The organism is Caulobacter sp. CCNWLW153, assembly GCF_036889365.1.
In the GTDB taxonomy this organism is placed as follows: domain Bacteria; phylum Pseudomonadota; class Alphaproteobacteria; order Caulobacterales; family Caulobacteraceae; genus Caulobacter; species Caulobacter radicis.
Genome location: NZ_JBAKFV010000001.1, coordinates 734,655 through 790,172, shown reverse-complemented (window position 1 = coordinate 790,172; position 55,518 = coordinate 734,655). Strand labels below are relative to the sequence as shown.

Below are 55,518 nucleotides of genomic sequence, written 5' to 3'. Positions count from 1 at the left end.
GCCAGGGCGAGCAGCCGGGCCAGGCGGTCGACGACGGCTGGCGGCCAGTCGGGCGTGCGCGCCTGCATTGCGGCCGAGACGAACACGCCGCGGGCCGCGCGCCTGGCGACCACGCTCCGGCGCAGGTTCTCCTGGGTGTCGATGACCAGGTCGAAGATCCGGCCGCCGAACGGCTTGACCCAGGGCAGCACGTCCAGCGCGCCGGCGCCCATGACGCCGTCCTTGAGGATTTCGTCTATGTAGCCGGCCACCACCCGCTTCAGCGGGCCGTCATAGACGGTGTCGCCCTTGGCCGCGCACCAGGTGATCCGCGCGTCGGGAAACGCAGCGCGCAGCCCGGCGATGAAGGGCAGCTTGATCAGGCCGTCGCCGATCACCTCGCCCATCGAATAGATCAGAACCGTCTGGACCATGGCCGTGAATGGCTGGCCCCGTCTCTTCCGTCAATTGCCCATCAGTATGTGAGCATTTACTTGCATGCTGTCGTTTTTGCGGTAACGTCAGTTGCATGAGCGCCAAGCCCCGCATCGAACGCGCCGCCCTCGAGGTCTTCGCCGCCCATGGCGTCGACGGCGCCACGACCAAGCTGATCGCCGCCCGCGCCGAGGTCTCGGAGGGTGCGATATACCGTCATTGGAAGAGCAAGGACGAACTGGCCATCGGCCTGTTCATGGCCGCCCACAAGCGCCTTTCCGACCTGATCGAGGCTGAGGCCGGCGCCGTCCATGGCGTGGCCGCGAAGGCCGCAGCCCTGGTCAAGGCCTACTGCACGGCCGCCGACGAGGACTGGACCCTGTTCTCGTTCCACCTGCTGCAACTGCATCACTTCCTGCCCTACTACCAGGACGACGGCCGCGATCCGGTCACCCTGGTCGAGACCATCATCAAGTACGCCATGATGAAGATGGAGCTGCCGCCGGGCGATCCCCGCGTCGTGGCCGCCATGGCCATCGGCGTCATCACCCAGACCGCCCAGAACAAGGCCTATGGCCGCCTGGGCGACGACGCCCTTTCGGCCCATGCTCCGCTGATGACCGCGGCCGTCCTGGCCGTGCTCAAGGCCCGCTGACCCCAACCTGCCCAACAAGCCCCTCAAAGGACCGAACGATGCGCAGCGCGCTGTTCAACGCCTACTACTGGGTTCTGTCGATCTTCTACGGCCTGTCGGCCGCCCTCTCGGCCCTGCTGCCGGGGCGCCGCCCGGTGACCTTCGCCCTGCGGCTCTATTCCAAGCGCATGCTGTGGGCCTTGCGCACCTTCGCGGGCGTCCAGGTCGAGCTGAAGGGCCAGGAAAACCTGCCCAAGGGCGCCTTCATCATCGCCGCCAAGCACCACAGCTGGGGCGACGGCTTCGTGATGTTCGCCAATGTCGACAACCTCTCCTTCGTCACCGGCGACCACCTGGAGAAGTTCCCCCTGCTGGGAAACATCCTCAAGAAGTTCGGCGCCATCGTCGTCGACAGCTGCGGCGGTCCCGAAGCCCGCGCCGCCCTATCGAAAAGCGCCGCCCAGGTCGCCGCCGAAGGCCGCCGCATCCTGATCTATCCGGAAGGCCACCTGGCCGCCCCGGGCGAGCGCTTCCGCTACCGCACCGGCGTCTACCACATGAGCCAGGACTTCGGCCTCCCGGTGGTGCCAGTCGCCACCAACCTCGGCTGCTTCTGGAAGCAGCAGGAGACCAGGAAGACGCCCGGCCGGGCCACCGTCGAGTTCCTGCCCGCCCTGCCCCAGGGGCTGCAGAAGGCCGAGTTCATGAAGCTGCTCGAAAACACAGTCGAGAACCGCACCAACGAGCTGATCGCGGAGGCCACCGGCCAGCCCGTGAGGCCATCGGTGCTGGTCGACCCGCCGAAGAAGAAGCCTTCGACCGAGGCCGAACCCCTGTCGGCCTGACTCCATGCGCTTCGCCGTCCCCATGGTCCTGACCTATGCGACGGCTCTGGCTTCGGCGGCCTTTCATCTGGCCGCCACGCACGGACCATCGCCCCGCGACATCTGGAGCGAAGGCGACCCGCTCCTGCTGGCGCTGTCGCACGCCGCGCGCCTGGCCTGGCTGCTGTCGATGACGGCGACGGCCTTCATGCTGAAGGGACGGGCGCTGTGGGCCGCGCCCAGCGCCCTGCCCGCCCTGCTGCCATGGGCCGGTTTCGCCGCGCTGGTGCTCGCCTGCTCGACAGGGTCCTCAGGCTGCTTCTAGGGAGACGGACGTGCTGCCCAACCTGCTGACCGCGCTCAGGATCCTGATCCTGCCCTTCATGGCCTGGGCCGTGCTGGCCGACGCCGGCTGGACCGCGCTGGCGATGTTCCTCGGCGCGGGGCTGACCGACGTGCTCGACGGCTGGATCGCCCGGCGCTTCGGCCTGACCTCGCCTTTCGGGACGATGTTCGACCTGCTGGCCGACCGCCTGCTGACCCTGGCCAGCCTCGGCGCCCTGATGGCGGCAGGCGCGTTTCCAGGCGTCTGGATCGGTGTACCGCTGGTGCTGATCGCCAGGAACTTCGTCGTCGCCGGATTGCAGCAGGCGCTGCCGAAGCGGGACTTCAACTACCCGCCGATCGAGCACCCGAAGATCTTGCTGAATTTCCTGGGCGTCGGCATGCTGCTGGCGCCGATCGGGGCGGAAACCATCGGACTATGGGCGCTGGCGGCGAGTGCGGCTTTGTCGGTGGCGACCGTCGTGATCTATGCGCGGCGGGCGGCGCCAAGTTTCCCCCTCTCCAAATGGGAGAGGTTTCAAATCAATCGTTCGGCTCGGCGGCCGGCTGGATGGTGACGCTCTCGCCGCAGCCGCAGGCGTCGGTCTCGTTCGGGTTATGGAACACGAACTTCGACGACAGCTTGCTGACCTCGTAGTCGATTTCGGTGCCGATCAGGAACAGCACCGCCTTGGGCTCGATCAGGATAGTGACGCCCTTGTCCTCGACGACCTCGTCGATGGGGCCCTTCTCCTTGGCGTACTCGAAGACGTACTCCTGGCCCGCGCAGCCGCCGTTCTTCACGCCCACGCGCAAGCCCGCATAGGGCTGATCCGCCCTATCCATGATCTCCTTCACACGCGCGGCGGCGGCGTCGGTCAGGGTGACGACCTTGGGACGCGGGCGACGCGGACGGGGGCTGACGGCGGCTTCCATGGCGGGCTCCTGCCTTAGAACATGTTCAGCTGCAGCTTGGCCTCGTCGCTCATGCGCGACGGATCCCACGGCGGATCGAAGGTCAGGTCGACGTTGCACGAGCGGATGCCGTCGATCTCCATGACCGCGTCCTTGACCCAGCCGGGCATGTCGCCGGCCACCGGGCAGCCCGGCGCGGTCAGGGTCATGTCGATGGCCACGTCCTTGTCGTCGCTGACGTCGACCTTGTAGATCAGGCCCAACTCGTAGATGTCGACCGGGATTTCCGGGTCGAACACCGTCTTCAGCTTCTCGATCAGCTGGTCGGTCAGGCGGTTCAGCTCGTCCGAGGACAGGGCCGTCGCGGCGGGGGCTTGGTCGGTCATAGGCTCAACTGAAGAAGCTACGGGCCTTGTCCAGCGCGTCCACGAACGCGTCGGCCTCGGCAGGCGTATTATATAGGGCGAAGGAAGCGCGAGCGCTCGACGTCAGCCCGAACCTTTTCATCAGGGGCTCGGCGCAGTGGGTGCCAGCGCGCACGGCCACGCCGTAGCGGTCCAGCACCTGGGCCACGTCGTGGGCATGGGCGCCCTCGACGACGAAGCTCATCACCGCGCCCTTGCCGGGCGCCGTGCCGAGAATCCGCACGCCGTTGACGCCTTCCAGCCGCTGGGCGACCCGCTCGTACAGCGCGTGCTCGTGGGCCAGGGCCGCATCGCGGTCGATGGTGTTCAGCCACTCGATGGCCGCGCCCAGGCCGACGGCCTCCAGGATCGCCGGCGTCCCGGCCTCGAAGCGGTGCGGCGGGTCGGCGTAGGTGATCTTGTCGAGGCTCACCGAACCGATCATCTCGCCGCCGCCCTGGTAAGGCGGCAGGGCCGCCAGGCGCTCGGCCTTGCCGTACAGCACGCCGATGCCGGTGGGGCCGTAGAGCTTGTGGCCGCTGAAGACGTAGAAATCGACGTCGAGAGCCTTCACGTCGACCTTGGTGTGGACGATGCCCTGGCAGCCGTCGAGCAGCACCGGCGCGCCGGCGGCGTGGGCCAGACGCACGATCTCCGCCACGTCGTTGACCGTGCCCAACACGTTCGACATGTGGGTGACGGCGACCATCTTCGTCTTCTCGGACAGCAGGTCCTGGAAGGCCTCCATGTCGAGCCGGCCGTCGTCGAGCACGGGCGCGAACTTCAGCACGACGCCGTGACGCTCGCGCAGGAAGTGCCAGGGCACGATGTTGGCGTGGTGCTCCATCTCCGAGAGCACGATCTCGTCGCCGGCCTTCAAGGATCGCCCGAAGGTGTCGGCCACCAGGTTCACCGCCTCGGTGGCGCTCTTGGTGTAGACGATTTCGCCCACGTCGGCGTTGATGAAGCGCGCGATGGTTTCCCGCGCCTTTTCATAGAGTTCCGTCGTTTCGTTGGCCAGCGTGTGCAGGCCGCGATGGACGTTGGCGTAGGAGGTGCGGGCCAGGCCCGTCATGGCGTCCAGCACCGCGTCGGGCTTCTGGGCGCTGGCGGCGCTGTCCAGATAGATCAGCGGCTTGCCGTGCACCGTGCGCGACAGGATCGGGAACTGGGCGCGGATCGCCTCGAGGTCGAAGGTCACGCTCATTCGGCCCCACCTTCTTCTGAGCGTCCCAGCTGCTTGGCGACCCAGGCGGCCGCGATCTGGCGGGCGCCGGCGTGCTCGATGCGCTCGACCACCTCGCCGACGAAGGCCTCCGTCAGCATCGCCCGGGCCTCCAGTTCAGGAATGCCGCGCTGGCGGGCGTAGAACACCGCCTCCTCGTCCAGGGCCCCGATCGTGTTGCCGTGGGCGCAGGCAACGTCGTCGGCGAAGATCAGCAGTTCCGGCTTGGCGTCGATCTCGGCCTTGTCCGACAGGATCAGGGCGTGGTGGCCCATGCGCGCATCGGTCTGGTCGGCGCCTGGCTGGACGATGATGCGGCCCTGGAACACGCCGCGCGCCTGGTCGGCGACCATGCCCTTGGTCAGCTGGCTGGTGACGCCGTCGACGCCGCCGTGGGTGACCACGGTGGTCTGGTCGGCGTGGCGCTGGCCGCTGAGCAGATAGATCCCGTCCAGGCGAACCTGGGCGTGGGCGCCGGGATGGGCGACGTGGGTCTCGATCCGCTGGCGACGCGCGCCGCCGGTCAGGACGGTCTGGTTGAAGGTCGCGCCGGCGGCGAGGTCGACACTGGCGGTGACCACGTTGACGGCCTGGGCCTCGTCCTCGACCAGCACGATGCGGGTCAGGCTCGCGCCCTCGCCCACAGCGATGTCCAGCGCAACGTCCGAGATATAACCGGCCGCGCGGCCCTCGTGGCTTTCCAGCAGGGTCAGGCTGGCGCCCGGCTCGACCACCAGGGCGTAGGACGCTGCTTGCGAAGCCCTTTCGGTCGCCGCGACAAAGCGCAGGCCCATGACCTCGCCCTGCCCCCTGGTGGCGACGTGGCGGCCGTTGACGAACAGGATCTCGCCGTCGGTCAGGCCCGCGAACGGACCGGCGGCGACCTCGCCTTCGAACTTCGGCGCGGCTTCCGGCAGCACGCGGATCAGGCCGCGCAGGTCGGTCCAGCGCCAGTCCTCGTCGCGGCGCGACGGCAGGGCCGTGACGTCACCTGTCTTGAGAGCGGTCGAAAGGCTCACGCGGCGGCCCCGACGTACTTGTCGTAGCCCTCGGCTTCCAGCTGCAAGGCCAGCTCCGGACCGCCCGAGGCGACGATGCGGCCGGCGGCCAGTACGTGCACGCGGTCGGGTTTGATGTAGTCGAGCAGGCGCTGGTAGTGGGTGATCACCAGCATGCCCCGTTCGGGCGAACGCAGGGCGTTGACGCCTTCCGAGACGATCTTCAGGGCGTCGATGTCGAGGCCCGAGTCCGTCTCGTCGAGGATCAGGAACTTCGGCGACAGCATCGCCATCTGGAAGATTTCCATCCGCTTCTTCTCGCCGCCCGAGAAGCCGACGTTCAGGCCGCGCTTGAGCATCTCGAAGTCGATCTTCAGCGAGGCGGCCTTTTCCTTGGCCAGCTTCAGAAAGGCCGGGGCGGCGATCTCGTCCTCACCGCGCGCGCGGCGCTGGGCGTTGACGGCGGTGCGGATGAAGGTCAGGGCCGGCACGCCCGGGATCTCCAGCGGATACTGGAACGACAGGAACACGCCCTTGGCAGCCCGCTCGTTGGGCTCCAGGCTCAGCAGATCCTCGCCGTTCAGGCTGGCCGAGCCTTCGGTCACTTCATAGCCGCCGCGACCGCTCAGCACGTACGAAAGCGTCGACTTGCCGGCGCCGTTCGGACCCATGATGGCGTGCACCTCGCCGGCCGGCACCTCGAGCGTGACGCCCTTCAGGATCGGCTTGTCTTCGACGCGGGCGTGGAGGTTGTTGATCGAAAGCATTTAACCGACGGATCCTTCGAGAGAAATCGCCACGAGCTTCTGGGCCTCGACGGCGAACTCCATGGGCAGTTGTTGCAGCACGTCGCGGACGAAGCCGTTGACCAGCAGGGCCACGGCCTCCTCCTGCGAAAGCCCGCGCTGCTGGCAGTAGAACAGCTGGTCGTCCGACAGGCGGGTGGTGGTGGCCTCGTGCTCGAACACCGACTGGCCGTTGCGGGCCTCGATGTAGGGCACGGTGTGGGCCGCGCAGGTCTTGCCGATCAGCAGGCTGTCGCACTGGGTGAAGTTGCGCGCGCCCTTGGCCTTGGGGTGGGCCGAGACCAGGCCGCGATAGGTGCTGGTCGACTTGCCGGCGCTGATGCCCTTGGCGACGATCCGCGACTTGGTGTTGGCGCCCAGGTGGATCATCTTGGTGCCGGTGTCGGCCTGCTGATGACCGTTGGTCACGGCGATCGAGTAGAACTCGCCCGAGCTGCCCTCGCCGCGCAGAACGCAGGACGGATACTTCCAGGTGATGGCCGAGCCGGTCTCGACCTGGGTCCACGACACCTTGGAACGATCCCCGCGGCAGTCGGCGCGCTTGGTGACGAAGTTGTAGATGCCGCCCTTGCCGGTCTCCGGATCGCCCGGATACCAGTTCTGGACGGTCGAATACTTGATCTCGGCGTCGTCCAGCAGGACGAGCTCGACCACGGCCGCGTGCAGCTGGTTCTCGTCGCGCATCGGGGCCGTGCAGCCCTCGAGGTACGAGACGTAGGCGCCCTTGTCGGCGATGATCAGGGTGCGCTCGAACTGGCCGGAATCCTTGGCGTTGATCCGGAAATAGGTCGACAGCTCCATCGGGCAGCGCACGCCTGGCGGCACGTAGACGAACGAGCCGTCGGAGAACACCGCGCTGTTGAGGCAGGCGAAATAGTTGTCCGAGGTCGGCACGACCGAGCCCAGGTACTGCTTGACCAGTTCCGGGTGCTCGCGGATCGCCTCGCTCATCGAGCAGAAGATGACGCCGGCCTGGGCCAGCTCCTTCTTGAAGGTGGTGACGACCGACACGCTGTCGAACACCGCGTCCACGGCGTAGCGCGGCGCGCCTTCGACGCCGGCCAGCACGGCCTGTTCCTTCAGCGGGATGCCCAGCTTCTCGTAGACGGCCAGCAGCTCGGGATCGACCTCGTCCAGGCTCTTGGGCCCTTCCTTGGTCTTCGGCGCGGCGTAGTAGTAGGTGTCCTGGTAGTCGATCTTGGGATAGCTGACCTTGGCCCAGTCAGGCTCCTCAAGCTCGAGCCAGCGGCGGTAAGCCTCCAGACGCCATTCCAGCATCCACTCCGGCTCGTCCTTCTTGGCCGAGATGAAGCGCACGATGTCCTCGGAGAGGCCCTTGGGGGCGAACTCCTGGTCGATATCGGTCGTAAAGCCGTGCTCGTATTTCTCGAGCGCTGCGACGGTGTCGATCGTTTCCTTGACCGCGGCCATCAAGCCACCTCCCGGCGTCGTGCGCCGATACGCTTCCAGGCGGCGAGCCAGGCGTCGCCGCACACAATCCAATCTGCTTCCGTGCTCGCCCACCCCCCGCTGACGCGCAGCGCATAGGGGGCGAGATCGGTACGGCCCATGGCCAGGGCCACGCGACTGGCCTTGACCTTGCCCGACGAGCAGGCGCTGCCGGCGCTGACCATCACCCCGGCGAGATCCAGGTTCATGACCTGGACCTGCGAGGCGAAGCCCTCGGCGGCCAAACAAAGAGTTTGCGGCAGTCTTGCGACGCCCTCCCCGAGCACCACGCCGCCAGCGTCCTTGACCCGCTGGGCCAAGGCGTCGCGCCAAATGCCCTGATCGGCCGCCTTGGGCAAGTCCCGCAGGGCGGCGACAGCGGCCGCACCGAAGCCGGAGATACCGGCGACGTTTTCAGTGCCCGCGCGGCGGCCACGCTCCTGGCCGCCGCCATGCTGGCGACGCACCACATTGGCTCGCGTGCCGGCGACCAGCGCGCCCACGCCCTGCGGACCGCCGATCTTGTGGGCCGACAGCGCCAGGGTATCGGCGCCCAGGGCGGAAAAGTCGATGGCGATCTTGCCGGCCGCCTGCACGGCGTCGACATGCAGCAGCCCGTCGGCGGCGCGCACGATCGCCGAAGCCTGCGCCACCGGCTGGATCACGCCCGTCTCGTTGTTGGCCAGCATGAGGCAGACCAGCGTCCGCACCTCGCCCGCCAGCAGTTCGGTAAGCTTCGAAAGGTCGGCCACGCCGTGCTCGTCGACGGGCAGCACCTCGACCGCGACGCCGCTGGCGGCGGCGGTCTCGACCACGGCGTCGTGTTCGATGGCGCTGACGACGAGACGCTTCACGCCCGAGGCGACGGCGCTGTCGATGGCCAGGACGTTGGCTTCGGTGCCGCCGCTGACGAAGGTGACCGAGCCGCCGACCACGCCGACCAGTTCGCCGACCTGCTTGCGGGCGGTCTCGACCAAGTCGCGGGCGGCGCGGCCAGAGGCGTGCACCGAGCTCGGGTTTCCGGCCAGGTCGAAGGCGCGCAGCACCGACTCACGCGCCTCGGGGCGGATCGGGGCGGTCGCGTTGTAGTCCAGATAGATGGCGGGTTTGCTCGTCACGCCGCGACCTTCGCCTCCGGTCGCAGGCGACCTTCCAGCACGTCGGCGACGGTGACCGAAGCCAGGTAGGAATGGATCTGCCGGCCCATTTCCTCCCAGAGGTCGTGGGTCAGGCACTTGGCGCCGCCGGCCATGCAGCCCTTGTGGCCGCTCTTGCCGACGCCGCAGCGGGTGGCGCGCAGCGGCTCGTCGACAGCCATGACGATGTCGGAGATGCGGGTGGCGCGAGCGTCGGCCGCCAGGCGATAGCCGCCGCCAGGGCCACGGGCGCTGACCACCAGCCCCTTGCGGCGCAGGCGGGCGAAAAGTTGTTCGAGATAGGACAGCGAAATCTGCTGGCGGGCGGCGATTTCGGCCAGCGCCACCGCGCGCCCTTCCGCCTCGTCCTGCTTGCGGGCGAGGTCGGTCATGGCCATCACGGCGTAACGTCCCTTCGTGCTCAGGCGCATCCGCGCTCTCCCTTGCAGATTCCCCGCGCAACCGCATTTGCGTATGCTACAAGCCGCGACTTCGCGCCGCGCCCAGCCGGGTCGTAGCGCGTGATGCGGATTTAGGAAGACCAAGCGCGGCGGTCAAGTATTCCATGCGCCCTTCGCGGCGAATGGTGCGGCCCCCGACGCCCCAACTCGTGACGGGGATCTGAATGCCTGACGTTATTTTGACTGGCGCCGCGGGCCGTATCGAAGGTCGCTATTCGCCGGGCAAGACCGACAACGCGCCCATCGCGCTGATCCTGCACCCGCACCCCAAGGCCGGCGGCCACATGAACCACCCGGTGTCGGTGCAGCTATATCACCTGTTCATGAAGCGCGGTTTCGCGACCCTGCGCTTCAATTTCCGCGGCGTCGGCCGCAGCCAGGGCGAGTTCGACAGCGGCATCGGCGAGCTGGCCGACGCGGCCACGGCCCTGGACTGGCTGCAGGCCAACAACCCCGCCGCCGCCCAGACCTGGGTCGCCGGCTATAGCTTCGGCGCCTACATCGGCATGCAACTCCTGATGCGCCGTCCGGAAACCGACGGCTTCATCTCGGTGTCGCCGCCGACCAACATGTACGACTTCAGCTTCCTGGCCCCCTGCCCGGCCTCGGGCCTGATCCTGACCGGCGGCGCAGACACCGTCGTGCCGCCCGTCGAGGTCGAGCGCGTCGTGTCCAAGCTGCGCACGCAGAAGGGCATCGTCATCGACTACGAAGTCATCGACAAGGCCACCCACTTCTGGGCCGAGCACCTGCCCTTCGTCGAGCAGACCGTGGGCGGCTATATCGACAAGCGCCTGGAGGCCAACCCGATCCCGTAGGGATCGGAGGCTATCGGTCTCAAAGAGCCCGCTCTCGGTGACGAGGGCGGGCTTTTTGTTTTTTGGGCTGGACATCGTCCCTCCGCCAACCAACCCCTTCTGCCTTCCTCGGCATTGCGCCGAGGACCCATCGATCTGAGCGGCCGCCAGCATGGACCCTGGGCACAGGGCCCAGGGAAGCAAGTACGGGGAAGCCGGGAAAATTCCCTCCCGACCCTGACCTTCCTTCGCAACTGCGAGACAGCCTCGCCGCAAAGTTCTAAGACCGCAGGTATCGCTATCAGCGGAGATCACCGGCCATGCACTACGACATCGTGATCGTCGGCGGCGGCGCGGGCGGACTGGAGCTCGCAGCGCAACTGGGCCGCAAGCTGGGCCGTCGCGCCGGCAAGGAGCGGATCCTGCTGATCGACCGCTCAGGCTTCCACATCTGGAAGCCGAGCCTGCACGAGGTCGCCGCCGGCACGCTGGACGTGCACCAGGAGGGGCTCTCCTATCCCATTCTCGGTCGCGCCAACCATTTCAGCTTTCACCTGGGCGAGCTGTCGGCCCTCGATCCGTCCGCCAAGCGCCTGACGTTGAAGGCCATCACCACCAAGGACGGCGCGGTGCTGGTGCCCGAGCGGTCGATCACCTTCACCTGGGGCGTGATCGCCATCGGCAGCGGCTCCAACCTGTTCGGCACGCCGGGCGCCGAGACCGCCCACCTGCTGGAGCGGACCGAGGACGCCGAAGCCTTCCACACCCGCCTGCTGGCCGCCTTCATGAAGGCCTCGTTCGCGCCCGAGCGCACCATGGGCGTGGCCATCGTCGGCGGCGGCGCCACGGGCGTCGAGCTGTCGGCCGAACTGCTGGAGGCCCATCGCGAGCTGCTGGAAAGCCTGGGCGTCGAACAGCGCTTCCGCCTCGACATCACCATCGTCGAAGCCGCCCCGCGCATTCTCGGCGGCCTGCCCGAAAAGACCTCGGCGCAGGCGACGGTGGCGCTGGAGCGCAAGGGCGTGCGCGTACGGACTGGCGCCAAGGTGATCGCCGTGCACCCCGACCGGCTGGAGACCAGCGTCGGGGACGTTCCCGCCGACCTGATCGTCTGGGCCGCGGGCGTGAAGGCCGCCGACAGCAATGTCGAGCTTGGCCTGGAGACCAACCGCCTCAACCAGTTCGTGGTCGACGATCACCTGGAGACCTCCGCGCCGGGAATCTGGGCCCTGGGCGACTGCGCGGCCTGTCCGTGGAAGGACGGCAAGCTCGTGCCCGCCCGCGCTCAGGCCGCCCACCAGCAGGCCAGCTACCTCGCCAAGGTTCTGCTGGCCCGCCTGCGCCAGGCGCGGGTGGAGGAGCCCTATGTCTACAAGGACTTCGGCTCGCTGGTGTCGCTGGGCGAGAACAAGGGGGTCGGCGCGCTGATGGGCGGCCTCGGCGGTCCCAACTTCTTCATCGAAGGCCTGGTGGCCAAGTGGTTCTACGTCTCGCTGCACCTGGCCCACCACAAGGCCATCCTCGGCGTCAGCAAGACCGCCACCCTGGCGCTGGCCCGGCTGCTGCAGCAGCGCGTGGCGGGACGGTTGAAGCTGCACTAGCCCCCTCTCCCCGAAGGGAGAGGGGCTCGGCTCATTCGCCGATCGGCATCACCCAGACAGTGGGAAACTGCCGCTCGAAACGGCCCAGGGCCTGCGGATCCATGCGGGCGACGAGGCGAACCTCGCCGTCTTCCGTGTCCTCGCGTTCGACCACGCGGCCGTTGCGATAGATCCAGGCCAGGGCCTCGCCGTCGGCGGGGCCAAGGCGCAGGGCCATCGGCGGAGTGTCGTCGATCAGGCCGCCGACGCGCTTGAGCAGTTCGGCGCAGCCCTCGCCCGTGACGGCGGAGACCGGCGAGGCGTCGGACCGTTTTGCGCGGCCCTCCAGGATCTCGCGTTCCTCGCCCTCGACCAGGTCGATCTTGTTCCAGACCTCGACGACGGTCTTGCCTTCGTCGGCGGTGACCTTCAGTTCGGATAGCACCGCCTGGACGTCGCGCGCCTGGGCGTCGGTGTCGGGATTGGCCACGTCGCGGACGTGCAGCACCACGTCGGCCTCCTGCACCTCCTCGAGGGTGGCGCGGAAGGCCTCGACCAGCTCGTGCGGCAGGTCGGAGATGAAGCCCACGGTGTCCGACAGGATGGCCGGGCGACCATCGGGCAGCTTCACCGTCCGCAGCGTCGGGTCGAGCGTGGCGAACAGCATGTCCTGGGCCACGACCTCGGCATTGGTCAGGCGGTTGAACAGCGTCGACTTGCCGGCGTTGGTGTAGCCCACCAGCGCCACAGTCGGGTACGGGACCTTCTTGCGGGCGCTGCGGTGCAGGGTGCGGGTGCGCCGCACCTCTTCCAGCTCGCGCTTGAGCTTGCCGATCGTGCCGGCGATCAGGCGCCGATCGAGTTCGATCTGGGTTTCGCCGGGACCGCCGGTCGAGCCGGTGCCGCCCCGCTGGCGTTCCAGGTGGGTCCAGGTGCGCACGAGACGCGAGCGCTCGTAGTCGAGCCTGGCCAACTCGACCTGCAGCTTGCCTTCTCGAGTGCGGGCGCGACGGGCGAAGATCTCGAGGATCAGGCCGGTGCGGTCGACCACCTTGACGCCCAGGCCGCGCTCGAGATTGCGCTGCTGGACGGGGGTGAGCTGGTCGTCGAACACGGCGACGTCGATGTGCTCGACCTCGCAGATAGCCTTGAACTCGGCGATCTTGCCGCTGCCGAACAGGGTGGCGGGCGTGACGGTGCGAAGCGGCGCGATGGCCGTTTCGACGACGTCGAGATCGAGGGCGACGGCGAGGCCGATGGCCTCCTCGAGGCGCGCCTTGGGATCGCGCGCCTCCAGAGCGGCCTGCCCGCGAGCAGGCCGCACCGGATGGATCACGAAGGCCCGAAGGATCGGGTCGGCGTGATCGATAAGTCCATCGGGGGACTTAGAAGTAGATTTTGACAAAAGAGCCTTGGACTTAGTCGTCTTGATCGGCGCTCGGCTCGTACAGCTGAACGGGCTGAGCCGGCATGATCGTCGAGATGGCGTGCTTGTAGACCAGTTGAGACTGGCCGTCGCGGCGCAGCAGGACGCAGAAGTTGTCGAACCAGCTGACCACGCCCTGCAGCTTGACGCCGTTGACCAGGAAGATGGTGAGCGGCGTCTTGGACTTGCGCACGCTGTTCAGGAAGGTGTCCTGAAGATTCTGTTTCTTGTCGGCGGACATTGGGGATTCCCCTCTCGTTGAAATCGGAAGGCAGAACGCCCTCCACACAAACAAGCTCATGCTAGAGCATTTTTCGCCGTTTGATATGACTTTCCGGCGAGAAAATGCACGCAGGGCGGTGAGCGATCCTAGATCGCTCCCGCTTGCGCCCGCTCGATATAGAGAGCCCGCAGGCGGCTCGCCACCGGCCCCACCGTCCCATCGCCGATCTTGACGCCGTCGATGCTGGTTATGGGCGTCACCAGGCTGCCGGCGCCCGTGATGAAGGCTTCCCGGGCGGCCTTGGCCTCCTCGACGGTGAACGGCTGCTCGGCGACCGGCAGGCCGGCCTCTCCGATGACGTCCAACAGCGTCAGGCGCGTGACGCCGCGCAGGATGTTGGCCTGGGTGTCTCGGGTGCGCAGGCGGCCCTCGGCGTCGACGATCCAGGCGTTGGACGAGGCGCCTTCGGTGACCAGGCCCAGGTCGTCGACGAACCAGGCCTCGATCGCGCCGCGCTCGCGGGCGGCCTGCTTGGCCAGCGCATTCGGCAGAAGCCCGATGGTCTTGATGTCGCAGCGGCCCCAGCGGTTCTCCGGCACGGTGATCACGGCCGAGCCCTTGGCGGCCTTGGCCTCGATGGCGGCGCGATCGACCGAGCGGGCGGTGATGACGACCGCCGGCGGCACGGCCGGATTCGGGAACGCGTGGTCTCGCTTGGCGACGCCCCGCGTGACCTGCAGGTAGACGAGGCCTTCCCGTACGTGATTGCGACGGATGGTTTCACGCAGCACGACGGTCAGGGCCGCCTCGCTCATCGGGTGGGCGATGCGCAGTTCGTCGAGGCTACGCCACAGGCGGGCGAAGTGGCCCTCCGCATCGGCCAGCTTGCCGTCGAACACGGCCCAGACCTCGTAGACCCCGTCGGCCAGCTGGTAGCCGCGGTCCTCGATGTGCACGGCGGCCTGGCCATGACGCACGAAACGGCCGTTGACGTAAGCGAAACGCGACATCGGAGTCCTTACTCTTCTTCCTCGCCGCGGCCGCCGGCCACGCCCAGGGACTTCAGCTTGCGGTGCAGGGCCGAACGCTCCATGCCGATGAAGTTGGCCGTGCGCGAGATGTTGCCGCCGAACCGCAGGATCTGGGCGTTGAGGTACTCGCGTTCGAACAGCTCGCGGGCTTCGCGCAGCGGCAGGGCGATGATCCGCTCGGCGCCGATCGCGCCCGAGCCGCCGCTGGCCGGCTGCTCGGAGGCGTTCAGCATCTCGGCGGTGATCAGGTCGCCTGGCTCGCCGGCGGCCAGGATCAGCATCCGCTCGACGTTGTTGCGCAGCTGGCGGACGTTGCCCGGCCAGGCCTGCACTTGCAGGGTCGCCAGGGCGTCCTCGCCCAGGCGGCGGCGCTGCATGCCGGTGGCCTCGCTGATCCGCTCGATGAAGTAGCTGATCAGTTCGGGGATGTCCTCGCGCCGCTCGGCCAGGCCCGGCACGCGCACCGGCACCACGTTCAGGCGGTGGAACAGGTCCTCGCGGAAGCGGCCGGCGGCGATCTCCTCGCGCAGGTCGCGCGAGGTGGACGAGATCACCCGCACGTCCACCTGCACGTCGCTGTCGCCGCCGACACGGCGGAAGCGCTGCTCGACCAGCACCCGCAGGATGCGGCTCTGGGTCTCGCGCGGCATGTCGGCCACTTCGTCGAGATAGAGGGTGCCGCCGTGGGCGCGCTCGAACACGCCGATCTTGCGCGGACGACCGCCCTCGCCTTCCTCGCCGAAGAGTTCGACGTCGAGGCGCTCAGGAGCCATGCCGGCCGAACTGACGGCCACGAACTCGGCCTTGGTGCGGGCGCTGGCGCTGTGGATCAGGCGGGCGACCAGCTCCTTGCCCGAGCCGGGCGGGCCGGCGACCAGCACGCGGCTGTTGGCGGGTGCGACCTTGGCGATCATCTGGCGCAGGGCCTGGGCGGCCTGCGACTTGCCCATCAGGCCGTCGGAGGCGAAGCTCTGGGCCCGCAGGCGCCGGTTCTCGCGCTTGAGGTTGGCCGCCTCCAGGGCGCGCTCGACCACCAGCAGCAGCCGGTCGGACTTGAACGGCTTCTCCAGGAACTCGTAGGCGCCCCGCTTGATGGCGCTGACAGCCGTCTCGATGTTGCCGTGGCCCGAGATCATGATCACCGGCAGGTCGGCGTCGAGCGTCTTGACCATGTCGAGCAGTTCCAGCCCGTCCATGCCGCCGCCCTGCATCCAGATGTCGAGGACCAGCAGGGCGGGCTTGCGGGCGCGCAGGGCGGCCAGAGCCTGGTCGGCGTCGGCTGCCGTGCGCACGGCGTAGCCTTCGTCCTCCAGGATCCCCGCCACCAGATCGCGGATGTCGACCTCGTCGTCGACCACCAGCACGTCGGCGCTCATGTCATCTCCTCTACGCCGTTGGCAGTCGGCGCCGCGGCGAGCCGCGCCGACACCGGGAACTTCAGGACGACGCGCGCGCCGGCATGGCCGTGCGCGTCGGTGAGGACCAGCTCGCCGCCGTGGTCCTCCATGATCCGCTTGACGATGGCCAGGCCCAGGCCCGTGCCCTTCTCGCGGGTGGTCACATAGGGTTCGGCCAGCCGGTCGCGATCCTTCGCGGGCAAGCCGACGCCGTTGTCCTCGACGATGATGCACAGCGCCTCGTCGTCGGAGGCCAGGGTCGCATCGATATGACCGCGCGGCTCGGGCGTCAGGTGGCGCCGCGCTCCGACCGCCTCGCCGGCGTTCTTCAGGATGTTGGTCAGGGCCTGGCCGACCATGCGCGCGTCGCAATTGACCCACACGGCGCCGCCCGGCTCGTCGATGACCACGTCGGTGTCGGCATCGACCACGCGCTGGGCGAAAACGCCGGCGCGCAGCAGCTCGGCCAGGTCCGCTGGAGCGAAGCGAGGCGCGGGCATGCGGGCGAAGGCCGAGAATTCGTCGACCATGCGGCCGATGTCGCCGACCTGGCGAATGATGGTGTCGGTGCAGCGATCGAAGGTCTCGAGATCGCCGGTGATGTCCTTGCGGTACTTGCGGCGGATGCGCTCGGCCGACAGCTGGATCGGCGTCAGCGGGTTCTTGATCTCATGGGCGATACGGCGGGCGACGTCCTTCCAGGCGGCGTTGCGCTGGGCCGCCATCAAGCGGGTGACGTCGTCGAAGGTCAGCACCTGGCCCTCGGCGGCATGGCCGGCGGCGCGGACGCGCAGGCGCAGGGTCTCGCCGCCGCGCACGACGTCGATCTCGACTTCGGCGTTGGGACGTCCCTGGCCGATCTCTTCCAGCACCTGGCCGAATTCCGGCGCGGCTTCGACCAGGTCCTGCCCCTCGGCGCTCTCGTCCAGCGCCAGCAACTCGCCGGCCCGGCGGTTGAGGGCCGAGATCCGCCCTGCGCCGTCGAGGCTGATCACCCCGGCGCTGACGCCCGACAGCACCGTCTCGATGAACTGTCGGCGCGACTCGGCGTCGAGGCTGGCGTCCTTAAGGGCGGCCTGCTGGGTCTGAAGGTCCGCCGTCATCATGTTGAAGGCGTTGGACAAGGCGCGGATTTCCTCTGGGCCGGCCTCGGCGTCGACCCGGGCGTCGAGGTCGCCGGCCGACACGCGGCCCGCGGCCTGGACGAGGCCCGAAACCGGCGCCGCGATCGAGTTGGCCGCGGCGATGCCGACCCAGACGGCCGCGACCAGCACCAGCAGCGCCGTCTCGACGTAGCTGAGACCGAAGATCGCCTGGATGCGGGCCCGGTTCACGGCGGCGTCGCGATAGGAGATCAGCGACTCTTCGGACTCGATCAGGTGGGCCAGGATGCCCTTGTCGATCGGCCGGGCGATGTAGAGGTAGCCGTCGGGAAAGCCCTTCAGCTTGTAGAGCGCCCGGAACAGGTCCTCGGACACGAAGCGCTGCGAGGTGATCTCGCCGGTGTCGGTCCAGCGGAAGCTCGAGGGCGGCGGGGCCAGGAACGGCGGGGCGTCGGCCAGTTCGGCCCGCGCCAGGATCCGACCGTCGCGGTCGAGGATGTAGGCCGACGAGAAGCCGTTGTCCTCGGCCAGGGTGCGCAGGAAATGGCCGAAGGCGACCGGCGATTCGGCCATGGCCGGGGCGGCGCTGTTCAGCGTCGCGGCCATCGGGCCCATGTGCTGGCTGATGTAGCTGGTCTGTTCGGAGACGTAGGAGCGCGCCACGGTGGCCGAGTTCTCGACCACGGTCGTCACGCGCTTGCTGAACCAGCCGTCGACGCCGCGGTTGACCAGCACGCCGAAGAACAGCGCCACGATCACCGCCGGCGCCACGGCCGCGACCGAGAACAGGCCCACGAACCGCAGGTGCAGGCGGGCGCCGGCGTCGCTGGAGCGGGCGTCGATCAGGTCGAGCAGCCGCCAGCCGACGATGGCGGCGACGCAGAGGATCAAAGCGAGGTTGAAGCCGAGAACCACCAGGATGGCGGTGCTGGCCGGGCCGATGGGACCCGTGGTCGGCGGTGAAGAAGCCAGGCCGACGCCGGTGGCCGTCAAAATCGCCGCCAGCACATAGCCGCCGCCCAGGACGTAGCGTGACCTCAAGAGTTCACGCCACCAGGACCGACTGAAACGGCGCGGGCGGTCTTCCGATTCCGAGACTGACGGGACCGAACTCATCGATGCGAGTTTAGGGCGGGGTGTGCCCTAAACTCAACACCGATGTGCTGAAAAAGCGTCAGCAGTGTGATCCGCCAATCGCCTAGCGGCGGCCGCGGCTCATCTCGACGCCCAGGTCCTGGATCTTCTTGCGCAGCGTGTTGCGGTTCAGGCCGAGAATCTCGGCGGCCCGCACCTGGTTGCCACGGGTGGCCGACAGGGTCAGCTGGATCAGCGGACGCTCGACCTCCTGCAGCACGCGGTCATAGAGGCCCGCGGCAGGCACGCCGTCGGGCTGCTCGGCGAAGTGCGAGGCCAAGTGGCGTTCGACCAGGGCCGCCAGGGTGACCGGACCTTCGTCGGCGCGCGGCGCCGGGGCATGGTCCTGCAGCTCGCGATCGACGATGCGGGCGGTGATCAGCTCCTCGGCGTAGAGGGCGCACATCCGCCGGATCAGGTTCTCCAGCTCGCGCACGTTGCCCGGCCAGGAGTGGCTCTTCATACGATCGAGCGCGCTCTGGTCGATGGTCTTGGCAGGAAGGCCCTCGCGGTTGGCGCGCAGCAGGAAGGTCCGGGCCAGGTCCGGAATGTCCTCCGCCCGGTCGCGCAGCGGCGGCAGGCGCACCGGGGCGACGTTGAGGCGGAAGAACAGGTCCTCGCGGAACAGCCCCTGCTGGATCAGGCCGCGCAGGTCGCGATTGGTGGCGGCGATGATCCGCACGTTCGGCCGACGGCCGGTCTTGGGGTTGATGACCGGCTCGGTGCCGTCGATCACGCGCAGCAGGCGGGTCTGGGCGTCGAGCGGCATGTCGCCGATCTCGTCCAGGAACAGGGTGCCGCCGTCGGCCTCGACGAGGCGGCCGTTGTCGCCCTCCCCTCGCCCGAACAGCTCGGCCTCGACCCGCTCGCGCGGCACGGCGGCCAGGTTGATGACCACGAACTTGCCGTCGCGACGGCGTCCCAGGTCGTGCAGGGCGCGGGCGACCAGCTCCTTGCCGGTGCCGCTCTCGCCCAGGATCAGGACGGTGAGGTCGGCGCCGACCAGGCGGGCGATGGTGCGGTAGACCTCCTGCATCGGCGCCGAGCGGCCGATCAGCGGCAGGCGCTCGTCGCGCATGGCGCGAGCCTGGGCCTTGGAGGCCTCGGCGTCGGCGGGGCGAGACAGCGCCCGGCGGGCCGCGGCGGTGACGTCGTCGAGGTCGAAGGGCTTGGAGACGTACTCGAAGGCCCCGGCGTCGGCGGCGTTGACGGCCGTCAGCAGGGTGTTCTGCGCGCTCATCACGATGATCGGCAGCTTGGGGCGCTCCTTGCGGATGCGCGGCAGCACGTCGAACACGTTCTCGTCGGGCATCATCACGTCGGTGACGACCAGGTCGCCCTCGCCGTCGCTGACCCACTTGAGCAGGGTCGTGGCGTTACCCGTGGCCCTGACCTGGTATCCGAGACGGGTGAAGGCCTGGCTGAGCACCAGACGGACTGAAGAGTCGTCGTCGGCGATCAGAATCTTCTTGTTTGCGGCGTTCATGTACTCACGCGTCTCCCAAGGAAGGCTCAGGCGCCACGGGCAGCAACACGCGGAACACGGTGCGGCCGGGCTCGGATTCGAAATCGATCAGGCCCCCATGGGCCGTCACGAGCTTGGTGACCAAGGCGAGGCCAAGGCCGGTGCCATTGGCCTTGGTGGTCACGAAGGGCTGGAACAGGTGCTCGCGCAGGCTCTGCGGAACGCCAGGGCCGTTGTCCTGCACCCGGATCTCGATCGGGGCGCTGGAGGCCGACTTGCCGTCGGCGCCGCGCACCCGGACGCCGGGGCGCCAGGCGGTGTGGATGGTCAGCTCGCCCTGGCCGTCGCCGCGCATGTGGGCGGCCTCCGAAGCGTTCTTCACCAGGTTCAGGAAAATCTGGATCAGCTGGTCCTCGTCGCCCCATACCGGCGGGAGCGAGGGATCGTAGTGGTCGCGCAGGCGCAGGCCGTCGGCGACGCCGTTGGCGACCAGGGCGCGCACGCGGTCGAGCACCTGGTGGATGTTGACCGCCTCGCGTGGAGTCGGCGCCTGGTCGGAGAAGGCCTCCATGCGGTCGACGAGCCGTCGGATCCGGTCGGTCTCGTCGACGATCAACTGGGCCAGCGGCTGGTCGGCCGCGCTGGCGCCGGTCTTCAGCAACTGGGCCGCGCCGCGAATGCCGGCCAGCGGGTTCTTGATCTCGTGGGCCAGCATGCGGCCCAGGCCGACGACCGAACGTAGACCCGCCTGGTCGGCGGCGCGCTCGACACCCAGCGCGCCCTTCACGTGCAGGGTCAGCAGCACCGAGCCGTCGCCCAGCGGCACGGCGGCGCCGTCGGCCTCGAACGGCGGCTGGCCGAACAGGTTGACCTCGACCCCGTGCTCACGGACCAGCGCGCCTTCGAACACGGCGCGATCCATCAGCGAGACGAGCACAGAGCCCGGAGGCAGGGCGGCTCGGAAACGGCCGCGGGCCAACAGCGACAGGCCATGGCCGAACAGGGCCTCGGCCGCCTCGTTGACGGCAACCAGCCCGCCCTCTCGATCGACGACCAGGGCCGGCTCGGGGCTGAGCTCGAAGGCGGCGGCCTTCAGGGCGTCCAGCGCGGGGCCGGACAGGACTCGGGCGCGGTCGGTCATGCGGCGATCCTCCCGCCGGCGAGCCAAAGGTCGGCCAGGGCGATTTCCAGGGCGGCCGGATCCTCGATCCGGCAGAGAGCGCCGCGCGCGGCCCGACGGGCCTCGGCGGTTTCGGGCCACGGCGCGGCCTCGATGTAGGAGGCCAGGTGCTTGCGGAACATCTTCAGGCCCTGAGGCTCGCCGTAGAACGACAGGCTGCGGCGGAGATGGGTGAGCGCGATGGCGAGACGCTCTTCGGCGGCGGGCTCGACGAAATCGCGACCGTCCAGCGCAGCCTCGATGGCCTGGGCGATCCAGGGGCGGCCATAGACGCCGCGACCGATCATGACGCCGTCGGCGCCCGATTGCTCGAGCGCGCGGCGAGCGCTGTCAGCATCGGTGATGTCGCCATTGACCAGCACCGGCACGGAGACAGCCTGCTTGACCGGCGCGACGGCGGCCCAGTCGGCCTCGCCCTTGTAGAACTGGCAGCGGGTGCGGCCGTGCACGGTGATCGCGCGGGCCCCGGCCGCCTCGGCGCGGGCGGCGATCTCGGGGGCGTTGCGGCTGGCGTCGTCCCAGCCCAGGCGCATCTTGACCGTGACCGGCACGTCGACGGCCCGGGCGGCGGCGGCGACCAGGGCCTCGGCCAGGTCAGGCTCGCGCATCAGGGCCGAGCCCGAAGCGGCGCCGGCGGTGACTTCCTTGGCCGGGCAGCCGAAGTTCAGGTCGATGATCTCGGCCCCGGCTTCAGCCGCCAGGCGGGCGCCCTGCGCCATGAACTCCGGATCGCGGCCGACAAGCTGTACGACCATAAGCGGCAGGCCTTCGCCGACGGCCGCGCGGCGGACGACGTCGGGCCGGCCCTTCGCGAATTCCGCGCAGGCGACCATTTCGGTGGCCACGTATGATGCGCCGAGGCGCGTGGCCGTTTCTCTGAACGGGAGGTCGGATACGCCGGTCATAGGCGCAATCCATACCCGCCCGGGCACCGTGACGGCGCCGACTGCGAGCTGCTTGCTCATTTTATGATCATCCCCACCGCTGTGTTTTTAGGCACATTGTGCAGCGCAGTAAAGCCCTCCGTTGGCTGGACATGTCCGACGACAACGTTAGACACGGGCCATGACCTTCTCAGCCGTCATCGTCGCCGCCGGCAGCGGCACCAGGGCCGGACCCGGCCAGGCCAAGCAGTGGCGCGATCTGGCCGGAAAACCCGTGCTGCGCTGGTCGGTCGAGGCCCTGCTGGCCAGCGGCGCAGCTGATCTCGCAATCGTGACCGACCCGAGCATGCAGGACATGCTGGGCGAAACCTTGGCCGGCCTCGAAGGCTGGCGGTTCGCGCCCGGCGGCGCCACCCGCGCCCTGTCGGTGCAGTCGGGCCTGACCGCCCTCGCCCACCGCCCGACCGATGAGCCTGTGCTGGTGCACGACGCCGCCCGCCCCTTCCTGACCAAGGTCGTTGTCGATGGCGTGCTGGCCGCGCTGGACGGCGCCGACGGCGTGGTCCCGGCCCTGCCGGTGACCGACACCCTCAAGCGCGCCGGCGACTCAGGCGCGACCACGACCTCGCGCGACGGCCTCTGGCGGGCCCAGACCCCGCAGGCCTTCCGCCGCGACCGCCTGCTGGCCGCCTACGCCGCCTGGAGCGGACAGAGCGAACCCACCGACGACGCCCAGGTGGTCGAGGCCGACGGCGGCAAGGTCGCCATCGCGGCCGGTGATCCGCTGCTGACCAAACTGACCTATCCAGAGGACTTCGCCATGGCCGAACGGCTGGCGGGCGCGGCCCGCATCACTCGCATCGGCCAGGGTTTCGACGCCCACCGCTGGGGACCGGGTGAGTCGGTCTGGCTATGCGGCGTCGAGATCGCCCACGACGAGACCCTGATCGGCCATTCGGACGCCGACGCCGGCCTGCACGCCCTGACCGACGCCGTGCTCGGCGCCATCGGCGACGGCGACATCGGCGACCACTTCCCGCCGACCGATCCGCAATGGAAGGGCGCGGCCTCGGACAAGTTCCTGATCCACGCCGTCGATCTCGTTCGCCAACGTGGCGGCCGCCTGATCAACGTGGACGTGACGCTGATCTGCGAGCGACCCAAGATCAAGCCGCACCGCGAGGCCATGCGCGCCCGCCTGGCCGAGATCCTCGACCTGCCGCTGGACCGCGTCAGCGTGAAGGCGACGACGACCGAGAAGATGGGCTTCACCGGCCGCGGCGAAGGCCTGGCCGCCCAGGCGGTGGCGACGGTGGAGACGCCGCTCTAGTCTCACGGCAAAGGAGTCGCGGCATGTTTCCCATCGAGATCGAAACCCTCGCCCGGCTGCTGATCGACGAGGCGCGAGAGAAGAAGCTGCGCCTGGCGGCGGTGGAGAGCTGCACCGGCGGGCTGGTGGCCGGGGCCATCTGCGCGATCTCGGGCGCTTCGGACGTCTTCGAGCGCGGCTTCGTCACCTACAGCAATCGGGCCAAGACCGAGCAGGTCGGCGTGCCGGGCGACCTGATCGCCGACCATGGCGCGGTGTCCGAGCCGGTGGCGCGGATGATGGCCGAAGGCGGTCTGGCCAACAGCAACGCCCATGTGGCCGTGGCGATCACCGGCATAGCGGGCCCTGGCGGCGGCACGCCGATGAAGCCCGTCGGCACCGTCCACTTCGCCGTGGCCCGCGCCAATCGCTCGGTCGTGCATCGCCACGAGCATTTCGAAGGCCTGCCGCGCGAGGCCGTGCAACTGGCGGCGCTCCGGACGGCGCTGGAGATGCTGCGGGAGGCGGTGGCCGACTGATGCCCGACAGCGCGCCCTCCGACTGGCGGCGATTCGTCGGCGCCGGGTTCTCGCGCTCGGCCCTAGCCGCGGCGGCGCGGCGGCGCAGCGAGCTGCGGCACGCGGTGCGGGTCTCGGCGGCGGTCGTGGCGGCCTATGCCCTGGCGACGCTGCTGCGGCTGCCGCAGGGCTACTGGGCGGTGTTCACGGCGGTGATCGTCGTGCAGTCGAGCCTGGGCGCGACGATCACCGCCTCGATCGAGCGGTTCATGGGCACGGTGGTCGGCGCCGCCGTCGGGGCAGGCGCGGCCTGGCTGCATACGCGCCATCCCGAGTGGGGCGGCTTGATCCTGGCGGTCTGCGCGGCTTCCCTCGCCTTCCTGGCGGCGGTGCGGCCCGCGTTCAAGGTGGCGCCAGTCACGGCCGTGATCATGTTGATCGGCACCACCACGCACATGGACCCGCTGACGGCGGCCTTCCTGCGGGTCGCTGAGATCACCGTCGGCAGCCTGGTGGGGGTGGCGGCCACCCTGCTGATCTTCCCGGCCCGCGCCCACGAGTCGGTGGTGGAGAGCAGCCAGAAGGCCGCCGGGCTGCTGGCCGACCTTCTTTCGCACTATGCCGCCAAGCTGGAGGCCAAGCCCAGCGAACTGGATCCGCGCGAGCACTACGACGAGACACTGAAGGCCCTGGCCAAGCTGCAGACCGCGATGACAGAGGCCGACCGAGAGACGGCCAGCAAGCTGTCGGACCGCTCAGTGTCCGACGCCCTGCCCCGCACGCTGTGGAGGCTGCGCAACGACTGCGTGATGATCGGCCGGGCGCTGCGCGAACCCTTGCCCGCCCCGGCGCTCGGGCCGCCGACCGCGACGATGCTGGCGGCCTCGTCGGCCTATCTGCGCGCGGTCTCCCAGAGCCTGTCGGGCTCGACCAAGCCCGACCGCCTGTCCTTCGCCGAGGGGCACAAGACCTTCCAGGACGCCATCGAAGGCATGCGCGACGTCGGCGCCACGCGGGAGCTGGCCTTCGACGACGCGGCCCGGACCTTCGGCCTGGTGTTCGCGGTCGAGAACCTGTTCGCCAATCTCGGGGACTTCGCCGACCGCGTCGAGGAAGCCGCCAGCAAGCGCGACTAGACCTTGGCGCCGTAGAGCTGCGCGGCGCGGGCCTCGAAGCAGGCGATCAGCTTGTCGACGGCGCGGTCCATGTTGGCCGCCAGCATGGCGTCGAGCAGCTTGGCCTTGAAGGCGAAGTCGATGACGAAATCGATGCTGGTCCCGTCGGGGTGGGCAGAGAACCGCCACTGGTTCGACAGCCGCTTGAACGGGCCGTAGAGCAGGCTGACGGTCACGCTGAGGTCGGACCGGTCGCGGCGGACGCGGGTGGCGAACTTCTCGCGCAGGAACGAGAAGCCGACCTGGGCCTCGGCGTCCAGGCTGCTGACATCGCCGCTCTCGTGGGCGTTCCAGGTCCGCATGCCCGTGATCCACGGCACGAAGGACGGATAGGCCTCGACGTCGCCGACGAGCGTGAAGAGTTGCTCGGGCGCGTAGGGCAGCACCCGGGTGACGACGTGGCGGTGCAAGGGGTCAGCCGGCTTTGGCGTCGAGCGCTCGGCGAGCCGCCTGCAGCTTGGCGAAGTCCTCGCCGGCGTGGTGCGACGAGCGGGTCAGCGGGCTGGACGAGACCATCAGGAAGCCCTTGGCCCGGGCGATCGCCTCGTAGGCCTTGAACTCTTCCGGGGTCACGAACCGGTCGATGGCCGCGTGCTTGCGGGTCGGCTGCAGGTACTGGCCGATGGTGATGAAGTCGACGCCGGCCGAACGCATGTCGTCCATGACCTGCATGACCTCTTCCTTGGTCTCGCCCAGGCCGACCATCAGGCCGGACTTGGTGAACTGGGAGGGATCGCGTTCCTTCACCCGCTCCAGCAGGCGCAGCGAGTTGTAGTAGCGGGCGCCGGGGCGGATCTTCAGGTAGAGCCGCGGCACGGTCTCGAGATTGTGGTTGAAGACGTCCGGACGGGCGTCGATGACCACGTTCTCGGCCCGATCCTTGCGCAGGAAGTCGGGCGTCAGGATCTCGATGGTGGTCTTGGGGGCCGCCGCGCGGATGGCGGTGACCACCTCGGCGAAGTGGCGGGCGCCGCCGTCGATCAGGTCGTCGCGGTCCACCGAGGTGATGACCACGTGGTTCAGGCCCATCTTGGCGACGGCCTCGGCCACGCGGCGCGGCTCGTCGGGATCAAGCTGAGTCGGCAGGCCGGTGGTGACATTGCAGAAGGCGCAGGCGCGGGTGCAGATCTCGCCCATGATCATCATGGTCGCGTGCTTCTGGCTCCAGCACTCGCCGATGTTCGGGCAGGCCGCCTCTTCGCAGACCGTGGTCAGCTTGTGCTCGCGCACGATGCCCTTGGTCTCGTTGTACTGGCCCGAACCGGGGGCGCGGACGCGCAGCCACTCGGGTTTGCGCAGGACCGGGGTGTCCGGGCGATTCTGCTTTTCGGGGTGGCGAACGGCGCGATCCTCGGGACCGCGGGCCTTCAGCGTGTCGATCAACGTGACCATGTGGGCCTAGATCGGCCTTCTTGGCCTCCGGATCAAGCTCTCGATCTTGCATGCGGCGCAAAGGCGCGAAATGAGTGGCGTATATGCGTCGCTTCGCTCTCGTTCTGCTGCTCGCCCTGCCCCTTTTCGCCTGCGGCGAGCAGGGATCGCGCGCGCCATTCGCCGACAGCCGAACGCCGCCGGGGCTGGAGCGCCGCTTCCTGCCGCCCGCCGGCTGGGCCTGGGGCTATGTGCAGGTCGGCGAGGACGCGGTGCAGCGCTACGGCGTGTCGGCGCCGCACGGCGCGGCGACCAGCCAGGTGCTGATCCTGACCGACTACGGCGAGAGCGCCGAGACCTGGTTCGAGACGGCCCGCGATCTCAACGCCAAGGGCGTGGTCGTCTGGATCCTGGAGCGCCAGGGCCAGGGCGGCTCCGAGCGCCTGGCGGCCAGGCGCGATCGCGGCCATGTCGCCAGTTACGCGCCCGACGTCACCGCGACCAAGGCGATGGTCAAGGTGGTGATCCGCCCCGACGGCCGCCTGCCGCTGACCGTTCTGGGCCAGGGCCAGGGCGGCCTGGTGGCCCTGCGCGCCGCCGAGGAAGGCCTGATGGTCGACGCGCTGGTGCTGTCGGCCCCGGTCTTCGAACTGTCGGCCCTGCCCCGTCCCAAGGGCCAGCTGATCGAGGCGGCGCAATGGGCGCGACGGCTTCGGCTGTCGTCGCAAGCCTGGCCCGGCGCCGCCGACTGGCGGCGCGATGGTCCCGACGATCGCGTCCTGGGTCTTACCAGTGATCCCGTGCGCGGCGCGGTGAACCACGCCTGGCAGACGGCCAATCCCGACCTGCGGATGGGCGCGCCAAGCCTTGGCCAGTATGCGGCCTTCTACGACGTGCTGGATGTGACGGCCCGCGACCTCTCCCGCGTAAGGACGCCGGTCGTCATGCTGGCCGGCGACGCCGACACGGTCACCCCGGCCTTCGCGCAGGACAGCGTCTGCAAGGCGCTGGCCGATTGCCGCCAGGCCCGCCTGCCGGGCGGACGCCACGCACTGCACCTGGAACGGGATTCGATGCGGGCGCCGTGGCTGGAGGCCGTGCTCGCGGTCATCCGGACCGCGGGCCGCCCAACGCCCGCCAAGCCTTGAGCCACAAGGGCCGGCGCACCACCTGGAGAACGCGGTTCGCTCACGAAACGTGACCGATCTTTGCAAACCGCGCCTGGGCCGCTAGGGTCCCGTCTCAATCGAACGAGGGCGGAACCACCGTCTTTGTGGGAGGTTTCGCCGGCATGCCGGTTGTTTACAAAGCGGAAGATGGCCAGAAGGCGCTCTTCGACGCCCTTATCGACGCCAAGGACAAGTTCGGAGCGAAGAAGCCGATCCTGGAGGACCAGGACCGCAACCCGCTCAGCTATACCGACCTGATCCGGGCGAGCTTCGCCCTGGGCCGCAAGGTCGCGGCCATGACCAAGCCCGGCGAGCACGTCGGCGTGCTGCTGCCCTCGGGCGTCGGCGCGGTCGTGGTGTTCTTCGCCCTGCACGCCTTCGGCCGCGTGCCGACCATGCTGAACTTCACGGCGGGTCTGCGGAACATCAAGGCCGCGGTGAAGCTGGCCAACGTCAAGCACGTGCTGACGGCCCACAAGTTCATCGAACTGGGCAAGCTGCACGACGTGGTCGACGCGATCGACGACCTGGCCAAGGTCGTCTACCTGGAGGACGTGCGAAAGACGATCGGCCTGGCCGACAAGCTGTTCGCCGCCGCCGCCGGAGCCTTCCCGCGTCAGTTCCGCGCCCCTGCCAAGCCCTCGGACAAGGGCGTCGTGCTGTTCACCTCGGGCAGCTTCGGCGCGCCGCGCGGCGTGGTGCTGAGCCAGGCCAACCTGGTTTCCAACGCCGCCCAGATCGCCGCGCATATCCCGTTGGATCCCAACTGGGTGATGTTCAACCCACTGCCGGTGTTCCACTGCTTCGGCCTGACCGGCGGGGTCATCCTGCCGCTGCTGCAGGGCATGAAGGCGTTCGAATATCCCTCTCCGCTGCACACCAAGCAGATCCCGCCGCTGATCAAGGACGCCAAGGCCTCGCTGCTCTTGGCCACCGACACCTTCGTCAACCAGTACGCCCGCGCCTCGGAGACCGATGAGCTGGGCGGCCTGCAATTCATCGTCTGCGGCGCCGAGAAGGTGCGCGACGAGACCCACGCCCTGATCAAGGAGCGCTTCGGCGACGTGCCGGTGCTGGAAGGCTACGGCGCCACCGAGGCCTCGCCGGTCATCGCGGTCAACAAGCCGACCGACAACCGTCCAGGCACCGTCGGGGGCCTGCTGCCGGGCATGGAGACCCGTATCGAGCCCGTCGAGGGCATCGCCGAGGGCGGTCGCTTCTTCGTGCGCGGTCCCAACATCATGGCCGGCTACCTGCGCGAGGACGGCGGCGTCGACGCCCCGGAGGACGGCTGGCACGACACCGGCGACGTGGTCACCATGACCGACGACCAGTGGATCACCATCAAGGGCCGGGTGAAGCGCTTCGCCAAGATCGGCGGCGAGATGGTGTCTCTGACCGCCGCCGAGGACCTGGCCGTGGCCGTGTGGCCCAGCGCTCGCCACGCCGTGATCTCGATGCCCGACAAGAAGAAGGGCGAGCGCCTCGTTCTGGTCACCGACTGCCAGACCGCCGACGCCGCGCCGCTGGTGGCGCACGCCCAGGCGATCGGCGCGCCGGAACTGGCCGTGCCGCGCAAGATCCTCAAGGTCACCCAGGTGCCCGTGCTGGGCAGCGGCAAGACCGACTATGTCGCCATCCAGCGCATGGTTGAGGCCGCCGGCTGACGAACTTCCGTCCGGGCGCCGCGTTTCAGTAGAGCTTACGGTCGCCGCCTCACGCGGCGGCCGACAACCAACCTCTGCGAACGGGAGACACGCTTGGAACGACTGGTCGTATGGACGCCGCGGGTGCTGAGCCTGCTGCGGGTGATCGCCGCCCTGCTCTTCATGGAGCACGGGCTGATGAAGCTGTTCCACTTCCCCGCCCCGCAGCCCGGCGCGCCCGATCCGCTGCCGCCCATGCTGCTGGCGGCCGCCTGGCTGGAGGTGATCGGCGGCGGCCTTCTGGTGCTGGGCCTCTTTACCCGGCCCGTGGCCTTCATCCTGTCGGGCCAGATGGCGGTGGCCTACTTCATCGCCCACGCCAGCCAGGGCTTCTGGCCGGCGTTGAACGGCGGCGAGGCCGCGATCCTGTTCTGCTTCGTATTCCTCTACCTGGTGTTCGCCGGACCCGGGGAATGGAGCGTGGATGCGCAGGTACGGAAGAGGCCGTGACATCCAGATCCTCCCCCTGAAGGGGGAGGTGTCGGCGAAGCCGACGGAGGGGGACGTGATTTCGACGTTCTGAGAGGCGCCGGAGGCGGAAGTTACTTCCCCCTCCGGCCCTTCGGGCCACCTCCCCCTTCAGGGGGAGGATCTCGGTTCTAGAAATCCAGTTCCATGCGCGCGCCGGTAACGTGCACGCCATAGTCCCGATCGCCGTCGGCCAGGGGCGTGGCGTCCTGGTACGAGAGGTAGGCGTAGTTGACGTTGAAGCGCAGGTACTCGACCGGCTGCCAGATAAGGGCGGCGATCCAGGCGTCCTGGCGGCCGCCGACGATCGGGCCGTCGTTGAGGTCGAGATAGTCGTAGCGGGCATTGACCTGCACGGCGCCGAGGCCGCCAGCGCCCAGCGGCTTCTTCGGCTTGGCGCGGTCGAAGATGCCGCCCTTGTAGCCGCGGGTGTCGTCGGTCAGGAACCAGCCAAGCTCGGCATAGCCGCCGAAGAATTCCGCGTCCGGCCCGGCGGCGATGTCGCTGCGCAGCCAGTGGGTTTCGGCCGCGCCGTGCAGGCGGCCACGCACGAAGGCGGCTTCCAGGCCGTAGTGGGCCTCGTCCTTGACGTCTAGGGTCGAGGTTCCGATCAGGCGGGTGTTGCTGGTGTGGACGAACGGCCGCTGACGGTAGCGCGTGCCCGCGTCACCGACGCGCTTGAGATCGCGCCAATGGGCCGAGCCGCCGAAGTGCAGCTGGGTGTCGCCAAGCTTGGGCGCATAGACCAACCGGCCGTCGAGGCCGTAGCTGTTGTTCTCGTCGCCGCCGGTCTCGCCGTCGCTGTCGTTGGAGAGCGCGGTGATGTCGTCGGCGAACAGGCCAGCCTGCAGCAGCCAGGCGGCCTTTTCGTACTGCGCGGCGATACCCAGGCGACGCTCGAAGTTGAAGGCGTCGGTGAAGGCCGCGCGCTCCATGACAGAGCCGGACGTGTCGCCGGTCAGCTCGTCCAGCGACTGGAACTGGTTCTGGTTGCCGATCGACAGCAGCAGGCCGCCGTTCTTGTAGGTGACGAAGGTGTCGACCAGGTCGACGCCGTTGTCGGAGAGCTCCAGCTCCAGCTTGTAGCCAATGCCGGCGCCGAGGCCCCCTTCCCCGCCCAGGCGAATACGGCGCATCTCGGCGGCGTAGCCCAGGCCGCGGTCGGTCGAGCCGTCGGGACGGCCGACATAGCCGACGTCGGTCTGGATCCGGCCCTTGGCCTTGAAGCTGCGGCCGCCGCTGGCGGTGAACTGAGGCGAGCCCTTCCAGGCGATCTCGGTCGGCGGCGGGGACTTGGACGGCGCTGGCGAGGCCATCGTCGCGGGCTGGGGCGCAGCCGGCATGGCCGGAGCCGCCGTGCGCTGGGGAGCGCCGGTGGCGGCGTCCAGCTTCTGCTCCATCAGCTGGATCTGGGCCTTCAGGGCCGAGATCTGGGCGCGCATGGCCGCGGCCTCGTCGGCGCTGATGGCGTCCTGGGCGAAGGCGGGCGTGGCGAGGCCGAGAGCGCTGGTGGCCAGCAGGGGCAGGACGGATCGGCGCACGGCGTTGCTCCGGACATGAAAAGGCCCGTCCGGAGGGTGCTCCGAACGGGCCTTCCTAATGCGACAGTTGAACGACAGTTTCGCGACAGTTGTCGCGAAAATCGTTCGACGACGGATTAAATGTGCAGGACGCGGCCGTAGGCGTCGAGCGAGGCTTCGTGCATGGCTTCCGACATGGTCGGGTGAGCGTAGACGATGCCGTGCAGGTCTTCCTCGGTCGCCTCGAGGGTGATCGCGGTGACGAAGCCCTGGATCATCTCGGTCACTTCGTGGCCGATCATGTGGGCGCCGATCAGCGCGCCGGTCTTGCCGTCGAACACCGTCTTGACGAAGCCTTCGGTCTCGCCCGCGGCCACGGCCTTGCCGTTGACCTTGAACGGGAAACGGCCCGCCTTGGCGTCGATGCCGGCCGCCTTGGCGGCGGCTTCGGTATAGCCGACCGAGGCGACCTGCGGGTTGGCGTAGGTGCAGCCCGGGATCGGCGAGTGGACGTTCGGGGTCTTGTAGCCGGCGATGTGCTCGGCCGCATGGATGCCTTCGTGGCTGGCCTTGTGAGCGAGCCAGGGAGCGCCGGCGACGTCGCCGATGGCGTAGAGGCCCGGGACGTTGGTCTCGCCGTGCTTGCCGGTGACCACGTGGCCGCGGTCGAGCGTCAGGCCGACGGCTTCGGTTCCTTCCGTGTTCGGAACGATGCCGATGGCGACGATGCACTTCTCGGCGGTCAGTTGCTCGACCTTGCCGCCGACCTCGACCGAGACCGACACGCCCGAGGCGGTCTTGTCGATCTTGGTGACCTTGGCGCCGACGCGGAACTTGATGCCGCGCTTCTCGAAGGCCTTCTGGGCGGCCTTCGACACTTCGGCGTCCTCGACCGGCATGATGCGGTCGACGGCCTCGACGACGGTCACTTCGGCGCCCAGGGCGCGGTAGAAGCTTGCGAACTCGATGCCGATGGCGCCCGAGCCGATGACGACCAGCGACTTGGGCATGGACTTCGGCGCCAGGGCGTCACGGTAGGTCCAGACCTTGTCGCCGTCCGAGACGGCGCCGATGGCCGGAATGTTGCGGGCGCGGGCGCCGCTGGCCAGGATGACGTTTTTAGCCTGGACCGTGCGGCTGCCGCCGGCCTTCAGCGCGATCACGACCTTCGGAGCGGGCGCGCCCTTCTCGAGCTTGGCCTCGCCCTCGATGACCTCGATCTTGTGCTTCTTCATCAGGAAGGCGATGCCGCCCGACATGGTCTTGGCGACGCCGCGCGAGCGCTCGATGATCTTGGTGAAGTCGAACGACGGCTTCTCGACGGCCAGGCCGTAGCTGTCGAGGTGCGACAGCTGTTCGAAGATCTCGCCGGACTTCAGCAAGGCCTTGGTGGGGATGCAGCCCCAGTTCAGGCAGATGCCGCCCAGGTTCTCACGCTCGACGATCGCCGTCTTCAGGCCCAGCTGGCTGGCGCGGATGGCGGCGACGTAGCCGCCCGGACCGGCGCCGATGACGACGACATCGAATTCCGTGGACATAGTGTCTTACCCTAGCTTGGACGCGCGCCGGGGGAGCGGCTGCGTCGAACGACCGGCGCTGGCCGGCCTGGGAAATTCTATAACAGCGCCTCGACGGCGGCCTGGAGGTCCTCAGGCTTGGTGGTCGGGGCGAAACGCTCGACGACGTTCCCGTCGCGGTCGATCAGGAACTTGGTGAAGTTCCACTTGATCCCCTCGGTGCCCAGCACGCCCTTCTGCTGCTTCTTCAGCCAGGCGTAGAGCGGATGGGCCGAGGGGCCGTTGACGTCGATCTTGGCCATCATCGGGAAGGTCACGTCGTAGGTCAGCGAGCAGAAGCTGCCGATCTCCTCCGCCGTTCCCGGCTCCTGCGCGCCGAACTGGTTGCAGGGAAAGCCCAGGATGGTCAGGCCGCGGTCCTTGTTCGCCTTGTAGAGCGCTTCGAGACCTTCGTACTGCGGGGTCAGGCCGCACTTGCTGGCGGTGTTGACGATCAGCAGCACCTGGCCGCGATAGTCCGCCAGACTGGCGTCCTTGCCTTCGAGCGTCTTGGCCGAGAAATCGTAGACCGACATCGCGTGTTCTCCTCGGGGCCGTCCCCGTCCTGAAAGATCCAGGATGGGGCCTCGCCGAGCCGCTTCCGAAATCCCCGTCCCCGGTTTGGCCGCAGGACGAGGATTCCGGGAGCGCCCTTAGACGATCAGGGTCAGCGGCTCTTCGATCAGCGGCTTGAAGGCCGCCAGGAACTTGGCGCCGACCGCGCCGTCGACCACGCGGTGATCGCAGGTCAGGGTCACGGTCATGACCGTGGCCACGGCCAGCTGGCCGTTCTTGACCACCGGACGCTGCTCGCCGGCCCCGACGCTCATGATCGCGCCTTGCGGCTCGTTGATGATCGACGAGAAAGCCTTGATGCCGAACATGCCGAGGTTGGAGACCGAGAAGGTGCCGCCCTGGAATTCCTCGGGCTTCAGCTTCTTGGCCTTGGCCCGGGCGGCCAGGTCCTTCATCTCGGCCGAGATCTGGGCCAGGCCCTTGGTCTCGGCGGCGCGGATGATCGGGGTGATCAGGCCGCCGTCGATAGCCACGGCCACGGCGATGTCGGCGTGCTTGTGCATGGCGATGCCCTCGGGCGTGTAGGAGGCGTTGGCCTCCGGCACGCGCTTGAGCGCCACGGCGGCGGCCTTGATGACGATGTCGTTGACCGACACCTTCACGCCCTGGCCTTCCAGAAGGCTGTTGATCTTGGCGCGGGCGGCCAGCAGGCCGTCCAGCTCGATGTCGATCGTCAGCGGGAAGTGCGGCACGTCGCGGAAGCTTTCCGTCAGGCGGCGCGCGATGGTCTTGCGCATGCCGTCCAGCGGGACGAGGTCGTAGGAGCCGGCGGGGATGCCCATCTGCTCCAGCGACTGCACCTTGCGCGGCTCGGCGGCCGGGGTCGAAGCAGCGGCGGCGGGCGCCGGCGCGGCCTTGGCGACCGGAGCGCCGCCCGACTTGGCGGCTTCCACGTCCGACTTGACGACGCGGCCGTGCGGACCCGAGCCCTTGATGGACTTCAGGTCGAGATTGGCGGCGGCGGCCAGGCGGCGAGCCAGCGGCGAAGCGAAGACGCGCGAACCATCGGCCGCGACAGGCGCGGCCGGAGCCGGGGCGGCCGGCGCGGGCGCGGCTGCCGGAGCAGCAGCGGCCTTCGGGGCCTCGGCGACAGCGGCGGCGGGCGCGGCGGTCGGAGCCGGCGCGGGGCTCTCGCCCTCGCCCGCCAGCTTGGCGATCAGCGCGTTGACCTTGACGTTCTCGGTCCCGGCCTCGACCAGGATGGCTTCGATCACGCCCTCATCGACGGCTTCGACTTCCATCGTGGCCTTGTCGGTCTCGATCTCGGCGATGACGTCGCCGGCCTTGACGGTGTCGCCGACCTTGACGTGCCACTTGGCGAGGGTGCCCTCTTCCATGGTGGGCGACAGGGCGGGCATCAGGATGTCGATCGACATTTGAGCTTTTTCCTCAATCGTACGGGACGGTGTCGGCCGGGCCGTCGTCCACGATACCCCGCCCTGGGGGCGGGATGAATTCGTTGGCCGAGACGATGCGGCCCCCGCCCATCGGGAGCGGGGGCCGCGCCGGTCTCAGCGGTAGCAGACCGCCTTGGCCGCCTTGACGATCTTGTCGACCGAAGGCAGCGACAGGGCTTCCAGGTTGGCCGCATAGGGCAGCGGCACGTCTTCCTGGTGGACCCGCAGCGGCGGGGCGTCCAGGTAGTCGAAGCCGAACTCCGTGATGCGGGCGACGATCTCGGAGCCGACGCCCATCGGGCCCCAGCCTTCCTCGACCGTGACCAGGCGGTTGGTCTTCTTGACGCTTTCCAGGATCGTCGCGTGGTCCATCGGACGGATGGTCCGCAGGTCGACGACCTCGGCCGAGATGCCCTCGGCGGCCAGCGCTTCAGCGGCCTGCAGGGCGAAGCCCACCATGCGGCTGTAGGCGACCAGGGTCACGTCCGTACCTTGACGACGAACCTTGGCCTTGCCGATCGGCACGACGTAGTCCTCGACGTCCGGGATGTCGAACTCGTGCCCGTACATCATCTCGTGTTCGAGGAAGACGATCGGGTTCGGGTCGCGGATGGCGGCCTTCAGCAGGCCCTTGGCGTCGGCCGCGTCGTACGGCGCGATGACCTTCAGGCCCGGGATGTTGCCGTACCAGGCCGCGTAGTCCTGGCTGTGTTGGGCGCCGACGCGCGAAGCCGCGCCGTTCGGACCGCGGAACACGATCGACGACTTGATCTGGCCACCCGACATGTAGAGCGTCTTGGCGGCCGAGTTGATTATGTGGTCGATCGCCTGCATGGCGAAGTTCCAGGTCATGAACTCGACGATCGGCTTCAGGCCCGCCATCGCCGCACCGACGCCCATGCCGGCGAAGCCGTGCTCGGTGATCGGGGTGTCGATGACGCGCTTGTCGCCGAACTCCTGCAGGAGTTCGCGGCTGACCTTGTAGGCGCCCTGGTACTGGGCGACTTCCTCGCCCATCAGGAACACGCGGTCGTCGCGGCGCATCTCTTCGGCCATGGCGTCGCGCAGGGCGTCGCGCACGGTGATCTTCTTGGTCGGCGTGCCTTCCGGCAGTTCCGGGTCCGCGAAGTTCGAGGCGGCGGCGATCGGGGCCGGAGCCGCGGCGACCGGAGCAGGAGCGGCTTCGGCGACGACCGGGGCGGCGGCCGGAGCAGCCGACGCCGAGACGCCGTCTTCACCCGCCAGCTTGGCGATGATCGTGTTGACCTTGACGTTCTCCGAGCCGGCCGGAACCAGGATGGCCTCGACCACGCCCTCGTCGACGGCTTCGACTTCCATCGTCGCCTTGTCGGTCTCGATTTCGGCGATCACGTCGCCGGCCTTGATGGTGTCGCCTTCCTTGACGAGCCACTTGGCCAGGGTGCCTTCCTCCATGGTCGGAGAAAGGGCGGGCATCAGGATGTCCGTCACTCGGCGGCCTCCAGGTATACGTCGGTGTAGAGTTCGGAGGGATCCGGCTCGGGGCTGGTGCGGGCGAACTCGGCCGCTTCGGCCACGATACGCTTCACTTCGCCGTCGACGACCTTCAGATCGTCCTCGGTGACGCCGGCCGCGGCCAGGCGTTCCTTGATGTGGTCGATCGGATCGCGGGTCGTCTTGACCTCGTCGACCTCTTCCTTGGTGCGGTACTTGGCCGGGTCCGACATCGAGTGGCCGCGATAGCGGTAGGTCTTCATCTCGAGGATGTAGGGACCTTGGCCGCTGCGGGCGTGCTCGCTGGCGCGGGCGCCGGCTTCACGCACGGCCACCACGTCCATGCCGTCGACTTCCTCGCCCGGGATCCGGAACGAGACGCCGCGCTTGTGGAAGGCGGTTTCCGACGCCGAACGCTCGACGCTGGTGCCCATGGCGTACTGGTTGTTCTCGATCACGTACACGACCGGCAGCTTCCACAGCTGGGCCATGTTGAAGCTCTCGTAGACCTGGCCCTGGTTGGCCGCGCCGTCGCCGAAGTAGGCGTACGAGACGTTGCCGTTACCCTGGTAGTGGTTGGCCAGCGCCAGACCGGTGCCGAGCGCCACCTGGGCGCCGACGATGCCGTGGCCGCCGTAGAAGCCGGTGGCGATGTCGAACATGTGCATCGAGCCGCCCTTGCCGCGCGACGAACCGCCAGCGCGACCGGTGAGCTCGGCCATGACTTCCTTCGGATCCATGCCGGCGGCCAGCATGTGGCCGTGGTCACGGTAACCGGTGATGATCTGGTCGCCCTTGTGCGAGATCGACTGCATGCCGACCGCAATGGCTTCCTGACCGATGTAGAGGTGGCAGAACCCGCCGATCAGGCCCATGCCGTAAAGCTGGCCAGCGCGCTCCTCGAAGCGGCGGATCAGCAGCATGTCCTGATAGAATTTGAGAAGCTCTTCCTTGCCGACGAAGGCGTTGACACCGGTGTCGGTAGCCTTCTCCGCCGGGGCTTCACCCTTGCGCGTTCGCGCCATTAAACTCTCCCTGGCCAATCGTCATAACGGCCTTCATCTCAGAGGCTTCCATTGCCCGCCGCGAAGCGGCTTTCGGCGCTGGAGAACGCTCGTGTTGACGCCTAGACCGCCCCTCGAGCTGCAACTCGAAGCGTGGTCTACAAGGCAGCTTAGGACCGGCGGGAGCCGACCCAGCTCAGCGCTTGGTGCGGATCACGTAGTCCTTGGGATCGGCATATCCAAGGAGCGAACGCGCACGTTCCTCCAGAAGATCGGCCGACAAGCTGCCGCTGCGTAATAGACGAGCCCGGGCCTCCAGGTCCATCCTCTCAGCGCGGATCTTCTTAAGTTCCATCGTCTTGGCGGCCAAGTCCGCGTTGCGTTGAGACGAGGAAAGCAGGCCTCTCTCGCCCGTCAGAGCGTGAAAGACGAAGTACGTGATCAGGAGAAGGAGCGCCGCGGTCGGCAGGTAGGGTTGCAGTCGAGCGAACATCGGCGAATCCCGGACAGGGAGCTTCAGGCTGCCAGAACGTGCTTAACACGGTCTAAATCCCCAACGACGCAAAGGGCTTGCAAGTCCTTTGCGGTCGACGCGAAAATACTTTCAAGTGAGACCGTTTCAGGGGCATCGAGATACCGCATCGCGGCATTTCCTTCGCACTCGCGAGAGCATCGGAAACCTCTGTTTTTCAAAGTGCGGCCACGCTTATAGAAAAAATGTGGTCCAACTTTTTTGGTCGAACGCCGGTCAAGCCTGTTTCGAAGGCGCCAGCGCCTCAGAATCGCCGCTGTCGAGGCAGCGAAATCATCCGCAAGGGTTGATCGATCACCCACATGCTCGCCTAGAATGTCGAAAAATCGATGCGCCTCGGGGGAGGAAAGACATGCTTCGACGACAGATCCTGGCCGGATTGGCGGGCGCCGCCATAGCCCTGCCCGCCGCCGCTCGGCAGCGTAGCGAGGACGGGGTCGTCAAAGGCCGCCGCGGCGGCCCGAACATGATCAAGGGCGACCCTCCCCGCCTGGATTTCGGCGGCGGTCTCATCATTCCGATGAACGCCTCGATCTTCCGCACGCTGTGGGAGGGCGAGGATCGCTGGGTCACCTACGGCCGGGCGGTGTCGCGGCTGGAGGTGAAGGCCATGCAGCAGGCCGAGATCGCCGCCACGGGCACGATGAAGCTGATGCTGCTGACCCAGGCCTTCGCGCCCGAGCGCCTGGTGCGTTTCGAGACCTGCGGCTGGCGCAACCGCACCAACGACGCCAACGACCTGGTGCTGGGCGACATCGCCCTGCCCGGCAAACCCGTCATGCCGACAACGGATCGCGTCACGGGCTCGGTCACCGACGGCGACACAGGCGGCGTCGGCGAGGACGGCTGGCACGCCGTGACCGGCTACATGGTCATGAAGAAGGACGTCACCCTGGCCGACATCCGGGCCAGAGCGCAGCTGCTGAAGGGCTGACGTCGGCCGGGGCCAAGACAATGCCGGGCCCAAACAAAAAGCGCGCCGGGCGAACCCGACGCGCTCTTGTTCATCCGAGGATGGATCCGATCAGCGGCCCTTGAGGGCGGCGCGGCCGGCATAGACGCCCTGGTCTTCCAGCTGCTGCTCGATGCGCAGGAGTTGGTTGTACTTGGCCAGCCGGTCCGAACGGGCCAGCGAGCCGGTCTTGATCTGACCGCAGTTCAGGGCCACCGCCAGGTCGGCGATGGTGCTGTCCTCGGTCTCGCCCGAGCGGTGGCTCATGACGCTGGTGTAGCCGTGGCGGTGGGCCAGCTCGACGGCGTCGATGGTTTCCGACAGCGTACCGATCTGGTTGACCTTCACGAGGATCGAGTTGGCCAGGCCCTTGTCGAGGCCGATCTGCAGGCGGGCCGGGTTGGTGACGAACAGGTCGTCGCCGACCAGCTGGACCTTCTTGCCCAGGGTGTCGGTCAGCAGCTTCCAGCCGTCGAAGTCGTCTTCGGCCATGCCGTCCTCGATCGAGGCGATCGGGAACTTGGCGACTAGGTCGGCGAGGTAGTCGACCATCTGGGCCGGGTCGAGCGACTTGCCCTCGCCTTCCAGCTCGTACTTGCCGTTCTTGAAGAACTCGGTCGAGGCGACGTCGAGGCCCAGCAGGAAGTCGTCGCCGGCCTTGTAGCCCGCGGCTTCACCGGCCTTGACGATGAAGTCGAGCGCGGCTTCCGCCGAGGCGAGGTTCGGAGCGAAGCCGCCTTCGTCGCCGACGTTGGTGTTGTGGCCGGCGTCCTTCAGGGCCTTCTTCAGGCCGTGGAAGATCTCGGCGCCCATGCGCAGGGCTTCGGAGAAGCTGGCCGCGCCGGTCGGCAGGATCATGAACTCCTGGATGTCGATCGGGTTGTCGGCGTGGGCGCCGCCGTTGATGATGTTCATCATCGGGGTCGGCAGGACGCGGGCGTTCACGCCGCCAATGTAGCGGTGCAGCGGCAGGCCGGCCGACTCGGCGGCGGCCTTGGCCACGGCGAGAGACACGCCGAGGATGGCGTTGGCGCCAAGGCGCGACTTGTTCGGCGTGCCGTCCAGGCCGATCAGCAGGCTGTCGATGCGGCGCTGGTCTTCGGCGTCGACGCCCGACAGCGCGTCGAAGATCTCGCCGTTGACGGCGTCGACGGCCTGGCGGACACCCTTGCCCAGGTAGCGCGACTTGTCGCCGTCACGCTTTTCGACGGCTTCGTGGGCGCCGGTCGAGGCGCCCGACGGCACCGCGGCGCGACCGAAGGCGCCGTCCTCGAGGACGACGTCGACCTCGACCGTCGGATTGCCGCGGCTGTCGAGGATTTCGCGGGCGATGATGTCGACGATCTCGGTCATGGGAGCTCCCGAAAGAAAAGGCGCTTCCCCTTAGCCGCCGCGCTGCGTCGCCGCAACCAAGACCGGCGTTCGACCAGCGTGAAGTTCCGCCGCGTCAGGCCTGCAGCGTCGGCCGCTCCGCTCCCAGCCGAAACAGCAGCTGCTCGGCGCCGAAGTCCAGCTCCACCCGGGCGAACAGCTTGAGGACGTCTACGCCCAGCAGGATCGCGGGTTTGTCGCTGATCTTCCAGTGATCGAAGATGTGCAGGTCGGCGAAGACCACGGCCAGGTTGGTCATGCGCAGTTCGCCCATGTTCATCGACCTGATGATCCGGTACTCGCCGATGGTCTCGCCGCCGGCCACGCCCTGCAGGCGGACGGCCAGGGCCGGATCGGCGCCCTTGCGCTGCTTGGCCTGGATGGCGCGCGACAGGGCCATGTTGCCGATCGACGTGCCCGCGCCGGAGTCGATGAAGGCCAGGGTGCGGATGTTGTTGATCCGGCAGTTGACGATGGTCAGGCGGCCGAACTTCTGGTCGGCGACGACCTGCACCTCCTGGGCGCGGCGGAAGAAGCGGTACTCGGGCGTGCTGTGACGGACCTCCAGGCGCTTGCGCTTGAAGTCCATGACCACCGAACGGTCCTGCAGGATGTCGATGCCCAGCAGGCCGTCGCCGCCGACCCGCTCGGGCGGCAGGATCGGAAGCTCGACGCCGGCCAGGCGCGCCTCGCCGGAGACCAGCTGGTCGATATGGGCCGTGGGGGTCACGGCCGAGCCGCCGATGCCGTGGACCATGACGTCTCGCCCTCGCGGCAGGGCAAGGCTGGCGGCGAGGGCCTCGGAGACGACCGAGCGGTCCGCGCCCGAATCGACGACGAAGCGATATGGCCCGCGGCCGTTGATCATGGTCTCGACGGTCATCCGCTCGGAATCGTCGATCGCCGCGTCGATGATGTAGAGCGGCACGGGCGAGGCTGGCGGCGGCGCGACGGGCGTGGTCGGAGAAACCTGGCCTGGCGAAAGGGCATGGGCCGAGAACGGTGCGGCGCCCAGGGCCAGGGACGCGCCCAGGCCGGAGGCGAGCGCGCGACGCGTGAACATGGCGAACCTCCCAGTCCGCCGGAGTCTCGATCGCGCCTTGCGGGCGCTGACCGCGCTCCTGGCTTTGTTGGGATCGTCCCTATGGCGATCCGGAGGTCATCGTAGCACCGCTTGGGCCTGGAAACGACGAAAAGCGCCGCCCAGGCGAGCCGGGCGGCGCTTTCGAAGCGTCAGACGCGAAATCCTGGCGCGACGCCCTCGAAGGGGGCCGCGCGAGGAAGGAAGACCTTAGTCTTCCTTCGGGGTCAGGATCTGCTTGCCGTTGTACAGGCCGGTCTTCAGGTCGACGTGGTGCGGACGACGCAGCTCGCCCGAGTCCTTGTCTTCCACGAAGGAGTTAGCGCCCAGGGCGTGGTGCGACCGGCGCATGTTCCGGCGAGAAGGCGAAGTTTTTCTTTTAGGAACGGCCATCGGAGTGACTCTGCTCGCTGAGCGTGAAAATCGAAAGCGGCGACTCGGGTTCGACCCTAGCCGCCGCGTGAGGGCGCGCTTATGCCTGAATCTCTCCAGACATGCAACTCGCCAGTTCAGACCAGTCGCCCGTGCTCCTTGGCCGCCGCGATGAAGCTGGCGAACAGGGGGTGCGGGGCGAACGGACGGCTCTTCAGTTCCGGGTGGAACTGCACGCCGATGAACCACGGATGGTCGTCGCGCTCGACGATCTCGGGCAGCACGCCGTCCGGAGAACGACCGGTCAGCTTGAGACCCGCCTCCTCCATCTTGTGGCTGTAGCCGATGTTGACCTCGTAGCGGTGACGGTGGCGTTCGACGATCTCGGTCCCGCCGTAGATCTCGGCGACCTTAGAGCCCTGCTGCAGCACCGCGTCGTAGGCGCCCAGGCGCATGGTGCCGCCCAGGTCGTCGCCGGCCTTGCGCGAGACCATCTCGTTGCCCTTGATCCACTCGGTCATCAGGCCGACGACCGGACGGTCGGTGGGGCCGAACTCGCTGGAGCTGGCGTCGGTGATTCCCGCGACGTTGCGCAGGGTCTCGATGACGGCCATCTGCATGCCGAAGCAGATGCCGAAGTACGGCACCTTGCGCTCGCGGGCGAACTGGGCCGCCCGGATCTTGCCTTCCGCGCCGCGCTCGCCGAAACCGCCGGGCACCATGATGGCGTGGGCGTTCTCGAGACGGGCCGCGGCCGCGCCCTCGTCGCCCTCGAAGGTCTCGCTCTCGACCCAGTCCAGGTTGACCTTGACCTTGTTGGCCAGGCCGCCGTGGTGCAGGGCCTCGATGAGGGACTTATAGGCGTCCTTCAGCACGGTGTACTTGCCGACGACCGCGATCGTGACCTCGCCGTCCGGATGCTGGACGGTGTTGTCGATGGCTTCCCAGCGCGACAGGTCGGGCTTGGGGGCGTCGCCCATGCCGAAGACGTCGAGCACTTCGGCGTCGAGGCCTTCCTTGTGATAGTCGATCGGCACCGCGTAGATCGAGGAGCTGTCCAGCGCCTGGATCACGGCGCTCGGGCGCACGTTGCAGAACTGGGCGATCTTGCGCTTTTCCTCGACCGGGATCTCCTGCTCGCAACGGCACAGCAGGATGTCCGGCTGGATGCCGATGGAGCGCAGTTCCTTGACCGAGTGCTGGGTCGGCTTGGTCTTCATCTCGCCGGCCGTCTTGATGAACGGCAGCAAGGTGAGGTGCACGTAGCAGCTCTGGCCGCGCGGCAGGTCCTGGCGCAGTTGGCGGATGGCCTCGAAGAACGGCAGGCCCTCGATGTCGCCGACGGTGCCGCCGATCTCGACCAGCACGAAGTCGACCGGCTTCTGGCCCGTCTCGTCCATGGCGGGCGAGAGGACGAAGTCCTTGATCTCGTTGGTCACGTGCGGAATCACCTGGACGGTCGCGCCCAGATAGTCGCCGCGGCGCTCCTTCTCGATGATCGTCTTGTAGATCTGGCCGGTGGTGATGTTGTCGGCCTTCTTGGCCGACACGCCGGTGAAGCGCTCGTAGTGCCCCAGATCAAGGTCGGTCTCGGCCCCGTCGTCGGTGACGAACACCTCGCCGTGCTGATACGGGCTCATGGTGCCCGGATCGACGTTGAGATAGGGGTCGAGCTTACGCAGGCGAACCGTGTAGCCACGAGCCTGCAGGAGAGCGCCCAGCGCTGCGGAGGCGAGGCCTTTTCCAAGGGAGGAAACCACGCCGCCGGTGATGAAGATGTACCGCGTCATGGGCGCTCAGATTACCCGCGATTCGGCGATCGCGGCGAAAAGACCGACGTTCATAAACAAGTTTCGCTCCCCCACCCTTATTGGGCGGGGGTCTGGGCCGGAGCGGCCGGCGCCGGGGCGGCCGGAGCCGGAACGCTGAGTTGCGGAGCCGGCACGGCGCTCGGAGCGGTCGCGCCCGGAGCCGGGACGGCCGAACCCGGAGCCGGGACGCTCGGAGCGGCCGGGGCGTTCAGGGTCTTGGTGTCGAGGCTGTCGATCTTCAGCTTGTCGACCACCGAATCGGCGCCGCCGATGCGGCCCGTCAGGACGGTCAGCACCAGGCTGATGACCAGGAACACCGAGAACAGGATCCAGGTCATGCGGGTCATGAAGTCGCCCGCGCCGCGCGCGGTCATGAAGCTGCCGGCGCCGCCGCCGCCCATGCCGAGGGCCCCGCCCTCCGAACGCTGGAGCAGCACGAAGCCGATCAGCGTGATGCAGACGATGATGTTGATGGCCAGCAGGATGCCGATGAGCATGACGAAACAGTTCTCGATCCGGGCAGCCGGCGAACCGACTGTGAAAAACGAAGCGGCCCCTCTACCACTACCGGCGCGCGCACGCCATAGGTGGGGCGACGGCCGGCCAACTCAAGTTTCCCAATTCAAGTTCCCCAATTTCAAGTTTTAGGGCGCGCATGATTCTCGAGACCGAACGCCTGACGCTGAAGCCGCTGGTCGCCGAAGACGCTCCGCTCATCTATCCGTTCCTCAGCGATCCGGAGCTGATGGCCCATTGGGACCGCGCGCCGCTGGAGGATCCGGACGAGGTGGCGGCCTGCGTCGTCGGCCAGGTCGAGGACATGCAGGCCGGGACGGCCCTCTACTGGACCGTCCGGCTGACCGCGACCGGCGACTTCGTCGGCGCCTGCGAATTCGTCGAGATCGACGAGCGCCGCCACCGGGCCGAACTGCGTTTCATCGTCGCCCGCGAAAGCTGGGGCCGCGGCTACGCCCACGAGGCGGTGACCGCCCTCCTCGCCCACGCCGCCGCCAGTGAGCTCAAGCACATCATCGCCCGCACCCAGGTGGGCGACGCCCGCGCCGAGAAGCTGCTGGAGCGCCTGGGCTTCAAGGGCGCGGCCTACCTGAAGGGCCAGGTCGACCGCGACGGCGAACGCCGGGACGGCAGGTTGTTCGACCTGGAGCTTTGAACCCGGGCTGCTCTCCCTGAAGGGGGAGGCGATCGCGTCAGCGATCGGTGGGGGGAGACTTTCCGGCGCAGCGGAAGCTGAAAACGGCCCCCCTCCGGCCCTTCGGGCCGCCTCCCCCAGAGGGGGAGGATTTTGGGGCGCGGCTTTTCGGCCTCGCGCCTTGGCTGCGAGTTGATCGAAGGGGTGCGGGGCGCCCGGGCGACGCCCGGAAGCTGTTTTGAGCAAGTTACCGTTTCGACGAAGCCGGGCGCTCCGCGCCGCCGTTATGCGTCAGCCTCCGGCCGGCGGCGCTGTTGACGCCTTGCCGGAGCGCGCCCGCCGGTTTCCCGGAAGGCGCGCCGCGGGGCGGGAGGGTCCTGGGTAGGAGCGTCTCTCCCGTCTATCCCCGACGAAGCCGACGGCGGGCGGGCCTGGCCAGCGCCAGGTCCCCGAGCGTCCGGCTTTCCTGGCCGGACTCATTCCCGCTCGACTGCATCCCGCCGCCGCATGGTCGCTGGCCGTGCGCCCCTTCGGTGCGGCGAGACGGGTAGATTGTACGGCGGGTTCGAGCGCGTCTGATCCAGGCGCTTGAGAAAGTTGGAAGCGATTGGATTTGTTCAGGAGTTTTCGGCGAGCGCCGGGGATCGACGCTGCTCTATCCCCGTCAGCCCGCCTTCTCCCTTCCCCTTGATGGGGGAAGGGCTCTGTTCCTCAAGCCGCCGCGATGATGGCCAGGAAGTCCTTGGCCTTCAGCGAGGCGCCGCCGACCAGGGCGCCGCCGACTTCGGGGACCGCCAGGATCTCGGCGGCGTTCTCGGGCTTCACCGAGCCGCCGTAGAGAATCGGGACCGTCGCGCCGTGCTCGCCGAAGCGCTCGACCAGCACGGCGCGGATGGCCGCGTGGATGGCGCCGATGTCGGCGATGGTCGGGGTCAGGCCGGTGCCGATGGCCCAGACGGGCTCGTAGGCGACGGCGAAGGCCTGGCCGGCCAGTTCGTCGGGCAGGGAGTTGCGGGCCTGGCCAGTGACGATCGGTTCGGCCTGTCCGGCCTCGCGCTGGGCCAGGGTCTCGCCCAGGCAGATCACCGGCTCCAGGCCGGCGGCCAGCGCGGCCAGCACCTTGGCCGACACTTCCTCGCAGGTCTCGTCGTAGCTGCCGCGACGCTCGGAGTGACCGAGAATCACCAGCGTCGCGCCGGCGTCGGCGAGCATCGGCGCGGAGATGTCGCCGGTGTAGGCCCCTTGCGGCGCGGCGTGGCAGTCCTGGCCGCCGACGCTCACCGACTCGCCCGAAAGGGCCTCGGACATGCGGTGCAGCAAGGTGGCGGGCGGACAGATGGCGACACGCGCCGCGGGCGGGGTTTGCGCCACCGCGGCGGCCACGGCTCTGGCCTCGTCGAGCGAAGCCTCAAGGCCGAACATCTTCCAGTTCCCGGCGATCAACGGCCGGGGCGTCGTAAGAGAAACGGTCATGAGGTGGCTTTGGGGACGCGCTCCCTTGGTAAGTCAAGTCCGCTTCGGCTTGCTCACGCACCTTGGCCTCTACTATACCCGCTTGCTCGCATCGGATGCGTCGCCCCAGGGCGGTCGCCCATGCGCACGCAATTGGGCGGAATCGAAGAAGGTAGTTTCAAACGTCATGCTCGCCGGCTTTCGCTCTTTCGCCAAATCGCCCTTCGCGATCGTCCTGTTCGCCCTGCTGATCGTCAGCTTCGCGATCTTCGGGATCAGCGACGTCTTCAGCCGCCCCAGCGCCAACAAGGTGATCGTGGTCGGCTCGCGCTCGGTTTCGCCCGAGGACTTCAAGACGCGCTTCGACAACTATCGCAACCAGTTGCAGCAGCAGGGCCAGACCCTGACGCCGGACGAGGCCGTCCAGCGCGGCGTCGACCGCGGCATGCTGCAGGAACTGGCGCTGCAGGAATCGATGGCCGAACTGATCAAGAAGATGGGCGTGCGCCCGTCCGAGGCCTTGGTCGGCGAAACGCTGCACAAGCAGCTGAGCCAGCTGCCGCCCGGCACGCGTCCGTTCGACCCGGTGACCGGCAAGTTCGACAAGCAGATGTACCAGCGCCTGCTGGCCGACAACGGCATGACCCCGGCCGCCTACGAGGCCTCGCTGCGCGACGAGATCGCCCAGTCGCAGTTCTACGCCAGCGTCGCCAACGGCCTGCGCACCCCGCGCATCTACTCGGCCCTGCAGGCCGTCTATGGCCTGGAGAGCCGCGAGCTTTCGGCCTTCGCCATCAATCCGACCAGCGTCGAGCAGCCGGCCGCGCCGACCGACGCCCAACTGCAGGCGTTCATGACCGAGAACGCCGCCCGCCTGACTCTGCCCGAGACCCGCGTCCTGTCGGTCGTGCGCTTCAGCGCCCAGGCCCTGGAGCCGTCGGTGACCGTCGACCCGGCCGAAGTGCAGAAGACCTTCGACTTCCGCAAGGACACCCTGGCCCAGCCGGAAACCCGCTCGCTGGTGCAGATCGTCGCCCCGGACGCCAAGGCCGCCGCCGCCATCGCCGACCGCCTGCGCAAGGGCGAGGCCCCGGCCGACGTGGCCAAGGCCTACGGCAAGCAGCCGGTGACGATCCTCGACAAGCCCAAGACCGCCCTGCCCGACCGCAAGGTGGCCGACGCCGCCTTCACGCTCGGCGAGGGCCAGGTCAGCGCGCCGATCGCCGGCGAACTGGGCCTGTCGGTCATCAAGGTGCTGAAGATCAACGCCGCCAAGGCCGCCTCGCTGGAAGCCGCCCGCCCGCAGATCGAAGCCGACCTGCGCGTCCAGGCCGCCCAGTCCAAGGCCTATGACCAGACCCAGGCCTTCCAGGACGCCCGCGACGGCGGCGCCAACGTCGTCGACGCCGCCGGCAAGGCCGGCGCCCTGGTGGTCACGACCGCCCCGCTCACCGCGCAAGGCACGGACCTCGGCGGCCAGCCGGCCGCGGGCCTGACCCCGGACGTGCTGAAGGCCGCCTTCGCCCTGCCGGCCGGCGGCGAAAGCGACCTGATCGAAGCGGGTAAGGGCGAATACTTCGCCGTCCGCGTCGAGAAGGTGAACAAGGCCGCCCTGCCCCCGCTGGCCGAGGTTCGCCAGCCGCTGGCCCAGCAGTGGATGATCAACGAGCTGGTCAAGCGCCTGAAGGCCAAGGCCGACGAACTGGCCGTCCGCGTCCGCAAGGGCGAATCGATGGAAGCCGTCGCCGCCTCGGCCAACGCCAAGGTCATGAAGGTGGCGGGCCTGTCGCGCGAGAACGCCCAGCAGCACCAGGCCCTGGGCCGCGACCTGCTGATCGCCTCGTTCAACGCCAAGCCCGGCGAGGTCTTCGCCGCCCGCGCCCCGCAGGTCGGCTACGTGGTCGGCCGCATCGACTCCGTCCGCGCCGGCGACAACGCCGAGATCGCCCGCGCCACCGAGACCATGCGCCCGCAGACCAGCATGGCCTACATGCGCGACATCGGTCAGGCCGGCCGCACGGCCGCCCGCGACAAGCTGAAGCCCAAGCTGAACCTGGACCTGGCTCGCCAGGCCATCGGCGTCGACACCGAGGCCCTGGCCAAGGCCGAGAAGGACGGCGCGGCCAAGGGCGGCGCCAAGAAGGCCGCGGCTCAATGAGCCTCGAGCCCGGCTTCGACGCCTTCGCGGCCGGCTACGACGCCGGCCTTCCGCAGCTGGTCTGGACGCGGCTGATCGACGATCTGGAGACTCCGGTCTCGGCCTATCTGAAGATCGGCCACGGCCGCCCCTACGCCTTCCTGTTCGAAAGCGTCGAGGGCGGCGCCTGGCGCGGCCGCTACTCGATCGTGGCGATGAAGCCGGACGTCGTCTGGCGCTGCCGCGGCGACAAGGCCGAGATCGCCCGCGGCGACGACATCGCCGCCGGCAGGTTCGAAGCCCTGGAAGGCGGCGCGCTGGACAGCCTGCGCGACCTGATCGCTCAGTCGAAGATGGACCTGCCGGCCGGGCTGCCGCCGATGGCGGCGGGGATCTTCGGCGCGCTCGGCTACGACACCGTGCGCCTTGTCGAGAAGCTGCCGGACATCAATCCGGACGCGCTGGGCTTGCCCGACGGGATCATGACCCGGCCTTCGATCGTGGCCGTGTTCGACGCCATCGCCCAGGAGATCATCCTGACCACGACGGCGCGCCCGGCGCCCGGCGTGTCGGCCAAGGAAGCCTATGCGGCGGCCCGCCAGCGCATCGAGACGGTGATGGCGGACCTGCGCCGCCCGCTGGCCCACGACGCGCCTCGCGCCCCCCAGGGCCCGATGGAGTTCACCACCCCGGTCAGCCGCGAGGACTATCGCGAGGTCGTCGAGAAGGCCAAGGAGTACATCCGGGCCGGCGACATCTTCCAGGTGGTGCCCAGCCATCGCTTCCGGGCCCCCTTCGGCCTGGACGCCTTCGCCCTCTACCGCTCGCTGCGCCGGACCAACCCGTCGCCGTTCCTGTTCTTCCTGGACCTGGACGGCTTCAACCTGGTGGGCTCCAGCCCCGAGATCCTGGTGCGCCTGCGCGACGGCAAGATCACCATCCGCCCGATCGCCGGCACCCGCCCGCGCGGCGCCACGCCCGAAGAAGACCTGGCGCTGGAAAAGGAACTGCTGGCTGATCCCAAGGAACGGTCCGAGCACCTGATGCTGCTGGACCTGGGCCGCAACGACGTGGGCCGCGTGGCCATGCTGGGCCAATCGGGCTCGAACGAGAAGCCCAAGGCCGGCAAGCACGCCAACGTGCGCGTCACCGACAGCTTCACGATCGAGCGCTACAGCCACGTGATGCACATCGTCTCGAACGTCGAGGGCGACGCGCCCACGAACGTCGATCCGGTGGACGTGCTGATGGCCGCCCTGCCCGCCGGCACGCTGTCGGGCGCGCCGAAGGTTCGGGCGATGGAGATCATCGACGAGCTGGAAGTCGAAAAGCGCGGCATCGGCTATGCCGGCGCGGTGGGCTACATCGGCGCCGACGGCTCGGTGGACACCTGCATCGTGCTGCGCACGGCCCTGGTCAAGGACGGCATGATGTACGTCCAGGCCGGCGGCGGCGTGGTCGCCGACAGCGACCCCGACGCCGAGTACGACGAGACCCTGCACAAGTCCCGCGCCCTCAAGCGCGCCGCCGAGGAAGCCTGGCGCTTCGCCTGATCGGACTTGCAGCGGAAAAGAAGAAGGGGCGGCCGATCGGCCGCCCCTTTGTCGTTTCAGGCCCGGTCAGTGGCCGGTGTGGGGCCGGGCCGCGCCTTCGGGGCCCACGGCGTCGGTCAGGCCGTGACCCAGCGCCATCGGCTTGCCGTCGGGACCGCGGTCGGCGATGCGGACCATCTCCATCATGCCGGCGTCCTCGTGGTTGAGGATGTGGCAGTGCAGGACGAAGTCGCCGATGTAGCGCGCGTAGTGGCTGCGCACGTTCACCTTGACGCCCGGCTCGACGAAGACGGTGTCCTTGAACACGCCCTTCATGCCGAAATACTGCGAGCCTGCCTGCTGGGTCAGGTCGGCGCCGTCCTTGTCGATCACCGATTCGACTTCGAACGGATTGACGTGGATGTGGAACGGGTGGCCGACGTCGTCGGTCTCCAGCGTCCAGCGGTCGGTGTCGCCCAGCACCAGGGTGCGCGAGAAGTCGTCCGGATCGAAACGGCGGATGGTGTCCACCGTGCGGCCCACGCCAGGCCCGGTCTTGCCGCCCGGCTTGGTCGGCTTGCCCTTGCTGAGCGAGAAGATCAGCGGCTGGTCGTGGTCGATCCGGGCCTGCAGCAGGCTGGCGTGCGGCTTGAAGGCGGCCAGCGACAGGTCGCGATCCAGGCCGGCCACGACGCTCTCGGCCAGGGCCGGATCGGTGATCGGCAGGTTGCGGGCGGCCTCGACCAGCAGCGTCTTGACCTGGTCGCGCGGCGTGGCGGCCTTGGGCTGGCCGGCGACGACGTCGACGAGGAACAGAAGCTGGCGACGGTCGGAGCTGCCCTCGATGGCGTCCTTCTTCACGTCGACCTGTTCGTCGATCACGCAGTAGGAGCCGGCCTCGGGGAAGCTGACCAGGATGTCGCTGCGATAGCCCGGCTGAAGGACCGTCGAGGTCCGCTCCAGCACCGCATCGCGGGTCAAGCCGTCGGCGGCGATCTCGAACTGGGCGACGGCCTGGCTGGACGGCGCGCATTCCTTGGCGATCAGGGCGTCCTGCGAGATGGCGCCGGCCTTGGCGATGGCCTCCAGCGACTTCTTGCCGGTGCGCTTGCGGATCGAGACCTTCACGGTGTCGGCCACGCCGCCGTGGACGAAGCGCCAGCGCTCGGGCGCGCCGGCCACGGCCTTCTGCTCGAGCAGCTCCACAGTGGCGCCGTTGACCGTGGTGAAGCGGCCGGATGTCTTCCAGCGCGGACCGCCGAACAGGTCGTAGCCGTCGAGCTTGCCGACCTCGCCCTTGTCGCAACGCCAGGTGCCGTCGCCGTTGGTCTTGGGTTTGCCGTCCGCGCCGCGGCAGGCGTACTGGATCTGCTGCAGCACGAAGACGTGGTCGGGCGCCTTGCGCAGCAGCAGGTCGACGTCGCCCGGGATGACCGCCTTGGTCTCCGCGTCGACGCGCGGCAGGCGGTCGCCCTTGATGACCAGAGCCCCGGCCAGGCCGCTGGCCACCTGGATCGCCGTCGAGCCGTGGACGTGCGGGTGGTACCAGAAGGTGCCGGCCGGATGGTCGCCGGGGATGTTGTACTCGTACTCGTAGGTGAAGTCGGGGTTGGGCGGCAGCTGGCGCAGCACGTTGTCGCTGATGCCGGCCGGGCTGACCCACAGGCCGTGGCTGTGCAGGTTGGTGGTGTTGAAGCAGTGCGGGACGTTGATGTCCTCTGGGTGGCCCGGGCAGTTGGCTTCGGCCGGCAGCAGGTTGCGGATCTTGACCCGCACGGTCTGGCCGGGACGCGAGACCAGGGTCGGGGCGACGTACGGACGGCCGGGCTCGGCCGGATGCAGGGCGTCGCGATAGGCCCGCAGCTCGACCTCGTCGGTCATGCCGCTGTTGGCGTTCCAGATCTTGGACGGCAGCAGCACCACGTCGAGGCGGGCCACGACCTCGTCGCCCGACGGCGGCGGGGCCGGCAGCTCGCCGAAGATCTCGAGGCGCTCCTCGGGCGTGGCCGCGCCGGGCGCCACGGTGGTCAGGACCGGCGGATCCGAGAACGGCGCATCCTGGGCCGCCGCCGCGCCTGCCATGAAGCCCAGGGCGACGGCCGCGCCGCCCAGCAATCCGAGTTTTCGCATGAAGCACCCCCTGCGTCCGAAAATCGCCGGAGGGTGAGAGCACCGCCAGAGTCGTTCAAGTCGAATTCACAACCTTAGGAACTCATTTTGGGCGGGTGCGCGCCGGTCAGTCGCCCAGGCGCTCCTTGGGCAGGTGCTGGGTCGTAAGCGGCGGGGCCAGGACCATCACCGTCGCGAAGCTGACCGCGGCCACGGCGGCGAAGGCGGCGGCCAGCAGCACCGGCAGCATCTTCTGGCGCCGGCGCGGCGTGCGAAGCAGCGCGCGAGCGTAGGCGATGGCGGCGGTGTCGATGGCGGAATCAGCGACGGACATGCGGGAAATTTCGCCTCTTCGCGCCCCGGTGGCAACGGATCGGCGGCGCGGCGCTTCGCCGCTGGGCGCTTTCCCAGAAAAACTCTTTCCGTAAAGGGATGACGCGCCGCCCCCGACCGGACTAGAAGCGACACCTGAAAGGCGGCGTCATGATCCTGGTCATCGATAACTACGACAGCTTCACCTACAACCTCGTCCATTACCTGAACGAGCTGGGGGCCGAGACGGTCGTCCATCGCAACGACGACCTGACGGTGCAGGAGGCCCTGGGCCTGAAGCCGCAGGCGGTGCTGCTGTCGCCCGGCCCCAAGGCCCCCGACCAGGCTGGCATCTGCCTGCCGCTGCTGCGCGGCGCTCCCGACGACCTGGCGATCCTGGGCGTGTGCCTGGGCCACCAGGCCATTGGGCAAGCGTACGGCGGCGAGGTGATCCGGGCCAAGGAGGTCATGCATGGCAAGACCAGCCCGATCCGCCACGCCAATACGGGCATCTTCAAGGACCTGCCGGACCCGTTCACCGCCACGCGCTATCACAGCCTGGCGGTGCGCCGCGAGACCCTGCCCGAGGAACTGGAAGTGACCGCCTGGACCGCCGACGGCGAGATCATGGGCGTGCAGCACAAGACCCGCCCCGTTCACGGCGTGCAGTTCCACCCCGAATCCATCGCCACCGAGGGCGGCCACCAGCTGCTGGCCAACTTCCTCGACCTGGCCGGCGTCAAGCGCGACGCCCAGATCTGGGTCTAGGACGGGGCCAAGACCATGTCCGACGCTTTCAAGCCCTTGCTGGCCAAGCTGGCCGACGGCCAGACCCTTTCGGAAGACGACGCCGAGGTCTTCTTCAGCGCCTGCCTGCGCGGCGAGCCGACGCCGGCCCAGGTGGCCGCGGCGGTGACCGCCATGCGCCTGCGCGGCGAGACCGTGGGCGAGATCGCAGCCTGCGCCCGCGCCATGCGCCGCGCCGCCGTGCACCTGGAGCATCCGTATGACGTGGTCGACGTCTGCGGCACCGGGGGCGATGGCCTGCACACCCTGAACATCTCCACCGCGGTGGGCTTCGTCGCCGCCGGCGGCGGGCTGAAGGTGGCCAAGCACGGCAACCGCGCGGTGACCTCCAAGTCGGGCACCGCCGACGTGCTGGCGGCCCTGGGCGTCAATATCGACGCCTCGCTGGCCCAACAGCGCGCCGCGCTGGACAGCGTCGGCATCTGCTTCCTGTTCGCCCAGTCGCACCACGGGGCGATGAAGCACGTGGCCCCGATCCGCCAGCAGCTGGGCTTCCGCACCATCTTCAACCTGCTGGGTCCGCTGACCAATCCGGCCGGCGCCAAGCGTCAGGTGGTCGGGGTGTCGGCCCCGCGCTTCGTCGAGCCGATCGCCCGCGCGCTGGGCGCTCTGGGCGCCGAGCGCGCCTGGTCGGTGCACGGCGGCGGCATGGACGAGCTGACCATCACCGGCGAGACCGAGGTGGCCGAATGGCGCGAAGGGGCGATCCGCCTCTTCACCATCACGCCCGAGGCCGTGGGCCTGCAGCGCGCCTCGCTGGCCGAGATCACCGGCGGCGATCCCGCCTTCAACGCCGCGGCCCTGACCCGCCTGCTCGACGGCGAGACCGGCGCCTATCGCGACATCGTGCTGCTCAACGCCGCCGCCGCCTTCCTGGTGGCCGACAAGGTCGAGACCCTGCGCGAAGGCGTGGAACTGGCCGGCGCCGTGCTCGACGACGGTCGCGCCAAGGCCGCCCTCGCCGGCCTCGTGTCCGCCACCAACGCTGAAGTCCAGCCCGTATGACCGACATTCTCGCCAAGATCGCCGACTACAAGCGGCAGGACGTCGCCGGTCGGAAGGCCGCCCGCTCGCAGGCCGACGTGGAAGCCGCCGCCAAGGCCGCTTCGGCGCCGCGCGGCTTCAAGGCGGCGCTGGAAGCCAAGCATGCGCCGGGCAAGCTCTCCCTGATCGCCGAGATCAAGAAGGCCTCGCCGTCCAAGGGCCTGATCCGCGCCGATTTCGATCCGCCGGCGCTCGCGAAGGCCTATGAGGCCGGCGGCGCGGCTTGCCTGTCCGTGCTGACCGACGGGCCGAGCTTCCAGGGCGCCGACGAGTATCTCGTGGCCGCGCGGGCGGCGACCGACCTGCCCTGCATCCGCAAGGATTTCCTGGTCGATCCCTGGCAGGTGGCCGAGAGCCGCGCCCTGGGCGCCGACGCCATCCTGGTGATCCTGGCGATGATCGACGACGCCCTGGCCGCCGAGCTGATGGCCGAGGCCGCGCGGCTTGGCATGGACGCCCTGGTCGAGGTGCACGACGAGGCCGAGACCGAGCGCGCCGGCAAGCTGGGCGCCACGCTGTTCGGCGTCAACAACCGCGACCTCAAGAGCTTCGTCGTCGACCTGGCGGTGACCGAGCGGCTGTCGAAGCTGGCGCCGGAAGGCTCGCTGCTGGTCACCGAAAGCGGCCTCTTCACCCATGCCGACGTGGTGCGGATGGAGGCGACGGGCGCCAAGGCTATGCTGGTGGGCGAAAGCCTGATGCGCCAGGCCGACGTGACGGCCGCGACGCGCGAACTGATCGGGTAAGGTCTGGGGACCTCAGAAGAGACTGGAAAAATCCGTCCTTCCCCGCGAAGGCGGGGATGCTCGGAATTGAGAGCGCAGAACCAAGATAATCGCCAGACGCCTCGATAACGCCGGTCGGCCACGTTTCGGCCAAGCTCACGCGGATCATTCAGTCCCGGACACTGATCGAGGGGCTTTTCGCATGACCGCCGGCAAGACTTCCGCCCGCTCGCACCTGCTGGAATGGGCCAGGACGCTGGCGGTGACAGCCGCCATCGTGCTCGTGCCGCGCACGGTGCTGTGCCAGCCCTTCACGATCCCGTCGGCCTCGATGGAGCCGACGCTGCTGATCGGCGACTACATCCTGGTCAACAAGTTCGCCTACGGCTGGAGCCGCCATTCGGCGCCGCTGAGCCCGGCGATCGGGCACGGGCGGCTGATGGGGCGAGAGCCCGCGCGTGGCGACGTGGTGGTTTTCAAGAAGCCGGGCGACGGCCGCACCGACGTCATCAAGCGGCTGGTCGGCCTGCCCGGCGACGAACTTCAGATGGTCGACGGGGTGCTGCGCATCAACGGAACGCCCGTGGCCCAGCAGCCGCTGGGGACCCGGATCGAGGAGACGCCGTTCGGCGTGCTGCCGGCCGAACGCTTCGCCGAGACCCTGCCGGGCGGCAGGACCCACCTGGTCAACAGCTACGGCCCGCGTACGGCGGCAGGCAACACGGCGGCCTATCGCGTGCCCGAGGGCTGCTATTTCGTGATGGGCGACAATCGCGACAACTCGCTCGACAGCCGCTTCGACCCCGGCCCCATACCGGCCGGCGAGGCCCGCTGCGCCTGGAACCCGGCCGTGGACGTGAACCTGCCCGCCCAGACCGGCATGGGCTTCGTGCCGTTCGAGAACCTGGTGGGCCGCGCCGAGGTGTTGCTGTTCTCGTGGGAGGCCGGCGCCGGACCGCGATGGAATCGCTCGTTCCGACGGCTGTGAATCGGTGACCTAGCGGCGGGAATCGGCGTTCCAGCGCGCGGATTTCCACCCAAGCCGGTTCGGGCCTATCCCGCCGTTCACGGAAAATCCG

General features: G+C 68.6%; 54 protein-coding genes (1 of these 54 cut by a window edge). 20 read left to right on the top strand and 34 right to left on the bottom strand.

The window, feature by feature from the left end:
* Positions 1–413, bottom strand: partial view of a glycosyltransferase family 9 protein gene (locus V6S85_RS03570; RefSeq protein ID WP_334348076.1) — the 5' portion only. It extends 562 nt beyond the left edge of the window; only the first 413 of its 975 coding nucleotides appear in the window; it begins with the start codon at positions 411–413; the stop codon falls past the left edge of the window.
* A gap of 95 nt (positions 414–508) precedes the next feature.
* On the opposite strand from V6S85_RS03570, the gene V6S85_RS03565 reads away from it, so the two are divergent.
* The 4 genes from V6S85_RS03565 to V6S85_RS03550 are packed head-to-tail and all read left to right on the top strand — an operon-like array spanning position 509 to position 2,774.
* Complete coding sequence (locus V6S85_RS03565) at positions 509–1,069, top strand: TetR/AcrR family transcriptional regulator (RefSeq protein ID WP_116563617.1); 561 nt, start codon at positions 509–511, stop codon at positions 1,067–1,069.
* A 38-nt stretch (positions 1,070–1,107) separates the two neighbouring features.
* Positions 1,108–1,893 carry a lysophospholipid acyltransferase family protein gene (locus V6S85_RS03560; RefSeq protein ID WP_334348074.1) on the top strand — a complete coding sequence of 262 codons (786 nt, stop codon included), beginning with the start codon at positions 1,108–1,110 and terminating at the stop codon, positions 1,891–1,893.
* 4 nt (positions 1,894–1,897) lie between these two features.
* Positions 1,898–2,197 carry a hypothetical protein gene (locus tag V6S85_RS03555; protein WP_334348072.1) on the top strand — a complete coding sequence of 100 codons (300 nt, stop codon included), beginning with the start codon at positions 1,898–1,900 and terminating at the stop codon, positions 2,195–2,197.
* A 10-nt stretch (positions 2,198–2,207) separates the two neighbouring features.
* Positions 2,208–2,774, top strand: a complete 567-nt coding sequence (locus V6S85_RS03550) for a CDP-alcohol phosphatidyltransferase family protein (protein WP_334348070.1) — start codon at positions 2,208–2,210, stop codon at positions 2,772–2,774.
* Here the strand turns inward: V6S85_RS03550 and V6S85_RS03545 are convergent.
* The 8 genes from V6S85_RS03545 to V6S85_RS03510 are packed head-to-tail and all read right to left on the bottom strand — an operon-like array spanning position 2,740 to position 9,560.
* The gene (locus V6S85_RS03545; protein WP_116563608.1) at positions 2,740–3,132 is read right to left on the bottom strand and encodes a HesB/IscA family protein; all 393 of its coding nucleotides are present in this window, start codon (positions 3,130–3,132) and stop codon (positions 2,740–2,742) included. The two genes, V6S85_RS03550 and V6S85_RS03545, sit on opposite strands and share 35 nt — an antisense overlap.
* A 14-nt stretch (positions 3,133–3,146) precedes the next feature.
* Positions 3,147–3,497, bottom strand: a complete 351-nt coding sequence (locus V6S85_RS03540) for an SUF system Fe-S cluster assembly protein (RefSeq protein WP_116563606.1) — start codon at positions 3,495–3,497, stop codon at positions 3,147–3,149.
* A 4-nt stretch (positions 3,498–3,501) separates the two neighbouring features.
* Positions 3,502–4,722: an aminotransferase class V-fold PLP-dependent enzyme gene (locus tag V6S85_RS03535; RefSeq protein WP_334348066.1), complete on the bottom strand. Its 1,221-nt coding sequence runs from the start codon at positions 4,720–4,722 to the stop codon at positions 3,502–3,504.
* Complete coding sequence (gene sufD / locus V6S85_RS03530) at positions 4,719–5,759, bottom strand: Fe-S cluster assembly protein SufD (protein WP_334348064.1); 1,041 nt, start codon at positions 5,757–5,759, stop codon at positions 4,719–4,721. Before sufD ends, V6S85_RS03535 begins: the two co-directional genes overlap by 4 nt.
* Positions 5,756–6,505 carry a Fe-S cluster assembly ATPase SufC gene (sufC, locus tag V6S85_RS03525; RefSeq protein ID WP_334348063.1) on the bottom strand — a complete coding sequence of 250 codons (750 nt, stop codon included), beginning with the start codon at positions 6,503–6,505 and terminating at the stop codon, positions 5,756–5,758. The genes sufD and sufC overlap by 4 nt, the downstream gene beginning before the upstream one ends.
* Positions 6,506–7,975 (bottom strand): Fe-S cluster assembly protein SufB, encoded by a 1,470-nt coding sequence (sufB, locus tag V6S85_RS03520; RefSeq protein WP_116563600.1) that lies wholly within the window; start codon positions 7,973–7,975, stop codon positions 6,506–6,508.
* Positions 7,975–9,111, bottom strand: a complete 1,137-nt coding sequence (locus tag V6S85_RS03515; RefSeq protein ID WP_334348062.1) for a cysteine desulfurase family protein — start codon at positions 9,109–9,111, stop codon at positions 7,975–7,977. The genes sufB and V6S85_RS03515 overlap by 1 nt, the downstream gene beginning before the upstream one ends.
* Positions 9,108–9,560, bottom strand: a complete 453-nt coding sequence (locus tag V6S85_RS03510; protein ID WP_101711976.1) for an Rrf2 family transcriptional regulator — start codon at positions 9,558–9,560, stop codon at positions 9,108–9,110. Before V6S85_RS03510 ends, V6S85_RS03515 begins: the two co-directional genes overlap by 4 nt.
* Positions 9,561–9,754: 194 nt before the next feature.
* On the opposite strand from V6S85_RS03510, the gene V6S85_RS03505 reads away from it, so the two are divergent.
* Both V6S85_RS03505 and V6S85_RS03500 read left to right on the top strand, forming a co-directional pair.
* Positions 9,755–10,408, top strand: a complete 654-nt coding sequence (locus V6S85_RS03505) for an alpha/beta hydrolase (RefSeq protein ID WP_101717897.1) — start codon at positions 9,755–9,757, stop codon at positions 10,406–10,408.
* Between the two features lie 299 nt (positions 10,409–10,707).
* Positions 10,708–11,988 (top strand): NAD(P)/FAD-dependent oxidoreductase, encoded by a 1,281-nt coding sequence (locus V6S85_RS03500; protein WP_334348061.1) that lies wholly within the window; start codon positions 10,708–10,710, stop codon positions 11,986–11,988.
* 31 nt (positions 11,989–12,019) lie between these two features.
* On the opposite strand, the gene hflX is transcribed toward V6S85_RS03500, so the two are convergent.
* From hflX to dusB, 8 genes are all read right to left on the bottom strand, one after another.
* On the bottom strand, positions 12,020–13,372 hold the full coding sequence (hflX, locus tag V6S85_RS03495; protein ID WP_116565998.1) for a GTPase HflX: 1,353 nt from the start codon (positions 13,370–13,372) through the stop codon (positions 12,020–12,022).
* A 13-nt stretch (positions 13,373–13,385) separates the two neighbouring features.
* A complete protein-coding gene (hfq, locus tag V6S85_RS03490; protein ID WP_058348899.1) occupies positions 13,386–13,634 on the bottom strand; it encodes an RNA chaperone Hfq in 249 nt (82 codons plus the stop codon).
* Between the two features lie 128 nt (positions 13,635–13,762).
* Positions 13,763–14,626 (bottom strand): D-amino-acid transaminase, encoded by an 864-nt coding sequence (locus tag V6S85_RS03485; protein WP_116565996.1) that lies wholly within the window; start codon positions 14,624–14,626, stop codon positions 13,763–13,765.
* A gap of 8 nt (positions 14,627–14,634) precedes the next feature.
* On the bottom strand, positions 14,635–16,023 hold the full coding sequence (ntrX, locus tag V6S85_RS03480) for a nitrogen assimilation response regulator NtrX (protein WP_116491346.1): 1,389 nt from the start codon (positions 16,021–16,023) through the stop codon (positions 14,635–14,637).
* Positions 16,020–18,263 (bottom strand): sensor histidine kinase NtrY-like, encoded by a 2,244-nt coding sequence (locus tag V6S85_RS03475; protein WP_334348060.1) that lies wholly within the window; start codon positions 18,261–18,263, stop codon positions 16,020–16,022. Before V6S85_RS03475 ends, ntrX begins: the two co-directional genes overlap by 4 nt.
* Positions 18,264–18,345: 82 nt before the next feature.
* Entirely contained in the window at positions 18,346–19,767 is a 1,422-nt protein-coding gene (locus V6S85_RS03470; RefSeq protein WP_058348895.1) for a sigma 54-interacting transcriptional regulator, read from the bottom strand.
* A gap of 4 nt (positions 19,768–19,771) precedes the next feature.
* Positions 19,772–20,887, bottom strand: coding sequence for a two-component system sensor histidine kinase NtrB (locus V6S85_RS03465; protein ID WP_116565992.1), 1,116 nt, complete (start codon positions 20,885–20,887; stop codon positions 19,772–19,774).
* On the bottom strand, positions 20,884–21,891 hold the full coding sequence (gene dusB / locus V6S85_RS03460; protein ID WP_334348058.1) for a tRNA dihydrouridine synthase DusB: 1,008 nt from the start codon (positions 21,889–21,891) through the stop codon (positions 20,884–20,886). The genes V6S85_RS03465 and dusB overlap by 4 nt, the downstream gene beginning before the upstream one ends.
* Before the next feature lie 100 nt (positions 21,892–21,991).
* Here dusB and V6S85_RS03455 point away from each other — a divergent pair, with 100 nt between their 5' ends.
* Genes V6S85_RS03455 through V6S85_RS03445 form a run of 3 tightly spaced genes read left to right on the top strand, consistent with a single transcriptional unit; the run spans position 21,992 to position 24,773 of the window.
* Complete coding sequence (locus V6S85_RS03455; RefSeq protein ID WP_334348057.1) at positions 21,992–23,140, top strand: bifunctional 2-C-methyl-D-erythritol 4-phosphate cytidylyltransferase/2-C-methyl-D-erythritol 2,4-cyclodiphosphate synthase; 1,149 nt, start codon at positions 21,992–21,994, stop codon at positions 23,138–23,140.
* Positions 23,141–23,163: 23 nt separating this feature from the next.
* Complete coding sequence (locus tag V6S85_RS03450) at positions 23,164–23,658, top strand: CinA family protein (RefSeq protein WP_116565986.1); 495 nt, start codon at positions 23,164–23,166, stop codon at positions 23,656–23,658.
* Positions 23,658–24,773, top strand: a complete 1,116-nt coding sequence (locus V6S85_RS03445) for an FUSC family protein (protein WP_334348055.1) — start codon at positions 23,658–23,660, stop codon at positions 24,771–24,773. Before V6S85_RS03450 ends, V6S85_RS03445 begins: the two co-directional genes overlap by 1 nt.
* Here V6S85_RS03445 and V6S85_RS03440 read toward each other — a convergent pair.
* Positions 24,770–25,222, bottom strand: coding sequence for a type II toxin-antitoxin system RatA family toxin (locus V6S85_RS03440; RefSeq protein ID WP_116565983.1), 453 nt, complete (start codon positions 25,220–25,222; stop codon positions 24,770–24,772). The genes V6S85_RS03445 and V6S85_RS03440 overlap by 4 nt on opposite strands.
* A 4-nt stretch (positions 25,223–25,226) precedes the next feature.
* On the bottom strand, positions 25,227–26,204 hold the full coding sequence (gene lipA, locus V6S85_RS03435; protein WP_101717885.1) for a lipoyl synthase: 978 nt from the start codon (positions 26,202–26,204) through the stop codon (positions 25,227–25,229).
* Between the two features lie 83 nt (positions 26,205–26,287).
* Between lipA and V6S85_RS03430 the strand changes: the two genes are divergently transcribed.
* From V6S85_RS03430 to V6S85_RS03420, 3 genes are all read left to right on the top strand, one after another.
* On the top strand, positions 26,288–27,331 hold the full coding sequence (locus tag V6S85_RS03430) for an alpha/beta hydrolase (RefSeq protein ID WP_334348054.1): 1,044 nt from the start codon (positions 26,288–26,290) through the stop codon (positions 27,329–27,331).
* A 143-nt stretch (positions 27,332–27,474) separates the two neighbouring features.
* Positions 27,475–29,019 (top strand): AMP-binding protein, encoded by a 1,545-nt coding sequence (locus V6S85_RS03425; protein ID WP_116491355.1) that lies wholly within the window; start codon positions 27,475–27,477, stop codon positions 29,017–29,019.
* Between the two features lie 93 nt (positions 29,020–29,112).
* Entirely contained in the window at positions 29,113–29,508 is a 396-nt protein-coding gene (locus V6S85_RS03420; RefSeq protein WP_116565979.1) for a DoxX family protein, read from the top strand.
* 149 nt (positions 29,509–29,657) lie between these two features.
* On the opposite strand, the gene V6S85_RS03415 is transcribed toward V6S85_RS03420, so the two are convergent.
* From V6S85_RS03415 to V6S85_RS03385, 7 genes are all read right to left on the bottom strand, one after another.
* Complete coding sequence (locus V6S85_RS03415; RefSeq protein WP_334348053.1) at positions 29,658–31,067, bottom strand: porin; 1,410 nt, start codon at positions 31,065–31,067, stop codon at positions 29,658–29,660.
* A 116-nt stretch (positions 31,068–31,183) separates the two neighbouring features.
* Entirely contained in the window at positions 31,184–32,584 is a 1,401-nt protein-coding gene (lpdA, locus tag V6S85_RS03410) for a dihydrolipoyl dehydrogenase (RefSeq protein WP_116565977.1), read from the bottom strand.
* Between the two features lie 77 nt (positions 32,585–32,661).
* Positions 32,662–33,138 carry a glutathione peroxidase gene (locus V6S85_RS03405; protein WP_334348052.1) on the bottom strand — a complete coding sequence of 159 codons (477 nt, stop codon included), beginning with the start codon at positions 33,136–33,138 and terminating at the stop codon, positions 32,662–32,664.
* Between the two features lie 117 nt (positions 33,139–33,255).
* Entirely contained in the window at positions 33,256–34,554 is a 1,299-nt protein-coding gene (locus tag V6S85_RS03400) for a pyruvate dehydrogenase complex dihydrolipoamide acetyltransferase (protein WP_334348051.1), read from the bottom strand.
* Positions 34,555–34,689: 135 nt separating this feature from the next.
* On the bottom strand, positions 34,690–36,045 hold the full coding sequence (locus V6S85_RS03395) for a pyruvate dehydrogenase complex E1 component subunit beta (RefSeq protein ID WP_116565971.1): 1,356 nt from the start codon (positions 36,043–36,045) through the stop codon (positions 34,690–34,692).
* Positions 36,042–37,073, bottom strand: coding sequence for a pyruvate dehydrogenase (acetyl-transferring) E1 component subunit alpha (gene pdhA, locus V6S85_RS03390; protein WP_334348050.1), 1,032 nt, complete (start codon positions 37,071–37,073; stop codon positions 36,042–36,044). Before pdhA ends, V6S85_RS03395 begins: the two co-directional genes overlap by 4 nt.
* Positions 37,074–37,248: 175 nt before the next feature.
* Positions 37,249–37,545: an FtsB family cell division protein gene (locus V6S85_RS03385; RefSeq protein ID WP_058348879.1), complete on the bottom strand. Its 297-nt coding sequence runs from the start codon at positions 37,543–37,545 to the stop codon at positions 37,249–37,251.
* 391 nt (positions 37,546–37,936) lie between these two features.
* Here V6S85_RS03385 and V6S85_RS03380 point away from each other — a divergent pair, with 391 nt between their 5' ends.
* Positions 37,937–38,518: a hypothetical protein gene (locus V6S85_RS03380; RefSeq protein ID WP_334348049.1), complete on the top strand. Its 582-nt coding sequence runs from the start codon at positions 37,937–37,939 to the stop codon at positions 38,516–38,518.
* A 90-nt stretch (positions 38,519–38,608) separates the two neighbouring features.
* On the opposite strand, the gene eno is transcribed toward V6S85_RS03380, so the two are convergent.
* From eno to secG, 5 genes are all read right to left on the bottom strand, one after another.
* Complete coding sequence (gene eno, locus V6S85_RS03375) at positions 38,609–39,889, bottom strand: phosphopyruvate hydratase (protein WP_116565965.1); 1,281 nt, start codon at positions 39,887–39,889, stop codon at positions 38,609–38,611.
* Positions 39,890–39,983: 94 nt separating this feature from the next.
* Positions 39,984–40,970 carry a retroviral-like aspartic protease family protein gene (locus V6S85_RS03370; protein ID WP_334348048.1) on the bottom strand — a complete coding sequence of 329 codons (987 nt, stop codon included), beginning with the start codon at positions 40,968–40,970 and terminating at the stop codon, positions 39,984–39,986.
* A 228-nt stretch (positions 40,971–41,198) separates the two neighbouring features.
* A complete protein-coding gene (gene rpmF / locus V6S85_RS03365) occupies positions 41,199–41,381 on the bottom strand; it encodes a 50S ribosomal protein L32 (RefSeq protein ID WP_007671126.1) in 183 nt (60 codons plus the stop codon).
* 116 nt (positions 41,382–41,497) lie between these two features.
* The gene (locus V6S85_RS03360; protein WP_058348874.1) at positions 41,498–43,150 is read right to left on the bottom strand and encodes a CTP synthase; all 1,653 of its coding nucleotides are present in this window, start codon (positions 43,148–43,150) and stop codon (positions 41,498–41,500) included.
* Positions 43,151–43,227: 77 nt separating this feature from the next.
* Entirely contained in the window at positions 43,228–43,668 is a 441-nt protein-coding gene (gene secG / locus V6S85_RS03355) for a preprotein translocase subunit SecG (RefSeq protein WP_116565961.1), read from the bottom strand.
* Positions 43,669–43,826: 158 nt separating this feature from the next.
* Between secG and V6S85_RS03350 the strand changes: the two genes are divergently transcribed.
* Positions 43,827–44,342, top strand: a complete 516-nt coding sequence (locus V6S85_RS03350) for a GNAT family N-acetyltransferase (protein ID WP_116565959.1) — start codon at positions 43,827–43,829, stop codon at positions 44,340–44,342.
* A gap of 690 nt (positions 44,343–45,032) precedes the next feature.
* On the opposite strand, the gene tpiA is transcribed toward V6S85_RS03350, so the two are convergent.
* The gene (gene tpiA / locus V6S85_RS03345; protein WP_116565957.1) at positions 45,033–45,794 is read right to left on the bottom strand and encodes a triose-phosphate isomerase; all 762 of its coding nucleotides are present in this window, start codon (positions 45,792–45,794) and stop codon (positions 45,033–45,035) included.
* Positions 45,795–45,960: 166 nt separating this feature from the next.
* Here tpiA and V6S85_RS03340 point away from each other — a divergent pair, with 166 nt between their 5' ends.
* Together V6S85_RS03340 and trpE are read left to right on the top strand one after the other, a co-directional pair.
* Complete coding sequence (locus tag V6S85_RS03340) at positions 45,961–47,931, top strand: peptidylprolyl isomerase (RefSeq protein WP_334348046.1); 1,971 nt, start codon at positions 45,961–45,963, stop codon at positions 47,929–47,931.
* Entirely contained in the window at positions 47,928–49,463 is a 1,536-nt protein-coding gene (gene trpE, locus V6S85_RS03335; protein WP_116565953.1) for an anthranilate synthase component I, read from the top strand. Before V6S85_RS03340 ends, trpE begins: the two co-directional genes overlap by 4 nt.
* A 66-nt stretch (positions 49,464–49,529) precedes the next feature.
* Here trpE and V6S85_RS03330 read toward each other — a convergent pair whose 3' ends face one another.
* Both V6S85_RS03330 and V6S85_RS03325 read right to left on the bottom strand, forming a co-directional pair.
* Positions 49,530–51,572: a multicopper oxidase family protein gene (locus V6S85_RS03330; protein WP_334348045.1), complete on the bottom strand. Its 2,043-nt coding sequence runs from the start codon at positions 51,570–51,572 to the stop codon at positions 49,530–49,532.
* 106 nt (positions 51,573–51,678) lie between these two features.
* The gene (locus V6S85_RS03325; protein WP_164467391.1) at positions 51,679–51,885 is read right to left on the bottom strand and encodes a hypothetical protein; all 207 of its coding nucleotides are present in this window, start codon (positions 51,883–51,885) and stop codon (positions 51,679–51,681) included.
* A gap of 149 nt (positions 51,886–52,034) precedes the next feature.
* On the opposite strand from V6S85_RS03325, the gene V6S85_RS03320 reads away from it, so the two are divergent.
* The 4 genes from V6S85_RS03320 to lepB all read left to right on the top strand — a co-directional run bounded on the left by V6S85_RS03320 (position 52,035) and on the right by lepB (position 55,427).
* Positions 52,035–52,631: an anthranilate synthase component II gene (locus V6S85_RS03320; protein WP_116565950.1), complete on the top strand. Its 597-nt coding sequence runs from the start codon at positions 52,035–52,037 to the stop codon at positions 52,629–52,631.
* Between the two features lie 15 nt (positions 52,632–52,646).
* A complete protein-coding gene (gene trpD / locus V6S85_RS03315) occupies positions 52,647–53,675 on the top strand; it encodes an anthranilate phosphoribosyltransferase (protein ID WP_334348043.1) in 1,029 nt (342 codons plus the stop codon).
* Complete coding sequence (trpC, locus tag V6S85_RS03310; RefSeq protein ID WP_334348042.1) at positions 53,672–54,460, top strand: indole-3-glycerol phosphate synthase TrpC; 789 nt, start codon at positions 53,672–53,674, stop codon at positions 54,458–54,460. The genes trpD and trpC overlap by 4 nt, the downstream gene beginning before the upstream one ends.
* A gap of 181 nt (positions 54,461–54,641) precedes the next feature.
* Positions 54,642–55,427, top strand: coding sequence for a signal peptidase I (lepB, locus tag V6S85_RS03305; RefSeq protein WP_334348041.1), 786 nt, complete (start codon positions 54,642–54,644; stop codon positions 55,425–55,427).
* Positions 55,428–55,518 lie beyond the last annotated feature (91 nt).

Coding starts and splice junctions, on each gene's coding strand:
- V6S85_RS03565 (WP_116563617.1), top strand. CDS start 509: ATGAGCGCCAAGCCCCGCATCGAACGCGCCGCCCTCGAGGTCTTCGCC.
- V6S85_RS03560 (WP_334348074.1), top strand. CDS start 1,108: ATGCGCAGCGCGCTGTTCAACGCCTACTACTGGGTTCTGTCGATCTTC.
- V6S85_RS03555 (WP_334348072.1), top strand. CDS start 1,898: ATGCGCTTCGCCGTCCCCATGGTCCTGACCTATGCGACGGCTCTGGCT.
- V6S85_RS03545 (WP_116563608.1), bottom strand. CDS start 3,132: ATGGAAGCCGCCGTCAGCCCCCGTCCGCGTCGCCCGCGTCCCAAGGTC.
- V6S85_RS03540 (WP_116563606.1), bottom strand. CDS start 3,497: ATGACCGACCAAGCCCCCGCCGCGACGGCCCTGTCCTCGGACGAGCTG.
- V6S85_RS03535 (WP_334348066.1), bottom strand. CDS start 4,722: ATGAGCGTGACCTTCGACCTCGAGGCGATCCGCGCCCAGTTCCCGATC.
- sufC (WP_334348063.1), bottom strand. CDS start 6,505: ATGCTTTCGATCAACAACCTCCACGCCCGCGTCGAAGACAAGCCGATC.
- sufB (WP_116563600.1), bottom strand. CDS start 7,975: ATGGCCGCGGTCAAGGAAACGATCGACACCGTCGCAGCGCTCGAGAAA.
- V6S85_RS03510 (WP_101711976.1), bottom strand. CDS start 9,560: ATGCGCCTGAGCACGAAGGGACGTTACGCCGTGATGGCCATGACCGAC.
- V6S85_RS03505 (WP_101717897.1), top strand. CDS start 9,755: ATGCCTGACGTTATTTTGACTGGCGCCGCGGGCCGTATCGAAGGTCGC.
- V6S85_RS03500 (WP_334348061.1), top strand. CDS start 10,708: ATGCACTACGACATCGTGATCGTCGGCGGCGGCGCGGGCGGACTGGAG.
- hfq (WP_058348899.1), bottom strand. CDS start 13,634: ATGTCCGCCGACAAGAAACAGAATCTTCAGGACACCTTCCTGAACAGC.
- V6S85_RS03485 (WP_116565996.1), bottom strand. CDS start 14,626: ATGTCGCGTTTCGCTTACGTCAACGGCCGTTTCGTGCGTCATGGCCAG.
- ntrX (WP_116491346.1), bottom strand. CDS start 16,023: ATGAGCGCCGACGTGCTGGTGGTCGACGACGAGGTCGACATCCGCGAT.
- V6S85_RS03475 (WP_334348060.1), bottom strand. CDS start 18,263: ATGAGTTCGGTCCCGTCAGTCTCGGAATCGGAAGACCGCCCGCGCCGT.
- V6S85_RS03470 (WP_058348895.1), bottom strand. CDS start 19,767: ATGAACGCCGCAAACAAGAAGATTCTGATCGCCGACGACGACTCTTCA.
- V6S85_RS03465 (WP_116565992.1), bottom strand. CDS start 20,887: ATGACCGACCGCGCCCGAGTCCTGTCCGGCCCCGCGCTGGACGCCCTG.
- dusB (WP_334348058.1), bottom strand. CDS start 21,891: ATGAGCAAGCAGCTCGCAGTCGGCGCCGTCACGGTGCCCGGGCGGGTA.
- V6S85_RS03455 (WP_334348057.1), top strand. CDS start 21,992: ATGACCTTCTCAGCCGTCATCGTCGCCGCCGGCAGCGGCACCAGGGCC.
- V6S85_RS03450 (WP_116565986.1), top strand. CDS start 23,164: ATGTTTCCCATCGAGATCGAAACCCTCGCCCGGCTGCTGATCGACGAG.
- V6S85_RS03445 (WP_334348055.1), top strand. CDS start 23,658: ATGCCCGACAGCGCGCCCTCCGACTGGCGGCGATTCGTCGGCGCCGGG.
- lipA (WP_101717885.1), bottom strand. CDS start 26,204: ATGGTCACGTTGATCGACACGCTGAAGGCCCGCGGTCCCGAGGATCGC.
- V6S85_RS03430 (WP_334348054.1), top strand. CDS start 26,288: ATGCGTCGCTTCGCTCTCGTTCTGCTGCTCGCCCTGCCCCTTTTCGCC.
- V6S85_RS03425 (WP_116491355.1), top strand. CDS start 27,475: ATGCCGGTTGTTTACAAAGCGGAAGATGGCCAGAAGGCGCTCTTCGAC.
- lpdA (WP_116565977.1), bottom strand. CDS start 32,584: ATGTCCACGGAATTCGATGTCGTCGTCATCGGCGCCGGTCCGGGCGGC.
- V6S85_RS03405 (WP_334348052.1), bottom strand. CDS start 33,138: ATGTCGGTCTACGATTTCTCGGCCAAGACGCTCGAAGGCAAGGACGCC.
- V6S85_RS03400 (WP_334348051.1), bottom strand. CDS start 34,554: ATGTCGATCGACATCCTGATGCCCGCCCTGTCGCCCACCATGGAAGAG.
- pdhA (WP_334348050.1), bottom strand. CDS start 37,073: ATGGCGCGAACGCGCAAGGGTGAAGCCCCGGCGGAGAAGGCTACCGAC.
- V6S85_RS03385 (WP_058348879.1), bottom strand. CDS start 37,545: ATGTTCGCTCGACTGCAACCCTACCTGCCGACCGCGGCGCTCCTTCTC.
- V6S85_RS03380 (WP_334348049.1), top strand. CDS start 37,937: ATGCTTCGACGACAGATCCTGGCCGGATTGGCGGGCGCCGCCATAGCC.
- eno (WP_116565965.1), bottom strand. CDS start 39,889: ATGACCGAGATCGTCGACATCATCGCCCGCGAAATCCTCGACAGCCGC.
- V6S85_RS03370 (WP_334348048.1), bottom strand. CDS start 40,970: ATGTTCACGCGTCGCGCGCTCGCCTCCGGCCTGGGCGCGTCCCTGGCC.
- rpmF (WP_007671126.1), bottom strand. CDS start 41,381: ATGGCCGTTCCTAAAAGAAAAACTTCGCCTTCTCGCCGGAACATGCGC.
- V6S85_RS03360 (WP_058348874.1), bottom strand. CDS start 43,150: ATGACGCGGTACATCTTCATCACCGGCGGCGTGGTTTCCTCCCTTGGA.
- secG (WP_116565961.1), bottom strand. CDS start 43,668: ATGCTCATCGGCATCCTGCTGGCCATCAACATCATCGTCTGCATCACG.
- V6S85_RS03350 (WP_116565959.1), top strand. CDS start 43,827: ATGATTCTCGAGACCGAACGCCTGACGCTGAAGCCGCTGGTCGCCGAA.
- tpiA (WP_116565957.1), bottom strand. CDS start 45,794: ATGACCGTTTCTCTTACGACGCCCCGGCCGTTGATCGCCGGGAACTGG.
- V6S85_RS03340 (WP_334348046.1), top strand. CDS start 45,961: ATGCTCGCCGGCTTTCGCTCTTTCGCCAAATCGCCCTTCGCGATCGTC.
- trpE (WP_116565953.1), top strand. CDS start 47,928: ATGAGCCTCGAGCCCGGCTTCGACGCCTTCGCGGCCGGCTACGACGCC.
- V6S85_RS03330 (WP_334348045.1), bottom strand. CDS start 51,572: ATGCGAAAACTCGGATTGCTGGGCGGCGCGGCCGTCGCCCTGGGCTTC.
- V6S85_RS03325 (WP_164467391.1), bottom strand. CDS start 51,885: ATGTCCGTCGCTGATTCCGCCATCGACACCGCCGCCATCGCCTACGCT.
- V6S85_RS03320 (WP_116565950.1), top strand. CDS start 52,035: ATGATCCTGGTCATCGATAACTACGACAGCTTCACCTACAACCTCGTC.
- trpD (WP_334348043.1), top strand. CDS start 52,647: ATGTCCGACGCTTTCAAGCCCTTGCTGGCCAAGCTGGCCGACGGCCAG.
- trpC (WP_334348042.1), top strand. CDS start 53,672: ATGACCGACATTCTCGCCAAGATCGCCGACTACAAGCGGCAGGACGTC.
- lepB (WP_334348041.1), top strand. CDS start 54,642: ATGACCGCCGGCAAGACTTCCGCCCGCTCGCACCTGCTGGAATGGGCC.